The following is a 57,671-nucleotide window of genomic DNA, read 5'->3' on the forward strand; positions in this document are numbered from 1 at the left end:
TCAGTGAACGCACTCAGTCCGAGCCCGTCGGCACGAGATGTCCGGGTGCAACGCCGAGCGAAAGGCGGCCGGTCAGAGCACCCGCACCGCGCCCGTCGGCTGGTCGTAGCTCAGGTCGCGCTGGACCGTACCGGTGCTGGAGTTCTGCGCGCCGACGAACTGGCCGCCGCCCACGTAGATCGCCACGTGGTACGCGCTGCCCGCGCTGCCCCAGTAGAGGATGTCGCCGGGCTGGAGGCTGTTCAGCGAGACCTGCGTACCGGCCACCGACTGGTCCTGGGAGACGCGCGGCAGGCTGACGCCGACCGAGGCGTACGCGGCCTGGACCAGACCCGAGCAGTCCCACGAGTTCGGGCCGGTGCCGCCGGAGACGTACGCGTCGCCGACCTGTGCCTTGGCGAAGGCGACCACCGCGGCGGCGGAGCCGGAGACGCTCGACGAGGACGACGACGAAGAGGAGACGGCGGTAGTGGTCGCCGTGCTGGACGAGCCGGAGGAGGCGCTGAGCGTGGTGCGCGCGGCGCTGCGGGAGGCGCGCGCGGCGGCCTCCTCCTTGGCCTCGGCCTCCGCCTCGGCCTTCGCGGCGGCTTCGGCCTTCTTCTTGGCCTCCGCCTTGCGGACGGCTTCGGCCTTGGCCCTGGCCGCCGTCTTCGCGGCGCTCTCGGCCGCGGCGTCTTCGGACGCACGCGTCTGGAGGTCGAGGGCGACCTGCTGCGTTGCCTGTACGGAGGCGTCGAGGGCGGTGGAGAGCCCGACGGTGATGGTGGGCATCTCGATGGTCTGGGTCACCGGCTCGGCCTGCGCGGGGCCGGCAGCGCCTGCGACCGCGATGGTGCTGAGCACGCCACCGGCAACTCCGGCCCGCAGCGTCGTCCTGGACGATCGCTGACGGGGCTTCCGGTGGCTGGGTATGTGAGCGGTGTGGGACATGGGTACTAGCGCTATCAGGGCTGCAGGGCTCCCATCAAGAAACGTGTGTTGCGCCACAGTTACGTCCGGAATCTGGGAATCCGCTTGCGTGAAACCTTTATTGACCCCGTAACGGGCAAATTGGACACGCGTCTATAACGCCGTGATCACGGGGTTTTGGCAATACGCCCGAATTGCCCGTCGCTTACCATCCGTTCACCCCGGTGGCCAAGCCCGCTTGATTCGGGGCGGGTTCGACGTGATGCAGGTCACTGCGTGTGCCACCTGTGAAGGGCAACCGCGCGCATGGACCCCGCGTCCGCCACCCGCGCGGCGCGAACGCTCCGGAGAGTGTTCCGCGCACCCCTCCCGCCGCCCTTGGCGCGGCCTCTCCCGCAGCCGCTCCCGCAGCCCCTCCCGGATGCCTCCGTGAGGATGCGCGGGCACTCCACTCCCGGATGCTCCCCGTGTGTACGTCGGAGGGCGCCCCGGCGCTCGTGCCTCCGTTCACAGACTGGCGCGCCGGTGGATTCCCGGGTGCCCTCCCCTCGCTCCCACCGACAGCTGCCGACGCTCATCACCCCCGGGCCGCCCCGTTCACCCCCGGGCCGTCCCGTCCCGGCGCCTCTCCGCGCCCCGTACGCCCGGAAGTTCGCCCTTGTGGGGCGATGTCCACATCGTTCCGCGCAATCCCTCGTCCGGGTGGCATCGAATCCGGCGAATTGCTATATCACTCGCACCTGTCCACCGCCAATTTGCGCGCAGCGGCCTTCCGTTGATAGTGCGCCACTGCGTTGACCAGCGGTAACACCTTCGAATGTCACCACTCGTGATCACTTGGCCGCTTCTCGTGTGAACATCTCCGCTCATCCGACTTCATGATCGTTCGTCAGGTGGTGGAGATCACAAAGGCGTTGGTGTACCCCGTGTCGCAGATCACAGGACGGCGGGCATAGTATGCGGGGCAGTCGGGCTTGTGAACTGCCTCACATGTGCACGATCTTGGTGAGGCGGGGAGCCGGTCGCCCGATGCGGTCCAACGGTCAAGGACGACTGGAAGGAGCGAGGAGCGTGAATGCCTACGCGCCCATCCTCGTGCTCGGCGCCCTCGGGGCAGGGTTTGCGATCTTCTCCGTGGTCATGGCCACGCTTATCGGCCCCAAGCGCTACAACCGGGCAAAGCTCGAAGCGTACGAGTGCGGTATCGAACCCACTCCGACCCCCGCCGGAGGCGGTCGCTTCCCCATCAAGTACTACCTGACGGCGATGCTCTTCATCGTCTTCGACATCGAGATCGTCTTCCTCTATCCCTGGGCCGTCACCTTCGACGCCCTGGGGATGTTCGGGCTCGTGGAGATGCTGCTCTTCGTGCTCACCGTCTTCGTCGCCTACGCGTACGTGTGGCGGCGCGGCGGCCTGGAATGGGACTGAGGGGCTGAGGGGCATATGGGACTCGAAGAGAAACTGCCAAGTGGGTTCGTACTGACCACGGTCGAGCAAGCCGCCGGATGGGTACGGAAGTCCTCCGTCTTCCCCGCCACCTTCGGCCTCGCCTGCTGCGCCATCGAGATGATGACGACCGGAGCAGGGCGGTACGACCTCGCCCGCTTCGGGATGGAGGTCTTCCGCGGGTCGCCGCGCCAGGCGGACCTGATGATCGTCGCCGGGCGGGTCAGCCAGAAGATGGCGCCCGTGCTGCGGCAGGTCTACGACCAGATGCCGAATCCCAAGTGGGTCATTTCCATGGGGGTTTGTGCTTCATCGGGCGGTATGTTCAACAATTACGCCATTGTTCAAGGTGTTGACCACATTGTCCCCGTCGATATCTATTTGCCGGGGTGCCCGCCGCGTCCCGAGATGCTGATGGACGCCATCCTCAAACTCCACCAGAAGATCCAGGGCTCCAAGCTCGGGGTCAACGCGGAGGAAGCCGCCCGCGAGGCGGAGGAGGCGGCCCTCAAGGCGCTCCCCCTGATCGAGATGAAGGGGCTCCTCCGGTGAGCGACAACCCCAGCGGCGGCAACGGCGCCGCCGCCAGCGGCCAGAACGGCGCCAACGGTACGAACGGCCAGAACGCCGACGGCCAGAACGGTGCCAACGGCACCGCCCTCCCCACCCCCCGGGGCGACGGAGGCGAGGTCATCCGCGTACGGAAGGGGATGTTCGGCGCCAACAACGGTGGCGACACCTCCGGTTACGGCGGGCTCGTCCGGACGGTACGGCTGCCGCACGCGAGCCCCCGTCCGTACGGCGGCTGGTTCGACGAAGTGGCCGACGAGCTCGAAGGCGCCCTGGACGAGCAGGGGCTCGTACCCGGGAACGCCATCGAGCGGACCGTGGTCGACCGCGGCGAGCTGACCTTCCACATCGCGCGCGAGCACCTGGTGACCGTCGCCCGCACCCTGCGCGACGACCCGGCGCTCCGCTTCGAGCTCTGCACCGGCGTCAGCGGGGTCCACTTCCTCGGCGACAAGGGCCGCGAGCTGCACGCCGTGTACCACCTGCGGTCCCTCACCCACGGCCGGCTGATCCGGCTGGAGGTGTCCGCGCCCGACAGCGACCCGCACGTTCCCTCGCTGGTCGCGGTCTACCCGACCAACGACTGGCACGAGCGCGAGGCGTACGACTTCTTCGGGCTCGTCTTCGACGGGCACCCCGCGCTCACCCGGATCATGATGCCGGACGACTGGCAGGGCTTCCCGCAGCGCAAGGACTACCCGCTCGGCGGCATCGCCGTCGAGTACAAGGGCGCCCAGATCCCGGCTCCGGACCAGCGGAGGTCGTACTCCTGATGACCACTTCCCACGCAACGCCCCGCGACACGACCGAGGGGACTGTATATACAGTCACCGGCGGCGACTGGGACGAGGTCGTCGAGGCGGCCGGCAAGTCCGACGACGAACGCATCATCGTCAACATGGGCCCGCAGCACCCGTCCACGCACGGCGTGCTGCGGCTGATCCTGGAGATCGACGGCGAGACCGTCACCGAGGCCCGCTGCGGCATCGGCTACCTCCACACCGGCATCGAGAAGAACCTCGAGTTCCGGAACTGGACCCAGGGCACCACGTTCGTCACGCGCATGGACTACCTGACGCCGTTCTTCAACGAGACGGCGTACTGCCTCGCGGTCGAGAAGCTCCTCGGCATCGAGGACCAGATCCCCGACCGCGCCAGCGTGATCCGGGTCCTGCTCATGGAGCTGAACCGGATCTCCTCGCACCTCGTGTGCATCGCCACCGGCGGCATGGAGCTCGGCTCCACCACGATCATGATCTACGGGTTCCGCGACCGCGAGCTGATCCTCGACCTCTTCGAGCTGATCACCGGGCTCCGGATGAACCACGCGTTCGTCCGCCCCGGCGGCCTCGCCCAGGACCTGCCGCCCGGCGCGATCGACCAGATCCGCTCCTTCATCACCACCATGAAGCGGAACCTGCCGGAGTACGACAAGCTCGCCACCGGCAACCCGATCTTCAAGGCGCGCATGGAGGACGTCGGCTACCTCGACCTCACCGGCTGCGTCGCGCTCGGCGCCACCGGTCCTGTCCTGCGGTCCGCCGGCCTCCCGCACGACCTGCGCAAGACCGATCCGTACTGCGGCTACGAGACGTACGACTTCGACGTGCCGACCGCCGACACCTGCGACTCCTACGGGCGCTTCCTCATCCGCGTGGAGGAGATGCGCCAGTCGCTGCGGATCGTCGAGCAGTGCCTGGACCGGCTGGCACCCGGCCCGGTCATGGTCGCCGACAAGAAGATCGCCTGGCCCGCGCAGCTCGCGCTCGGACCGGACGGGCTCGGCAACTCGCTCGAACACATCAAGAAGATCATGGGCACCTCCATGGAGGCCCTGATCCACCACTTCAAGCTGGTGACCGAGGGATTCCGGGTCCCCGCCGGGCAGGCGTACGTCGCCGTCGAATCGCCCAAGGGCGAACTCGGCGTGCACGTCGTCTCCGACGGCGGCACCCGTCCCTACCGGGTCCACTTCCGCGACCCGTCCTTCACCAACCTCCAGGCCATGGCGGCGATGTGCGAGGGCGGCCAGGTCGCCGACGTCATCGTCGCCGTCGCGTCCATCGACCCCGTGATGGGAGGCGTCGACCGGTGACCGCAGCGAATCAAGAGGTCAGTCTGGGGATGCCGCAGCTCCCCGCCCCCGCCTACCCCGACGACGTACGGGCCCGGCTCGAAGCGGACGCGCGGGAGGTGATCGCCCGCTACCCCGACAGCCGCTCCGCGCTGCTGCCGCTGCTCCACCTCGTCCAGTCCGAGGAGGGGTACGTCACCCGTACGGGCATGGCCCTCTGCGCCGAACTCCTCGGGCTCACCACGGCGGAGGTCACGGCCGTCGCGACCTTCTACACGATGTACCGGCGCAAGCCGAGCGGCGACTACCAGGTCGGCGTCTGCACCAACACCCTCTGCGCGGTCATGGGCGGCGACGCCATCTTCGACCGGCTCAAGACGCACCTGGGTGTCGGCAACGACGAGACCACCGACGACGGCAAGGTCACCCTCGAACACATCGAGTGCAACGCGGCCTGCGACTACGCCCCCGTCGTGATGGTGAACTGGGAGTTCTTCGACAACCAGACCCCCGAGAGCGCGACGAAGCTCGTCGACGACCTCATCGCCGGGCGGACCGTCGAACCCACCCGGGGTGCCCCGATCTGCTCGTACAAGGAGACCGCCCGCATCCTCGCCGGGTTCCCCGACGAGCGCCCCGGCGCGGTCGCCGCGAGCGGCGGCGCCGGACCCGCCTCCCTGATCGGGCTCCGCCTCGCCAAGGGCGAAACCGCCCCGGGCCACCGGGTCGTCGCCCAGCGCCGGGACGTCCCCGCGGACCAGCCGCACGAGCCCTCGCCGTCCGAGCACCTCAGCTCGCACGACGCACCGCAGCAGACATCGGCCTCCGACCCGGACAACCCGGCCGGACCCGCAGCCGAGGAGGGGGAGTGATGACCTTGGCCGCCGAGATCGACAGGAACGGGACCAGCCCCGAGAAGCTCCTCGCCCCGGTCCTCTCCGCCCACTGGGACGAAGCGGAACCCTGGACGCTGGAGAGCTACCGCCGCCACGACGGGTACGAGGGCCTCCGCAAGGCCCTCGCCATGACGCCCGACGACCTCATCGCGTACGTCAAGGACTCCGGTCTGCGCGGACGCGGCGGCGCCGGCTTCCCCACCGGGATGAAGTGGCAGTTCATCCCGCAGGGCGACGGCAAGCCGCACTACCTCGTCGTCAACGCCGACGAGTCGGAGCCCGGCACCTGCAAGGACATCCCGCTCCTCTTCGCCAACCCGCACAGCCTCATCGAGGGCATCGTGATCGCCTGCTACGCGATCCGCTCCTCGCACGCCTTCATCTACCTGCGCGGCGAGGTCGTGCCCGTCCTGCGGCGGCTGCACGAGGCCGTCCGCGAGGCGTACGCGGCCGGCTACCTCGGCAAGGACGCCCTCGGCCCCGGTCTCGACCTCGAACTGACCGTGCACGCGGGCGCCGGTGCGTACATCTGCGGCGAGGAGACGGCGCTGCTCGACTCGCTCGAAGGACGGCGCGGCCAGCCCCGGCTGCGGCCCCCCTTCCCCGCGGTCGCCGGTCTGTACGCCTGCCCCACCGTGGTGAACAACGTCGAGTCCATCGCCTCGGTTCCCGCGATCCTCCAGCGCGGCAAGGACTGGTTCAAATCGATGGGCAGCGAGAAGTCCCCGGGCTTCACGCTCTACTCGCTCAGCGGCCACGTCACCAGCCCCGGCCAGTACGAGGCCCCGCTCGGTATCACGCTCCGCCAGCTGCTCGACATGAGCGGCGGCATCCGTGCCGGGCACCGCCTCAAGTTCTGGACCCCGGGCGGCTCGTCCACCCCGATGTTCACCGACGAGCACCTCGACGTCCCCCTCGACTACGAGGGCGTCGGCGCCGCCGGCTCCATGCTCGGCACCAAGGCGCTCCAGTGCTTCGACGAGACGACGTGCGTGGTGCGGGCCGTCACCCGGTGGACCGAGTTCTACGCCCACGAGTCCTGCGGCAAGTGCACACCCTGCCGCGAAGGCACCTACTGGCTCGTCCAGTTGCTCCGCGACATCGAAGCGGGCAAGGGCCGCCCCGGCGACCTCGACAAGCTCAACGACATCGCCGACAACATCAACGGCAAGTCCTTCTGCGCGCTGGGCGACGGCGCCGCCTCGCCGATCTTCTCCTCGCTGAAGTACTTCCGCGAGGAGTACGAGCAGCACATCACCGGCAAGGGCTGCCCCTTCGACCCCGCGAAGTCGACCCTCTGGGCCGACGACAAGGACACCGACGACCAAGACGCTCACCGGGGGGTGAACGCATGACAGTCACCACGAGTGCGCCCTCCGGGGGCGGACAGGCGGCCGTACCGCCCGAGGACCTCGTCACGCTGACCATCGACGGCATCGAGACGAGCGTCCCCAAGGGGACCCTCGTCATCCGCGCCGCCGAGGAACTCGGCATCGAGATCCCCCGGTTCTGCGACCACCCGCTCCTCGACCCGGCCGGTGCCTGCCGCCAGTGCATCGTCGAGGTGGAGGGCCAGCGCAAGCCGATGGCCTCCTGCACCATCACCTGCACCGACGGCATGGTCGTCAGGTCACAGCTCACCTCGCCCGTCGCCGAGAAGGCCCAGAAGGGTGTGATGGAGCTGCTGCTCATCAACCACCCGCTGGACTGTCCGGTCTGCGACAAGGGCGGCGAGTGCCCGCTGCAGAACCAGTCGCTCTCGCACGGCACCGCGGAATCCCGGTTCGACGGGCGCAAGCGGACGTTCGAGAAGCCCGTCCCGATCTCCACCCAGGTGCTGCTGGACCGCGAACGCTGCGTGCTCTGCGCACGCTGCACCCGGTTCTCCAACCAAGTGGCCGGCGACCCGATGATCGAGCTGCTGGAACGCGGCGCGCTCCAGCAGGTCGGCACCGGCGAGGGCGACCCCTTCGAGTCGTACTTCTCCGGCAACACCATCCAGATCTGCCCGGTCGGGGCGCTCACCTCGGCGGCGTACCGCTTCCGTTCGCGCCCCTTCGACCTGGTCTCCTCGCCCTCGGTCTGCGAGCACTGCGCGGGCGGCTGCGCCACCCGTACCGACCACCGGCGCGGCAAGGTCATGCGCCGCCTCGCGGCCAACGACCCCGAGGTCAACGAAGAGTGGCTGTGCGACAAGGGGCGCTTCGGCTTCCGCTACGCCCAGCAGCGCGACCGGCTCACCACCCCGCTGGTCCGCAACGCCGACGGCGACCTCGAACCCGCGTCCTGGCCGGAGGCGCTCGCCGCCGCCGCGGCGGGACTCGGCGCGGCACGCGGCCGGGCCGGAGTGCTGACCGGCGGCCGGCTCACCGTCGAGGACGCCTACGCGTACAGCAAGTTCGCGCGGGTCGCCCTGGACACCAACGACATCGACTTCCGGGCCCGGGTGCACAGCGGCGAGGAGGCCGACTTCCTGGCCGCCCGCGTCGCCGGCCGCGGCCGCGACCTGGACGGCGAGGGCGTCACCTATACCTCGCTGGAGAAGGCGTCGGCGGTCCTGCTCGCCGGGTTCGAGTCCGAGGAGGAGGCGCCCGGCGTCTTCCTCCGGCTCCGCAAGGCCCACCGCAAGCACGGCCTGCGGACCTGGGCGATCGCCTCGCACGCCACCCGCGGACTGGAGAAGGCGGGCGGCACCCTGCTGCCGGCCGCCCCCGGCACCGAGACCGAGTGGCTGGACGCGCTCGCCGGAGGCGTCGGGCTCGACGAGGCCGGAGCGGCCGCCGCCGAAGCGCTGCGTGGCGAGAACTCCGTCATCGTCGTCGGCGAACGGCTCGCCGCGGTCCCCGGCGCACTCACCGCCGTCCTGCGCACCGCCACCGCCACCGGCGCCGCCCTGGTGTGGATTCCACGCCGGGCCGGGGAGCGCGGGGCGCTGGAAGCCGGGGCCCTGCCGACCCTGCTGCCCGGCGGCCGACCGGCCACCGACCCGCGCGCCCGCCAGGAGGTCGCCACCCTCTGGGGCCTCGGCGACCTGCCCGCCCGCCACGGGCGCGACACCAGCCAGATCCTCGGCGCCGCCGCCACCGGCGAACTCGGCGCGCTGCTCGTCGCGGGCGTCGAACCCCGCGACCTGCCGGACCCGGCCGCCGCGCTCGCCGCGCTGGACCAGGTCGGCTTCCTCGTCTCGCTGGAGCTGCGTCCCAGCGAGGTCACCGAACGCGCCGACGTGGTGCTGCCGGTGGCGGCCGTCGTCGAGAAGTCCGGCACCTTCCTCAACTGGGAAGGCCGCGCCCGGATGTTCGAGGCGGCGCTGAAGCCCGAGCAGATGACCCGTACCCTCGCGCCGACCGACGGCCGGGTGCTGCACATGCTGGCCGACGCCCTCGGCGTCCGCCTCGGGCTGCCCGACCTCGCCGCCGCCCGCCGCGAACTCGACCGGCTCGGCGGCTGGACCGGCTCGTACCCGAGCGCCCCCAAGGAGATCGGACGCCCGCTGCCCCGGCCCGGCGACGGCGAGGCGATCCTCGCCGGCCACCGCATGCTGCTCGACCTCGGCCGGCTCCAGGAGGGCGACGAGGCGCTCGCCGGCACCCGGCACGCCGCCGTCGCCCGGCTCTCCGCGCACACCGCGGCCGAGACCGGGGTGAAGGACGGCGACCTCCTCGCCGTCACCGGACCCGCAGGCAGCGTCGAACTCCCGCTGCGGATCACCGAGATGCCGGACCGGGTGGTCTGGGTGCCGCTCAACTCCACCGGCCGCGGTGTCCCCGCGCAGACCGGCTCCCGCCCCGGCGGGCTGGTCCGCATCGGCGCCGCCACCACCGCAGCCCCCGCCCACTCACCGGAGGTGCGAGCGTGAACAGCCTCGCTCACCTGGCCACGGCGCCCGGCAACGCCCCACTGGCCGCCGAGGACCTCTCGATGTTCGGCACCGACCCCTGGTGGCTGGTCGTCGTCAAGGCGGTCTTCTGCTTCGCGTTCCTGATGGTGACCGTGCTCTTCGCGATCGTCTGGGAGCGCAAGGTCGTCGCCTGGATGCAGCTGCGCATCGGCCCCAACCGGAACGGCCCCTGGGGACTGCTCCAGTCGCTCGCCGACGGCGTCAAGCTGATGCTGAAGGAAGACCTGATCGTCAAGCGCGCCGACCGGGTCGTCTACATCCTCGCGCCGATCGTCGCGGCCATCCCGGCGTTCATGGCGATCGCCGTGATCCCGTTCGGCCCGTCCGGCAACGAGGTGTCGATCTTCGGTCACCGTACGACGATGCAGCTCACCGACCTGCCGATCGCGATGCTCTACATCCTCGCGGTCGCCTCGGTCGGCATCTACGGCATCGTCCTCGCCGGCTGGTCCTCCGGCTCGACCTACCCGCTCCTCGGCGGACTCCGGTCCTGCGCCCAGATGATCAGCTACGAGATCGCGATGGGTGCCGCGTTCGCCTCGGTCTTCCTCTACTCCGGGTCGATGTCGACCTCGAAGATCGTGGAGGCGCAGCACGACCGCTGGTTCATCGTCCTGCTGCCGGTCTCCTTCATCATCTACATCGTCACCATGGTCGGCGAGACCAACCGCGCCCCGTTCGACATGCCGGAGTCCGAGGGCGACCTCGTCGGCGGCTTCAACACCGAGTACTCCTCCATCAAGTTCGCGATGTTCATGCTCGCCGAGTACGTGAACATGGTGACGGTCTCCGCGGTCTCCGCGACCCTCTTCCTGGGAGGCTGGCGGGCCCCGTACCCGATCAGCACCTTCTGGGAGGGCGCGAACCACGGCTGGTGGCCGATGCTCTGGTTCGTCGTCAAGGTCCAGCTGCTCCTCTTCTTCTTCATCTGGCTCCGCGGCTCGCTGCCCCGCGTCCGCTACGACCAGCTGATGAAGCTCGGCTGGAAGGTCCTCATCCCGGTCTCCGTGGTCTGGCTGATGATGGTCGCCACCGTGCGCGCCCTGAACAACGAGGGGTACGACTTCTCGAAGATCGTGCTGTACGTCGCGGGGGCCGTGATCGCGGTGCTGCTGATCTCCTTCCTCGCCGACTCCTTCCGCGACCGCAAGGGCCGCGAGGAGGAGGCGAAGGCGGGCCCGCCGCCCGAGTTCGACCCGATGGCGGGCGGATTCCCCGTACCGCCGCTGCCCGGACAGACCCTGCCGCCCGTGCCCCGGCGCACCCCGCGCCGCGAACGGGAGCTCGTTGTCAGTGGCGGCCCCGATACTCAGAGTGACGAAAACGTGAGTGACGGAAAGGAGGCCGACCGTGTCTGAGTCACAACCCTCTGGGCCCTCGAACGACAAGTTCCAGAACCCCGTGGCCGGCTTCGGCGTGACCTTCAAGGCCATGTTCAAGAAGCGGCTCACCGAGCAGTACCCGGAGACGCCGAAGGTGACGGCGCCGCGCTTCCACGGCCGTCACCAGCTCAACCGGCACCCGGACGGCCTGGAGAAGTGCATCGGCTGCGAGCTGTGCGCCTGGGCCTGTCCCGCCGACGCCATCTACGTCGAGGGCGCGGACAACACCGACGAGGAGCGGTACTCCCCGGGCGAACGGTACGGCCGCGTCTACCAGATCAACTACGCGCGCTGCATTCTCTGCGGTCTCTGCATCGAGGCGTGCCCCACCCGGGCGCTCACGATGACCAACGAGTTCGAGCTCGCCAACACCACCCGCGCCAGCCTCATCTACACCAAGGACGAGCTGCTCGCGGGGCTGGAGGAGGGCATGGTCGACAGCCCGCACGCGATCTTCCCCGGCATGGACGAACAGGACTACTACCGGGGCCTGGTGACCGAGGCCGCTCCCGGCACCGAGCGCCAGACGGCGGTGACCAAGGGCGAGAAGCCCGAGTCCCCCGACGACGCCGCCGTGGTGCCCGGCTCCGAGGCCGAAGCGGCCGCGTCCCACGAGCACGACCACGCGCACGCGGGGCACGGTTCCCACGGACACGGTTCCCACGGTCAGAGGGGAGCGGGCGCATGAGCGCTCTGGCCGCAGCGGCCTCCACCACCTCGACCGGCGAGGCCGTCCAGTTCTGGATCCTCGGTACGGTCGCCCTGCTCGGCGCCCTCTTCACCGTCCTGATGAAGCGGGCCGTGCACAGCGCGCTCTCGCTCGCCGGGACCATGATCGTGCTGGCGGTGTTCTACCTCGCCAACGGCGCGTACTTCCTCGGCATCGTGCAGGTCGTCGTCTACACCGGCGCGATCATGATGCTCTTCCTCTTCGTCGTGATGCTCGTCGGCGTCACCGCCGCCGACTCGCTGAAGGAGACCCTCAAGGGCCAGCGCTGGCTGGCCGCCGGATGCGGTCTCGGCTTCGGGGTACTGCTCGTCGCCGGCATCGGCAACGCCTCCCTGAACAGCTTCAACGGCCTCGGCACCGCCAACGCCGTGCACGGGGGGAACGTCGAGGGACTCGCCAACCTCATCTTCACCAAGTACGTCTTCGCGTTCGAGATCACCGGCGCCCTCCTCATCACCGCGACGGTCGGGGCGATGGTGCTCACCCACAAGGAACGCACCGAACGCGCGCAGACCCAGCGGGAGATGTCCGAGGCCCGGGTCCGCTCGAACCACCTGCCGCCGCTGCCCGCCCCCGGCGTCTACGCCCGGCACAACGCCGTGGACATCGCCGGTCTGCTGCCCGACGGCACCCCGTCCGAGCTGACCGTGATGCGCACCCTGCGCGACCGCGGACAGATCCGCGACGTCTCCGAGGAGGCGCTCGCCGACCTCAAGGCACTGGAACAGAGGTCCGGTGAGCGGCTCGGACGCTCCACCGCCCTCTCCGCCCGGGGCGCGGGGACGGGCCCGTCCGCATCGGCGGGGCGGCCGGCCGAAAGCGCCAGGAACGGGGAGGACACCCAGTGAATCCGGTCAACTACCTCTACCTGGCAGCTCTGCTGTTCACCATCGGCGCCTGCGGGGTGCTGATCCGGCGGAACGCGATCGTGGTGTTCATGTGCGTGGAGCTGATGCTCAACGCCTGCAACCTCGCCTTCGTCACCTTCTCCCGCCTGCACGGCAACCTCGACGGCCAGATCATCGCGTTCTTCACGATGGTCGTCGCCGCCGCGGAAGTCGTCGTCGGGCTGGCGATCATCGTGTCGCTGTTCCGCTCCCGCCATTCGGCCTCGGTCGACGACGCCGGCCTGATGAAGCTGTGAGGGGCTGAATCGTGGAGAACCTGATCGCGCTGCTCATCGCGGCGCCCCTGCTCGGAGCGGCGGTCCTGCTGTGCGGGGGCCGCCGGCTCGACCGGGCCGGACACTGGCTCGGCACCCTGCTCGCCGCCGTGTCGTTCGTTCTGGCCGTGGTGCTCTTCGCCGACATGCTCGGCAAGGGCGCCGAAGAACGCCTGCTGCACCAGAAGCTGTTCAGCTGGATTCCCGTGGAGGGCTTCCAGGCCGACGTCGCCTTCCAGCTCGACCAGCTGTCGATGACGTTCGTCCTGCTGATCACCAGTGTGGGCACCCTGATCCACATCTACTCGATCGGCTACATGGAGCACGACGAACGCCGTCGCCGCTTCTTCGGCTATCTCAACCTCTTCGTCGCGGCGATGCTCATCCTGGTCCTCGCCGACAACTACCTTCTGCTGTACGTCGGATGGGAGGGCGTCGGCCTCGCCTCCTACCTCCTCATCGGCTTCTGGCAGCACAAGCCCAGCGCGGCCACCGCCGCGAAGAAGGCCTTCCTGGTCAACCGGGTCGGCGACATGGGCCTCTCCATCGCGATCATGCTGATGTTCACCACCTTCGGCACCTTCGCCTTCGGGCCGGTGCTCGGGGCGACCGGCGACACCAGCGAGGGCAAGCTCACCGCGATCGGCCTGATGCTGCTCCTCGCCGCCTGCGGCAAGTCCGCGCAGGTACCGCTCCAGTCCTGGCTCGGCGACGCGATGGAGGGCCCGACGCCGGTCTCCGCCCTCATCCACGCCGCGACCATGGTCACCGCGGGCGTGTACCTCATCGTCCGCTCCGGTGCGATCTTCAACGCCGCCCCGGACGCGCAGCTCGTCGTCGCGATCGTCGGAGCGGTCACGCTCCTGTTCGGTGCGATCGTCGGTTGCGCCAAGGACGACATCAAGAAGGCGCTGGCCGGCTCCACGATGTCGCAGATCGGCTACATGGTCCTCGCCGCGGGCCTCGGCCCCATCGGGTACGTCTTCGCGATCATGCACCTGGTGACGCACGGCTTCTTCAAGGCCGGACTCTTCCTCGGCGCCGGTTCGGTCATGCACGGCATGAACGACGAGGTCGACATGAGGAAGTTCGGCGGCCTGCGGAAGTACATGCCGGTCACCTTCATCACCTTCGGCCTCGGCTACCTGGCCATCATCGGCTTCCCCGGCCTCTCCGGCTTCTTCTCCAAGGACAAGATCATCGAGGCGGCCTTCGCCAAGGGCGGCACCGAGGGCTGGATCCTCGGCTCCGTCGCCCTGCTGGGCGCCGCGATCACCGCGTTCTACATGACGCGCGTGATGCTGATGACCTTCTTCGGCGAGAAGCGCTGGCAGCCCGACGCCGAAGGCCACGAACCGCACCCGCACGAGTCCCCGAAGTCGATGACGATCCCCATGATCGTGCTCGCCTTCGGCTCGGTCTTCGCGGGCGGCTTCTTCTCCATCGGCGACCGGTTCCTGCACTGGCTGGAACCCGTCACCGGCCACGACCACGGGGACTCCCCGGTCGGCGCGACCACCGTCACCGGCGCCACCATGGTGGTGCTCGTCATCGGCGTCGCGATCGCCTGGGCGATGTACGGCCGCCGGCCGGTGCCCGCCCTCGCCCCACGCGGCTCGCTGCTCACCCGGGCCGCTCGCCGCGACCTCCTCCAGGACGACTTCAACCACGTCGTCCTGGTCCGCGGCGGCGAGCACCTCACCCGCTCCCTGGTCTACGTCGACCACTCCCTGGTCGACGGCGTCGTCAACGGCACGGCCGCCACGGTCGGCGGGCTCTCCGGCCGGCTGCGCAAACTGCAGAACGGCTACGCCCGCTCCTACGCGGTCTCGATGTTCGGCGGTACGGCGGTCCTCATCGCCGCGACCCTGCTGATGAGGGCGGTCTGATCACATGTCCTTTCCCCTCCTGACAGCGACGGCGGCACTCCCCGCGATCGGCGCCATCGCCACCGCCGCCGTCCCGGCCCAGCGGCGCACCGCCGCGAAATGGCTGGCGCTGCTCGTCTCGCTGGCCACCCTGGTCCTCGCGGCGATCGTGCTGGTTCGCTTCGAGCCCGGCGGCGACCGCTACCAGCTCACCGAGTCGCACGCCTGGATTGCCGACTTCGGCGTCCGGTACGAACTCGGCGTGGACGGCATCGGGGTGGCGCTCCTCGCGCTCACCGCGCTGCTCATCCCGTTCGTGATCCTGGCCGGCTGGCACGATGCCGACCCCCTGGAGACGCACAACTCCCGGTGGCGCCCCACCCAGGGCTTCTTCGCCCTGATCCTGATGGTGGAGGCGATGGTGATCCTCTCCTTCGAGGCCACCGACGTCTTCCTCTTCTACATCCTCTTCGAAGCCATGCTCATCCCGATGTACTTCCTCATCGGCGGCTTCGGGGACCGGGCCCACGCGGGCACCGACGAGAACGCCGCGGCCCAGCGCTCGTACGCCGCCGTGAAGTTCCTCCTCTACAACCTCGTCGGCGGCCTCATCATGCTGGCCGCCGTCATCGGGCTGTACGCGGTCGCCGGGAGCTTCTCGCTCTCCGAGATCGCCGAGGCCCGCGCGAACGGCTCCCTGGAGATGGCGACCAGCACCGAGCGGTGGCTCTTCCTCGGGTTCTTCTTCGCCTTCGCGGTGAAGGCCCCGCTCTGGCCGCTGCACACCTGGCTGCCCAACGCCATGGGCGAGGCGACCGCACCCGTCGCCGTGCTGATCACCGCGATCGTCGACAAGGTCGGCACCTTCGCGATGCTCCGCTTCTGCCTCCAGCTCTTCCCGGAGGCCAGCAAGTGGGCCACCCCGGTGGTGCTCGCCCTCGCGCTGGTCTCCATCGTGTACGGCGCGCTCCTCGCGGTCGGCCAGCGCGACATCAAGCGGCTGATCGCCTACGCGTCGATCTCGCACTTCGGCTTCATCATCCTGGGCATCTTCGCGATGACCAGCCAGGGCCAGTCGGGCGCCACGCTCTACATGGTCAACCACGGCATCTCGACCGCCGCGCTGATGCTGGTCGCCGGATTCCTCATCACCCGGCGCGGCTCCCGCCTGATCGCGGACTACGGCGGAGTGCAGAAGGTCGCCCCGATCCTCGCGGGCACCTTCCTCGTCGGCGGCCTCGCCACCCTCTCGCTGCCGGGGCTCGCCCCGTTCGTCAGTGAGTTCCTGGTCCTGGTCGGGGTGTTCAGCGCCTACCCGGTCGCCGGGATCATCGCCACCACCGGCATCGTGCTCGCCGCGCTCTACGTCCTGGTCCTCTACCAGCGCACCATGACCGGCCCGGTGAAGGCCACCGTCCAGGGCATGGCGGACCTGCGGGTCCGTGAGCTGGTGGTGGTCGTACCGCTGATCGCGCTGCTGCTCTTCCTGGGCGTCTTCCCGAAGCCGCTCACCGAGATCGTCGACCCGGCGGTGCAGCACACCATGTCCGACGTACAGAAGCAGGACCCCCAGCCCGAGGTGGAGGCCGCCAAGTGAGCGCAACAGCTGTCCACAGCCTGTGGACCGTGGCGGGCGGGGTGACGACGGCCGCCCCGGACGTGAAGTTCACGGCCCCCACCATCGAGTACGCCCAGCTCGCACCCGTCCTGATCGTGGTCGGCGCGGCGGTGCTCGGCGTCCTGGCGGAGGCCTTCGTGCCCCGCCGGGCCCGGTACCTCACGCAGGTACTCCTCACCGTCGTCGCCCTGGCCGCCGCGTTCGCCGCGGTCGTCGGGCTCGCCGCGGGCGGATACGGCACGACCAAGGCCCACATCGCGGCGATGGGCGCCGTCGCGGTGGACGGACCGGCGCTGTTCCTGCAGGGCACCATCCTGCTGGCCTCGCTGGTCGCGGTCTTCACCTTCGCCGAGCGGCGGCTCGACCCCGCCTCGCACGGCAACCGGGTCGACTCCTTCGTCGCCCAGGCCGGGTCCGTCCCGGGCAGCGACAGCGAGAAGCAGGCGGTCAGGGCCGGGTTCACCACGACCGAGGTCTTCCCGCTCGTCCTCTTCGCCATCGCGGGCATGCTGGTCTTCCCGGCCGCCAACGACCTGCTGACCCTCTTCGTCGCGCTCGAAGTCTTCTCCCTGCCGCTCTACCTCCTCTGCGCCCTCGCCCGCCGCAAGCGGCTGATGTCGCAGGAGGCCGCGGTGAAGTACTTCCTGCTCGGCGCGTTCTCCTCGGCGTTCCTCCTCTTCGGGATCGCCCTCCTCTACGGCTACGCGGGCTCCGTCTCGTACGCCACCATCGCGAGCGTCGTCGACGGCTCGGTCACCGAGATCGACCCCGCCCTCGCCTCCACCATGGGCAACGACGCGCTGCTCCTCATCGGCGGCGCGATGATCCTGATGGGGCTCCTCTTCAAGGTCGGCGCCGTGCCGTTCCACATGTGGACCCCGGACGTCTACCAGGGCGCACCGACCCCGGTCACCGGCTTCATGGCCGCCGCGACCAAGGTCGCCGCCTTCGGCGCGCTGCTCCGCCTGCTGTACGTCGTGCTCCCCGGCCTCACCTGGGACTGGCGTCCGGTCATGTGGGGCGTGTCCATCGTCACCATGCTGGGCGGCGCGATCGTCGCGATCACCCAGACCGACATCAAGCGGCTGCTCGCCTACTCCTCGATCGCGCACGCCGGGTTCATCCTGGCGGGTGTCATCGCGACCACCCCGGAGGGCATCTCCTCGGTCCTCTTCTACCTCGTCGCCTACTCCTTCGTGACGGTCGGCGCCTTCGCCGTCGTCACCCTGGTGCGCGACGCGGGCGGCGAGGCGACCCACCTGTCGAAGTGGGCCGGGCTCGGCCGGCGCTCCCCGCTGACCGCCGCCGTCTTCGCGGTGTTCCTGCTGGCCTTCGCCGGTATCCCGCTCACCTCCGGCTTCTCCGGCAAGTTCGCCGTCTTCAAGGCGGCGGCGGACGGCGGCGCGGGCGGACTCGTGGTCGTCGGTGTGATCTCCTCGGCGATCGCCGCGTTCTTCTACATCCGGGTCATCGTCCTGATGTTCTTCAGCGAGCCGAAGGCGGACGGCCCCACGGTCGCCGTCCCGTCCCCGCTGACGATGACCACCATCGGCATCGGCGTCGCGGTCACCCTGGTGCTCGGCCTCGCCCCGCAGTACTTCCTGGACCTGGCGAGCCAGGCGGGGATCTTCGTGCGGTAGCGGTGCGACAGTGGGTGGCGGCGTGACGCACACGCTGTTCCTGGACGCCGGACGGGCTGGAGTCAAGCCCGTCCGGCGTTGTCGTACGGGCCGCCTATGGTGAATGGGGACGTGCGGTCGACACGACGTGCCGACCACAGGACGTGCTGACCGCACCAGGCGGAACCGACGACGGCGAACAGAGCGACGAGCAGGACGGGCGGGACCATGGATGTGACCGAGGCCGTGACCGGGGCCACCGGCAGCGAGGCCACAGGCGGCGGGAGCCACGGAAACGGGGGCGCCGACAGCGAGGCGCGGCAGACCCTGCACCGGGTCTTCGGGTACGAATCGTTCCGGGGCGAGCAGGGCGCGATCATCGAGCACGTGGTCGCGGGCGGCGACGCCGTCGTCCTGATGCCCACCGGCGGCGGCAAGTCCCTCTGCTACCAGATCCCCGCCCTGGTCCGCCCGGGTACGGGCGTCGTGGTCTCCCCGCTGATCGCCCTCATGCAGGACCAGGTCGACGCCCTGCGCGCACTCGGCGTCCGGGCCGGCTTCATCAACTCCACCCAGGACTTCGACGAGCGCCGCTCCATGGAGGCGCAGTACGTCGCCGGAGAGCTGGACATCCTCTACCTCGCGCCCGAACGGCTGCGCCTGGACTCCACGCTCTCGCTCCTCTCCCGCGGCACGGTCTCCGTCTTCGCGATCGACGAGGCGCACTGCGTCGCCCAGTGGGGCCACGACTTCCGCCCCGACTACCTCGCCCTCTCCGTCCTCGGCGAGCGCTGGCCGGACGTCCCGCGCATCGCCCTGACGGCGACCGCGACGGACGCCACGCACCAGGAGATCACCCGCCGCCTGGGCATGCCGGACGCCAAGCACTTCGTCGCCAGTTTCGACCGGCCGAACATCCAGTACCGCATCGTCCCCAAGTCCGACCCGAAGAAGCAGCTGCTCACCTTCCTCAAGGAGGAGCACACCGGGGACGCGGGCATCGTCTACTGCCTCTCCCGCAACTCCACCGAGAAGACCGCCGAGTACCTCTGCCGCAACGGCATCGAGGCCGTGCCGTACCACGCCGGACTGGACGCCGGGACCCGCGCCGCCCACCAGTCCCGCTTCCTGCGCGAGGAGGGGCTCGTCGTCGTCGCGACGATCGCCTTCGGTATGGGCATCGACAAGCCGGACGTCCGGTTCGTGGCCCACCTCGACCTCCCCAAGTCCGTCGAGGGGTATTACCAGGAGACCGGCCGCGCCGGACGTGACGGCGCCCCCTCCACCGCGTGGATGGCGTACGGCCTCCAGGACGTCGTCCAGCAGCGCAAGCTCATCCAGGGCGGCGACGGAGACGAGGCACACCGCCGCCGCGCCTCCGCGCACCTGGACTCGATGCTGGCGCTCTGCGAGACCGTCCAGTGCCGCCGCGCCCAGCTCCTCACCTACTTCGGCCAGGAACCCACCGCCGCCGCCTGCGGCAACTGCGACACCTGCCTGGTCGCGCCGGAGACCTGGGACGGCACGGTCGTCTCGCAGAAGCTGCTCTCCACCGTGGTCCGGCTGAAGCGCGAGCGGAACCAGAAGTTCGGCGCCGGGCAGATCATCGACATCCTGCTGGGCCGGAAGACCGCGAAGGTCATCCAGTTCGACCACGACCAGCTCTCCGTCTTCGGCATCGGCGAGGAGCTGGCCGAGGCCGAGTGGCGCGGAGTGGTCCGCCAGCTGCTGGCCCAGGGCCTGCTCGCCGTGGAGGGGGAGTACGGCACCCTCGTGCTGACCGACGCCAGCGCCACGGTCCTCGGCCGCGAGCGCGAGGTCCTGCTGCGCAAGGAGCCCAAGCGGGTCACCGAGCGGACGGCGGCCAAGGGCGAACGCCGCGCGAAGTCGGCCGCTGCCGCCGCCGATCTGCCCGCCTCCGCCGTACCCGTCTTCGAGGCGCTGCGGGCCTGGCGCGGGGCGACGGCGAAGGAGCAGGGCGTCCCGGCGTACGTCATCTTCCACGACGCGACCCTGCGCGAGATCGCCACCCTCCACCCCTCGTCCCTGGCCGAGCTGGGCGGGGTCAGCGGCCTGGGCGAGAAGAAGCTGGCGACGTACGGCGAGGGCGTGCTGGAGGTCCTGGCGGGGCTGGGAGCACCTGCGGAGGAGGCTGCGGACACCCAGGCGGCGCCTGCGGCCCGCGCGGACGCCCCTGCGGCCCGTACCGCCGCCGAGCCCGCGCCCGGCCCGGCATCCGCGCGTACGGCGGCGAACACGGGCGACCCGTTCGCCGACGCCGAATTCGGGTGGGACGACGAGGAGCCCCCGGAGTACGAGTGAGCCCGGACGGGCCAGGCGGGAGCCGGGTCCACTCCGGGGCCACAGCTCCACGCGGGGGCGCGATCGCCGTGAGGTCGAGGTCGACGGGGAACGGCACGGACACCTTCAGCCGGTCGTGGAAGATCCCCGTCGAGGTGTACGCACCGGTGGCCGGCTCCCGCTCGAAGACGTACACCACGGCCCGCCCGTCCTGGTTCTCCACCCGTCAGAAGTGCGGGATGCGGGCCCGGGCGCACCTCACCGGCTTCGTCTCCCGGCCCCGGGACCCCGCGAACAGGTGCACGGGTCCGTGCGCGCTGCCCAGGAAGGCCGGCGGGAAGGCCGGCCCCAGCCCCTCACCCCGCCGCCCGGATCGTCCCCGTCACCTCGCCGAGCCCCACCCGCGTGCCGTGCGGCCCCGGCGCCCACGCGGTCATGGTCACCGTGTCGCCGTCCTCCAGGAAGGTCCGGGTGCCGCCGGGCAGTTCGAGCGGGTCGCGGCCGTTCCAGGTCAGCTCCAGGAGGGAGCCGCGCTGGTGCGGTTCCGGCCCGCTCACCGTGCCGGAGCCGTAGAGGTCACCGGTGCGCAGCGAGGCGCCGTTCACCGTCATCTGCGCCAACTGCTGGGCCGCCGTCCAGTACATGGTGGAGAACGGCGGTTCGGCGACGAGCTTGCCGTTGACCGCGACGGAGATCCGCAGGTCGATGCCGCCCGGCTCCTCCTCGTCCGCGTCGTCCAGGTACGGCAGCAGCTCCGCGTCCCGGGCGGGCGGGGCGGTACGGGCCGCGTCCAGCGCCTCCAGCGGGGTCACCCACGCGGAGACGGAGGTGGCGAAGGACTTGCCGAGAAACGGGCCGAGCGGGACGTACTCCCACGCCTGGATGTCGCGCGCCGACCAGTCGTTGAGCAACTGGACGCCGAAGACGTGCTCGCGGAAGTCGGCCAGCGGCACCGCCGTGCCCTGCGCGGAGGGCACCCCCACCACGAAGCCGACCTCCGCCTCGATGTCCAGCTTCACCGAGGGCCCGAAGACGGGCGCCGCGTCGGTGGGCGCCCTGCGCTGCCCCGACGGGCGCACCACGTCCGTGCCGGAGACGACGACCGTGCCCGCCCGTCCGTGGTAACCGATCGGCAGGTGCTTCCAGTTGGGCGTCAGCGCGGCGCCGTCCGGGCGGAAGATCCGGCCCACGTTGGTGGCGTGGTGCTCGCTGGCGTAGAAGTCGACGTAGTCGGCGACCTCGTACGGCAGATGGAGTGTCACCGCGTCGACCGGGTGGAGCAGCGGCTCCAGTTGGGCGCGGTGCGAGGGGACGGTCAGCCATCCGGTGAGCGCGCGGCGCACGTCCCGCCAGGCGGTGCGCCCGGCCGCGAGCAGCGGCATCAGGCTGGGCCGCGCGAGCAGCCCGGCGTAGGGGGAACCGAGGGCGTGGGCCGCCGCCCCGGCGTCCAGCACGTGGGAGCCGATCCGGACACCGACCCGCCGCCCTGCGGAAGCCTCTCCGGGTACGGAGAAGACGCCGTACGGAAGGTTGTGCGGGCCGAAGGGGTCGCCTTCGTCGGTGTCGAGCGGGCTGCTCTGCTCGGGCATGGGGTGCTGCCTTCCAGTCGCTGTGCGGGACAGGTTACGTCGGTGCGTACGGACCGTGTCCGTACGCCGGCCTCGTACCCGATCGCGCCTGCCCGGAAAGCGCCCGGTGCCTGACGCCTCGTCAGCCCGCATGCGCCGGACCGCATGCGCCGGACCGCATGCGCCGGACCGCATGCGCCGGACCGCAGTCCGTCGCGGACCGTCAGCCGCGGGCCGTCAGCCCGCCGTGCGCGGGATGCGCTTCTCCCAGGTGCGGTGGAAGACGATCTCGTCGCCGTCCTTGCAGACCACCTCGTCGGAGGTGATGAAGTGCGTCGCGTCCGCGCCGGTCTCCGAGCGGGTCGTGATCTCCGTCCGCCAGGCCGTCTCCGGCCGGTGGAGCCGGACCGTGCGGTCCGACCTCGCCCGCGCCGACAGGGGGTCGTCCTGCTGGATGGTGAAGGTGTCGAGGGCGTCCTCGGTGATCTCCAGGCCGTCCGGGTGGAACCGCGTCCCGCCCGGGCGCGGGTCGGCCTCCAGCCGCCACTCGCCCAGGGCGAGGTCCCGGACGATCCGCCGCTCCGGGCGCTCCCGGTCCAGGGTGGCCGGTACGGCCTCGCCGAGCGGCTCGGCCTGTTCGGGCTCGCCGAAGACGGGGGCCGGGTCCTCGGTGGGCCGGCGGACCGGGAGCTCCACCAGGCTGCCGTCCGCGTCGAGCGTGAACCCCGCCGAGTCGGCCTGCGGCCAGACCCAGGGCCAGTACGAGGAGGAGACGGCCAGCCGGATGCGGTGGCCGGGCGCGAAGGCGTGCCCGATGCCGTTCAGTTCGAAGGTGACGTCCTCGGTCGTGCCGGGCGGCCAGTCCTCGGCCCGGTCGCGGCCGTGGCGGGTGGCCAGATTGAGGGCGCCCCGGGTGACGAGGGCGGAGGAGCCGTCCGGCGCCACGTCGCAGAGCCGGGCGACGACCTGGCCGCGCGGCACGGCCAGGGTCAGCCGCAGCCGTACCCGGGGGCGGCCCAGGATCTCGACCGGCGCCCCCTCCACCGGGAACTCGAAGGCGACCGACTTGGCGTCCTCGTCGCGCTGGTCGGGCGGCAGGTCGGCGTCGTTCCCGCACGGCGAGAACCGGCCCGCGTCCAGCCCGGTCTGCTGCGGCGAGCGGACGATCCTGGCGCCGCCCCGCAGGGCGTACGCCACCGGGGTGACGCTCGCAGGGGGCCAGACCGCGTCCCCGACCCAGCGGCCGGGCAGCGTCTCGTACCGGGTGGCGGGCGGGTGGGAGCCGCTGATCCAGGACCGCAGCAGGGGCTCGCTCATCACCCCGGTCTCCTTCTCCTTCAGATGCTGGTCCCACCAGCGCAGCGTCTCCTGGAGGAAGCCGATCGCCGGACCGGGCGGCCGGCCCCGGTCCGGGTACTGGTGCGACCAGGGCCCGATCAGTCCGCGCACCCGGGCCGGGTCCAGGTGCTCGACCAGCCGCAGCACGGTGTCACGGTACGGATCGTGCCAGCCGCCCACCGCCAGGACGGCGGCCCGGATCGCGCTGTACTCCTCGCGGACGCTGCCGCGCAGCCAGTACGCGTCCCGGGTCTGGTGGGCCAGCCAGGTGTGGACGAGCGGGTCGAGGGCCTCCAGCCGCTCCCTCCACATCGCTTTCCAGCCATCCCCGACGATCTCGGGATCGGGAGGTTCGGCAGCCGCCGCGAGCAGCCCCGCTGCCCGGGCGTGCAGGTCCGAGGCGAGGACCGAGCCGCCCCAGTACTGCCCGCCGTTGTCGTACCCGTCGTCCGTGGAGCACACCGCGACGACCGCCCGCAGCGCGTCCGGGGCCGCCGCGGCGAGCCGGAGCGAGGCGGCCCCGCCCCAGGAGATGCCGAACATGCCGACCCGGCCCGAGCACCACTCCCGCTGCGCCAGCCAGTGGATGACCGCCACTCCGTCGGCCACACCGGCGTCGCCGTACGCGTCGCCCGGCAGGCCCCCGCTGTTGCCGTGGCCCCGCGCGTCCACCCGCACCGAGGCGTAGCCGTGGCCCGCGTACCAGGGGTGGCGTTGCCGGTCGCGGGGCGCCGTCCCGTCGGCGAGCCGGTGCGGCAGGTACTCCAGCAGCGCGGGGACCGGCTCCTCGGTGACGGGCCGCCAGACCCGCGCGTACAGCGGGGTGCCGTCCGGCAGCGGGACGCGGAGATCCTCGCGGACGGTCTCGTACGGGAACTCGGTCCGGATGTGCATGGCGTACCTCGGTGGGCGGGTCCGCGGCCCGGGCGAACCGGCGGTCCCCGTGCGGTGCGACAAAGCGGCAACTCGTGATCGTATGAGCCGATCCCGAACATACCGGCGGTGGCGGGAAGCCGCCCACGGTGATCCAAAGGGGACCGGATACGCTGGCAGGAGTGAAGACAGCCGACAGATCGACATTCGTGTGATCGTCAGCAGACAGGAGACCCTCTCGTGACCGTCGTCGGGCCGTTCGGGCTGCGCGTGCGGGACCAGGCTCTTGAGGCCGATGTCCAGACCGGCCTGGCCGCTGTCGAGGCCGGGCTCCTCGATGCCACCAAGAGCGACGTCCCCTTCATCACGGAGGCCGCGCAGCACCTGGTGCGGGCCGGAGGCAAACGATTCCGGCCCCTGCTGGTGATGCTGGCGTCCCAGTTCGGCGACTCCGACGCCCCCGGCGTGGTGCCCTCGGCCGTCGTGGTCGAACTGACGCACCTGGCGACGCTGTACCACGACGACGTGATGGACGAGGCCGAAGTCCGCCGAGGGGTGGACAGCGCCAACGCCCGCTGGGGCAACTCCGTCGCCCTGCTCACCGGCGACTTCCTCTTCGCCCGCGCCTCGCACATCCTCTCCGACCTCGGTCCCGAGGCCGTCCGTATCCAGGCCGAGGCCTTCGAACGGCTGGTCACCGGACAGATCCTGGAGACGGTGGGCCCGCGCGAGGGCCGCGACCCGGTCGACCACTACATGGACGTCCTCAGCGGCAAGACCGGATCCCTGATGGCCGTCTCCGGCCGCTTCGGCGCGCTCATGTCCGGCGCCGACGAGCGGACCGTCGACGTCCTCACCCAGTACGGCGAACGGCTCGGCGTCGCCTTCCAGCTCGCCGACGACGTCCTCGACATCGCCTCCGACTCCCACGAGTCCGGCAAGACCCCCGGCACCGACCTGCGCGAGGGCATCGCCACCCTGCCCGTGCTGCTGCTCCGCGCGCAGGCCGCCGCCGACGGCAAGCCGGACGACCTGGAGCTGGTGGAGCTGCTCGACGGCGACCTCGCCGACGACGCCCGCCTGGCCGAGGCGCTGCGCCGGCTGCGTGTCCACCCGGCGCTGGAGCAGGCCCGCCGCGACACCATCCGGTACGCCGAGGACGCCCGGGCGGCTCTCAACCCGCTGCCCGACTGCTACGCCAAGTCGGCGCTCGCCGAGCTGTGCGACCTCGTGGTGCACCGGGCGGGCTGACGCCCCTTCCGGCGCCTGCCCCCGCCGTTCCCCGAGGGAAGCAGCGGGGGTTGGCGTACCTCCGGTGGAGTGACGTCATACCCGAGCCGTACGCGGAGTTGATGCCGCGGGCTGACGCGTGACATCCCCCGATGCGGTCAGATGGAGAACAACCACTCCTCCTGACCCCATCGGGTGAGAAGCGTCGGGTGAGAGACGCGGCGGGGAGTGGGCGAACGCGACCGCAGAGACGGAAGCCGCCGACCACGGAGGTAGGGCACACCATGGCACCCATCGACAGCGCGGAGAACCAGGGCGATCCCACCGGCGCGACCACGCGCGCCGACCGCATGCGCCGGAAGGCGTCCCGCACGCTCGTACCCGTCGCGGTGGCGGGAGTGGCCGCCGCGACCATCGGGCTCGTCCCCGCACTCGCCGACAGCGGCGACCCGGACCTGCCGAAAATCACCGCGCAGCAGCTCGTCGAGAAGATCGCCGCCTCCGACACCCAGCGGCTCTCCGGCACGGTGAAGATCACCACCGACCTCGGCATCCCCTCGCTCGGCGGCCTCGCCGGTTCCCTCGGCCAGGGCGCCGGGGCGTCGTCGGGGAGCGCCGCCCCCGAGGACCGGCTGACCGAACTGGCCTCGGGGACGCACACCCTGAAGGTGGCCGCCGACGGCCCCGACAAGCAGCGGCTGACCATCCTCGGCAACTCCTCCGAGTACAGCCTGATCCATGACACCGACGAGGTCTGGGCCCACGAGAGCGGGTCCGACGAGGTCTTCCACGCGAAGACCGGTGCCCGCGGGCACGAGGAGGGCAGCCACGGGGCCGCCGCCGGCACGCCCCAGCAGTTCGCCGAGGAGGCGCTGAAGGCGGTCGGTGACACCACGTCGGTCACCGTCGACGGCACCGTGCGGGTCGCCGGGCGCGACGCGTACCAGCTGCTCATCGAGCCGAAGCAGTCCGGCTCGACCATCGGCTCCGTCCGGATCGCGGTGGACGCGGAGAACGGCGTCCCGCTGCGGTTCACCCTGAACCCGAGCTCCGGCGGGAAGGCCGCCGTCAACGTGGGCTTCAGCAAGGTGGACTTCGGCAGGCCCGCCGCCTCGGTCTTCGAGTTCACGCCGCCGAAGGGCGCCAAGGTGACCGAGGCCGGGGACGCCGCCGGCCAGGAGTCCGCGGGCAAGGGGAGCGGAGCCCTCGCGGACCTGCTGCCCGGGGGCCTCACCGGGCTGGAGGGCGCGGACGGAGCTGACGGCGGCGCGGCCGCCGGGGGTGTGGAGACGGTCGGCGAGGGCTGGACCACGATCCTGCGGGCCGAGGCGCCCGGTGGTGCGGACCTGGCGTCGGCGAAGGGGAGTTCCTCGCTGCTGGACGCCTTCGGGGACAAGGCCACGGGGAAGTTCGGCTCCGGCACGGTCTTCAGCACGCGCCTGGTGAACGCCCTCGTCACTGATCAGGGCAAGGTCTACGTCGGTGCGGTGACCCGGGACGCCCTCCTGCGGGCGGCGAACGCGGACCACTGACGCGGGGCACCGGGGCCGGTCCGGAGAGGGTGGGCCGATCGGCTCCGGGCCGTCCGTACCGTCGGCCGGCCGAGCCGTCCCCCGATCGGCTCGTCGCGGCACGAACGGCACGAACGGTGCAAACGGCGGAGCCGACACGGTACGTTCCGTTTCCGCCTCGCTCATGTTCGACTTTTGGCGACGACCTGTCAACAAGGAGTGGTGAGAGGGGTCTTATGCTCACGGAATGAGCGGATTGCCGAGTTCTGTGCGACGCAGCGAACGGTCCCGACGCGCGATCCTGGAGGCGGCGCTGGAGCTCTGCACGGAGAGGGGCTACGGGCGGGTGACGGTGGAGGCCATCGCCGCCCGGGCCGGTGTCAGCAAGAAGACGATCTACCGGTGGTGGCCGGCCAAGAGCGGCATCCTGATGGAGATCTTCACCGATGTCCTCGCCGACGCCGCCCCGTTCGCCGACACCGGCGACATCGAGGCCGATCTCCGCCGCCACATCGGCCTGGCGGTACAGCTCCTCGGCACACCGCCGTACGGACCGGCGTACGCGGGCATACTCTCCGAGCTCCACCACGACGAGGACCTCGCCCGGGACCTCGCCGAGCGGGTCGTCGACCCGCGGGTCGACCTGGCCGTCACCCTGCTGGTCCAGGCCCAGGACCGGGGCCAGATCCCGTCCGGCGCCGACCCGCGGCTGATGGTCGAGCTGCTCTACGGGCCGGTGTACTACCGCCACGTCCTGCGCAAACCGCCCCAGGACGAGGCGGCGATCGCCGCACTGGTCGCCGTGGTGCTGCGGGGGCCGGAAGCGGAGGCGGGCGGCCCGTCGGGCGGCGAGCCGGACGCCGCGCCGGTCGCGGAGGCGGGTCTCGTCTGAGAGCGCGGCGGCGGGTGGCCGCCCGGCACCCCGGGGGCCGGGCAGCCGAAGAGGCGGCCGGTCAGCCGAGGTAGCCGGTCAGCCGAAGAGACAGCCGGTCAGCCGAGGCGGCCGGTCAGTCGAAGAGGCGTTCCAGCACCACCGCTATGCCGTCCTCGGTGTGCCCCAGCGTGACCTCGTCGGCGGCGGCCTTCAGCTCCGGATGGGCGTTGCCCATCGCCACCCCGTGCCCGACCAGCCCGAACATGGGGAGGTCGTTGGGCATGTCGCCGAAGGCGATGGCGTCCGCCGGGTCCAGGTCCAGGAGTTCCGCCGCCACCGCGAGCCCGGTGCCCTTGTGCACGCCGTAGGGGGCGAGCTCGACCGTGCCGGGCCCGGCCATCGTGACCGTCGCCAGATCGCCCACGGCGGCCCGGCCGAGAGCGGCGAGTTCGTCGTCGGTCAGGTCCGGGTGGCGCACCATCACCTTGATGACGGGCTCCGCCCACAGGTCGTCACGGCGCCCGACCCGCTGGGCGGGGAGTGTCGGGTGCGGCATCCGGTACCCGGGCTCGATCAGGGTCAGCCCCGCCGGGCCGTCCTGGTCGACGGCGGCGAAGACCGGGCCCGCCTCCGCCTCGATCTTCCCCAGCGCCATGTCGGCCAGCTCCCGGTCGAGGGGGACCGAACGGAGCATCCGGGCCGACTCGGGGTCGTACACCTGGGTGCCCTGCCCGCAGACGACCGGTCCCCGGTAGTCCAGCTCCGCGAGGAGGGCGCGTATCCCCGGGACCGCCCGGCCGGTGACGATCATGTGCCGGGCGCCGGCCGCGGCCGCGCGCCGGAGGGCCGCGTGCGTGCGGGGGCTCACGGAATCGTCGGGCAGCAGCAGGGTGCCGTCCAGGTCGGTGGCGACGAGGGTGTGCGCGACCCGGACGTGCGCGGGCGCGGGTGACGAATGCATGGTCCCAGCGTAGGGAGATCGGCTTTTCGCCGGACGGCCCTGACCTGGGGTGACGGTCAGCTTTCCGGCCGGAGGGGGCGCGGCCGGCCGCCGGGGCGGCGGAAAAGGGATGGTCTTGGGGGTTTGGCCCCGGTACGCGCCGTGGGGGAAGCGCGTACCGGAGCGAACCGGAACCCCTGCCTCCCGTGCGGCGCCGGTCGGACGCCTGTACGGGTCGCCCGCACGGCCCGGGGGAGCGTGCGGGCGGGACGGGTATGACTTCCGGGGCCGCTCCGTCGTCCCTTGCGGGTACGGGCCGGCCCTTCGCGCACCGCGACGGGAGGTGGTGCGTCGGTGGGGCCGGTGCCGGTGCCCCGGCACCGGTGCGAGCGCGATGGCGGCACCGGTGCCGACGGGCCGGGGGTCCGGCGGAGCTGCCGACGAGGGGGGTGCCCTTGGTCTGCCCGGGCGGGCTCACGGGGGAACCGTGAGCCCCTGCGGAAACGATCCTCCGACGCCCGTTCGGCCCAGCGGGACGGTGCCTGCCCCGGGAGCAGGACCGTCACCCCTGCGGAGCCGCGCCCTCCGCCCCGCCGCACAGCAGCGCCAGGTACTCCCGCACCCGGGACGCCTCCGCCGCCGGGGCGACGAGCCCGAGGTGGTGGTCGGGGCGGACGACCGCGACGGTGCCGCCCGCGCCGGGTTCGTACGCGGCGCGGGCCCGGCCCTCGTGGTCGATCACGCCGGCCCGGCCGTCGGGCGCCTCGTCGGGGCCGTACACCCGGTGGACGCGGACGGCATCGCCGTACGCCTCCGCCGCCGCGAGGAGGACCGGCTCGCTCTCCGGGCCGAAGCCGAGGAGGACCGGGTGCGGCTCGGCGAAGAGGTGGTGCAGCCGGGCCGGCGCACCGGTCGCCACCGAGCGGCACGGCGCGTCCGGCGCGCGGTCCCCGGCGCGGGGCCCGCTCTCGGGGGCCCCGGCGGCGAGCGAACTCCACCGGTAGCCGGTGGAGAGGCCGCTCGCCTCCCCGGCGGCGGTCGCCGCGTCCAGCCCGCCGCCGGGGAGGCGGATGGCGGCCATCGTCTCCGCGAGCCGCTCGGAGGTGAACTCCAGGGTCCAGGCGGCGACGGGCAGCCGCTCCTCCTCGTAGGTGTCGAGCAGGGCCGGCGCCGCGAGCCCGGTCAGCACATGGGCGAGCTTCCAGCCGAGGTTGAAGGCGTCCTGGATGCCGGTGTTCATGCCCATCCCGCCCGCGATCGAGTGGACGTGCGCCGCGTCCCCGGCGAGGAGCACCCGGCCGTCCCGGAAGCGGTCGGCCATGCGGACGTTGACGCGGTACGTGGAGAGCAGGGTGGCGCGCCGGAGCACCTCGCCGGGGAGCCCGGTGTGCCGGCCGAGGAGGCGGCGGAACCCCTCCTCGGTCGGCGGCTGCGGCACGCCGGCGGCGTCCCGCTCGGGCCCCGCCTGGAACCACCAGCCGTCCCGGGTGCCCGGGATCGGGCAGAGCATCACGGCCCCGGTGGCGTCGAACCACTGGTGCCAGATGCCCCGGTCGAGCGCGTCCGTGTCGATCTCGACGTCACCGCAGACCATCACCTGGTCGGTCTGCGTCTCACCGGTGAAGGGGATGCCGAGCAGCTTGCGCACCGGGCTGTGCGCGCCGTCGCAGCCCACCACGTACCGCGCCGCGACGGCTCTGCCGTCGGCGAGGGTGGCCGTCACCCCCGCCGCCCCGCCCGCGGAGTGCTGGTCGAGGCCGGTCAGCTCGGTGCCCAGCTCGACCTGGACACCGTCCTTCGCCAGCCGGTCGCGGAGGATCTCCTCCAGGCGCCACTGGGCGATCAGCCGGGGCCAGTCGAAGGCGGAGGCGGGGACCGGGGCGGGGTCGGCGTACGGGTCGAAGTCGGAGACCGGGACGTGGTCGCGGTACTTGCGCATGGTCAGCGGCAGCGACCCGGACGCCAGCACCTCCTCGGCCGCCCCGAGACTCGCCAGGACCTCCAGCGACCGAAGGTTCGGCCCCTTCGCCCGGGAGCTGCGCGGATGCACGGCGGACCGGTCGATGATCCGGACGCCGATCCCCCGGCGCGCGAGGTCGCACGCCAGGGTCAGGCCGGTGGGGCCGGCGCCCACGACGAGTACGTCGGTGACCGGTGCGCCGGTGACGGGTACGTCGGTGGTCATGGTGCTCCTCGGGCAGGGGTACGAGACCCCCAAGGGAAACGCAACCGAGGCAAAAAAGCAACCAAGTAACTATTTGTCGGCGGGGGTGCCGGAGGGCGAGCCCGTCGGGGTGCCGGAAGGGGAGCCCGACGGGTTGCCGGTGGTGGCCGGAGCGACGGTCCCACCGCCCTGCGAGGGCGGCACCGCCGTCACCGCGGCGGCCGCCGCCGAGGCCGCGAGCCGGAGCGCCTCCGCCCGGCCGCGTCGTGCCGTACGCAGCGCGTCCCAGGTCAGCAGCGTCAGTGCCAGCCACACCAGCGCGAACCCGGCCCAGCGCTCCGGAGGCATCTCCTCGTGGAAGTACGCCACCCCGAGGGCGAACTGGAAGACCGGCGCCAGGTACTGGAGCAGGCCCAGCGTCGACAGCGGCACGCGGATCGCCGCCGCCCCGAAGGCGATCAGCGGGATCGCCGTCACCAGCCCGGTGGAGGCGAGCAGCAGCCCGTGCCCGGCGCCCCCGCCGGAGGTGAAGGTGGTCTCCCCGCGCACACCGAGCCAGAGCAGGAAGCCGAGGGCCGGGAGGAAGAGGATCGCCGTCTCGGCGGCGAGCGACTCCAGGCCGCCCATGTTGACCTTCTTCTTCGCCAGGCCGTACGTCGCGAACGAGAAGGCCAGCGCCAGGGAGATCCACGGCGGGCGGCCGTATCCGATGGCGAGGACCAGCACGGCGGCGAGACCGGTCGTCACCGCGATCCACTGGGCGGGCCGCAGGCGTTCGCCGAGAAGCAGCACGCCCATGGCTATGGTGACGAGCGGGTTGATGAAGTAGCCGAGAGACGCCTCGACCACGTGACCGCTGTTGACGGACCAGATGTACAGGCCCCAGTTGACCGTGATCACGGCCGCGGCGGCGGTGATCAGGGCGAGCTTGCGCGGCTGGCGGACCAGTTCGCCGATCCAGGCCCAGCGCTTCAGTACGAGCAGGGCGACGCCGACCACGGCCAGCGACCAGACCATCCGGTGGGCCAGGATCTCCGCCGCCCCGGACGGCTTCAGCAGGGGCCAGAAGAGGGGGACGAGACCCCACATCCCGTACGCGCCGATTCCGTAGAGCAGCCCTGCCCGCTGCTCGTCCTTCCCCTCCACGGGGCCTCCCTCATGCGTGGGCCGGCGGTCGCCGACGCCCTGAAGGTAGCCCCGGAAGAGGCGTCGCGTCATTGCCGTATCGCGAAACGGTCATGACACGAGCGTCCTCCGGTCGTACGGGGCCCGCGCGCGCCGCGTGCACGGCCCGCACGCGCCCCGTACGCGTAGAGGTCAGGCGGCGGCTACGGCCTCCGCGACCGTCACGGCGAGCGGGGTGGTGGGCCGGCCGATGAGCCGGGCCAGGTCGCCGCTGGTGCCGGCGAGCAGACCGCGCCCGATCGCCTCGTCCACGTCGACCAGGATCTCGGCGAAGCCCGCGGGCAGCCCGGCGCCGACCAGGATCTCCTGGTGCACGGAGGCGGGCACCTCCTTGTACGCGATCTCCTTGCCGGTGGCCCGGGCGATCTCCGCGGCGTACTCCGCCAGCGACCAGGCGGTGTCGCCGCTCAGCTCGTACGCGGTGTTCAGGTGCCCCTCGCCGGTCAGCACGGCGGCGGCAGCGGCGGCGAAGTCGGCCCGGGTCGCCGAGGCGATGCGCCCCTCGCCCGCGTTGCCGACCACCGCGCCGTGCTCCAGCACCGGTGCGAGGTTCGCCGTGTAGTTCTCGGTGTACCAGCCGTTGCGCAGGAAGGTGTACGGCAGACCCGAGTCCAGGATCAGCCGCTCGGTGGCCTTGTGCTCCTCGGCCAGCAGGAAGTCGGCGGCCGGCCCGCCCAGGATGCCCGTGTACGCCAGCTGTGCCACGCCCGCCTCCTTCGCCGCCTCGATCACCGCGGTGTGCTGCTCCACGCGCTTGCCGACCTCGCTGCCGGAGACCAGCAGCACCCGGTCGCCGGCCCGGAAGGCCGCCTTGAGCGTCTCGGGCCGGCCGTAGTCGGCGACCCGCAGCTCGACACCGAGCGCGGCGAGTGGGGCGGCCTTCTCCTCGTCGCGGACGACCGCGACGATCCGGTCGGCCGGGACGGTGGCGAGCAGCTGCTCGACGACCAGGCGTCCGAGCTGTCCGGTGGCTCCGGTGACGACGATGCTCATGGGGTGGTTCTCCTTCGTGGTGCAGGGTTCGCACGGTCCCGCGTGGGTGATTCACCCTTTATCGGGTGTCTCGCGGCTGTTTACTCCACTCACCCTAAGAGGTGTACTTACTCAGAGGAAGTACCCACTTTGAAGTAAGGTGGCGTCATGACCGTACGTACGGAGACCCCCGGAGAGCTCGTCGCGGCGGCAGCCCGCGAAGCGGACGTGAACCGCGCGATGTGCCCGTCCCGGCTCGTGCTGGAACACGTCACCAGCCGCTGGGGCGTGCTGGTGCTCGCGGCCCTGCTGGAGCGCCCGTACCGCTTCAGCGAACTGCGCCGCACCATCGAGAACGTCAGCGAGAAGATGCTGGCCCAGACCCTGCGGACACTGGAGCGCGACGGGTTCGTGCACCGGGACGCCCAGCCGGTGATCCCGCCGCGGGTGGACTACTCCCTCACCCCGCTCGGCCGCGACGCCGCCGAGCGCGTGTGGCAGCTGGCCCGCTGGTCCGAGCACCAGGTGGAAGCGGTCGCCGCCGCGCGGTCGGCGTACGACGCGCGCGAGGCGTGAGCCACGGCCCGAGGTCCGGAAACGACGGAGCCCGGGTCCCCCTGCCGTGGTGAACGGTCAGGAGGACCCGGGCTCGCGCGCCGGGCGCGGTGTGGGTGCCGGTGCTCAGCCGACGACCGTCCAGGTGTCCTTGCCCGCGAGGAGCGCGGCCAGGTCGCCCTTGCCCTGCTGTTCGACGGCGGTGTCCAGCTGCTGGGACATCAGCGTGTCGTAGACCGGGCGTTCGACGCTGCGCAGGACTCCGATCGGGGTGTGGTGGAGGGTGTCGGGCTCGGCGAGGCGGGAGAGGGCGAACGCGGTGGTCGGGGAGTCGGCGTGGGCGTCGTGGACCAGGACGCGGGAGCGGTTCTCCTCGGTGACCGCGACGACCTGGAGATCGCCGGTCGACGGGTCGCGGACGACGCCCTTCGAGCCGTCCGTGCCGAAGAGGATCGGCTGCCCGTGTTCGAGGCGGATGACCGCTTCCTGGGCGCGTTCCTTGTCCTTGAGGGCCTCGAAGGCGCCGTCGTTGAAGATGTTGCAGTTCTGGTAGATCTCGACCAGTGCCGTGCCGGGGTGGTCGGCCGCCGCCCGCAGCACGCCGGTGAGGTGCTTGCGGTCGGAGTCCACCGTCCGCGCCACGAACGAGGCCTCCGCCCCGAGCGCCAGGGACACCGGGTTGAACGGGGCGTCCAGGGAACCCATCGGCGTCGACTTGGTGATCTTGCCCATCTCGGAGGTGGGGGAGTACTGCCCCTTGGTCAGTCCGTAGATCCGGTTGTTGAACAGCAGGATTTTCAGATTGACGTTCCGGCGCAGGGCGTGGATGAGGTGGTTGCCGCCGATGGAGAGGGCGTCGCCGTCACCGGTGACGACCCACACCGACAGATCCCGCCGCGAGGTGGCGAGGCCCGTGGCGATGGACGGGGCGCGGCCGTGGATGGAGTGCATCCCGTAGGTGTTCATGTAATACGGGAAGCGGGAGGAGCAGCCGATGCCGGAGACGAAGACGATGTTCTCCTTGGCGAGCCCGAGCTCGGGCATGAAGCCCTGCACCGCGGCGAGCACGGCGTAGTCGCCGCAGCCGGGACACCAGCGGACTTCCTGGTCGGACTTGAAGTCCTTCATCGTCTGCGGCGTCTCGGCCTTGGGGACGAGCTTGAGGAGGGGGTGGGCGGTGTCAGCCATCGATGGCCTCCTTCAGGGCGGTGGCGAGCTGTTCGGCCTTGAAGGGCATGCCGTTGACCTGGTTGTAGGAGTGGGCGTCGACGAGGTACCTGGCGCGGATCAGGGTGGCGAGCTGGCCGAGGTTCATCTCGGGCACGACGACCTTCTCGTACCGCTGGAGGATCTCGCCGAGGTTGCGCGGGAACGGGTTGAGGTGGCGCAGGTGGGCCTGGGCGATCGTGTCGCCGGCCGCGCGGAGCCTCCGTACGGCGGCGGTGATGGGCCCGTAGGTCGAACCCCAGCCCAGGACGAGGGTGGTGGCGCCGGCGGGGTCGTCCACCTCCAGGTCCGGGACCGCGATGTTGTCGATCTTCGCCTGACGGGTGCGGACCATGAAGTCGTGGTTGGCCGGGTCGTAGGAGATGTTCCCGGTACCGTCCTGCTTCTCGATCCCGCCGATCCGGTGCTCCAGACCCGGTGTCCCCGGCACCGCCCACGGACGGGCCAGCGTCTCGGGGTCGCGCTTGTACGGCCAGAACGCCTCGGTGCCGTCGGCGAGCGTGTGGTTCGGGGTGGTGGCGAAGGTGACCTGGAGGTCGGGGAGCTGTTCCGGGTCCGGGATACGCCAGGGCTCCGAGCCGTTGGCGAGGTACCCGTCGGAGAGCAGGAAGACCGGGGTGCGGTAGGTCAGGGCGATCCGGGCGGCTTCCAGGGCGGCATCGAAGCAGTCCGCCGGGGTCTTCGGTGCGACCACCGGGACGGGGGCCTCGCCGTTGCGGCCGTACATCGCCTGGAGCAGGTCGGCCTGCTCGGTCTTGGTGGGCAGCCCGGTGGACGGGCCGCCGCGCTGGATGTCCACGATCAGCAGCGGCAGTTCGAGCGAGACGGCCAGCCCGATGGTCTCCGACTTCAGCGCCACCCCGGGCCCGGAGGTCGTCGTCACCCCCAGGGACCCGCCGAACGCGGCGCCCAGCGCCGCCCCGATCCCGGCGATCTCGTCCTCGGCCTGGAAGGTCCGCACACCGAAGTTCTTGTGCCTGGACAGCTCGTGCAGGATGTCGGAGGCCGGAGTGATCGGGTACGAGCCGAGGTAGAGCGGCAGCCCGGCCTGCCGGGACGCCGCGATCAGCCCGTAACTGAGGGCCAGGTTGCCCGAGATGTTGCGGTACGTACCCGTCGGGAACGCCTTCGAGGCCGGCGCGACCTCGTAGGAGACCGCGAAGTCCTCGGTCGTCTCACCGAAGTTCCACCCGGCCCGGAACGCGGCCACGTTCGCCTCCGCGATCTGCGGCTTCTTCGCGAACTTCTGCCGCAGGAACGTCTCCGTCCCCTCCGTCGGCCGGTGGTACATCCACGACAGCAGGCCCAGCGCGAACATGTTCTTGCTCCGCTCGGCCTCCTTCCGGGAGAGCCCGAAGTCCTTCAGGGCCTCGATCGTCAGCGTGGTCAGCGGCACCGGGTGGACGTTGAACGCCTCCAGCGAACCGTCCTCCAGCGGGGAGGTGGCGTAACCGACCTTCGCCATCGGGCGCTTGGTGAACTCGTCCGTGTTGACGATGACCTCGGCCCCGCGCGGGACGTCCCCGATGTTGGCCCGCAGGGCCGCCGGGTTCATCGCGACCAGGACGTTCGGCGCGTCGCCGGGCGTGAGGATGTCGTGGTCCGCGAAGTGCAGCTGGAAGGACGAGACCCCGGGCAGCGTCCCCGCGGGCGCCCTGATCTCGGCCGGGAAGTTCGGCAGGGTCGACAGGTCATTGCCGAACGACGCCGTCTCCGAGGTGAAACGGTCGCCCGTCAACTGCATACCGTCGCCGGAATCCCCGGCGAATCGAATGATGACTCGATCCAGTCGACGGATTTCTTTCACGCCGACCTCCGCATTCGTCGCGCGGGGAGCACGTTGCTCCCCCACGACAGCCTCGTCGGTCGTATCGGCCTGGCTACTGACCTGGCTGGTCACTGAACTGGACCTCCCTTGGGCGGCGGCTGCGGAACAGCCGGCCCGCCGGCGGTCCCGTGGCCCACACTACGTCGGTAAGGGGCGCCTTCCTCCGTCGATCATATGGGGGACATCGGGAAGGGAGGCCGGTTCGCTCCGATTTTCCTGCCGAATCCAGCCTTCCGTGGCAGGTCGGAGGACTCATGCGTTCTCGTCCTTTCGACGTAGGCCGCACATTTCCGCTCCGGGGAGGATTGATCGCGCCGACAACCGTTCAAGAATGCGCGGTGTCCGGAATTCGGAGGGGTCGGATCGCGGCCCGGGCAGGCGGTGTCCCTGCTCGGACCCGCCGGACTACGAGTTCAGGTACGTCAGCACCGCGAGTACCCGACGGTGGTCGCCGTCGCTCGGCGCGAGGCCGAGCTTGAGGAAGATGTTGCTGACGTGCTTCTCCACCGCTCCGTCGCTCACCACGAGCTGCTTGGCCACCGCGGAGTTCGTCCGCCCCTCCGCCATCAGGCCGAGGACCTCCCGCTCGCGCGGCGTCAGCCCCGCCAGCACGTCCTGCTTGCGGCTCCGGCCCAGCAGCTGCGCCACCACCTCCGGGTCCAGCGCGGTCCCGCCCCCGGCCACCCGCACCACGGCGTCCACGAAGTCCCGTACGTCGGCGACCCGGTCCTTCAGCAGATAGCCCACCCCGCGCGTGCTGCCGGCCAGCAGCTCGGTCGCGTACCGCTCCTCCACGTACTGCGACAGCACCAGCACCCCGACGCCCGGGTGGTCCTTGCGCAGCCGCACCGCGGCCCGGACGCCCTCGTCGGTGTGGGTCGGCGGCATCCGTACGTCCGCGACCACCACGTCCGGCAGCTCCTGCCGTGCGTGGAGCTCCGTCAGGAGCGCGAGCAGCGCCTCCGCGTCCCCCACCCCGGCGACGACCTCGTGCCCGAGATCGGTGAGCAGCCGGGTCAGGCCCTCCCGCAACAGCACCGAATCCTCGGCGATGACTACTCGCACCTTGTTCTCCACGCCGCCGCTTCCCCCACCGCTGTCGTCGTCCCGCGCCGGTCGCCCGGCGCTTTCTCTTCCGTCTCCAGCATCCCAGCCCTGGGGTGGTGCGGGGGGAACGGGGTCGGGTCCTTTCCCGCAGGGGAACGGGTGTACGTCAACAGCGCGTGCGGTGCGTTCGTCCGTGGGTGAGAAGGGGCTGATGGGAAAGGGTGCGGGGGGCGGGTCGGTGGATTGCTGTCGCGCGGGGTTCCGGTGCCGTCATCCATGTATTTGTATGGGCCATTTTTTGGGTGTCCGTGATTTCGATGCCTGCCGGTCCCGGCGTTTTCGGTGCTTTGGGGGTGTTCGCCGGACTCGGGCCGGCGGAGGGAAATGCGGAAATTCTGATCATGTGAATGCGAGAGGCCGGTCGTCGGGAAAGGGGCGGGGTACGGAGGTGCGCGTACGGGGCGCCGGGCACGCGGTTCACCGCCAGTGCCCCGTACGGGAGCCGCCAGTGCCCCGTACCGGAGCCTCCGTACCCGCGTGGACCCTCGCGGGCGCCTCCGGTCAGTCCCGCCACGGGAGCCGGGCGGTCACCGTCGTCGGGCCGCCCGCCGGGGACTGCACGGTGAGGCTGCCGTCCACGGCCCGCAGCCGTTCGGCGAGGCCGGCCAGTCCGCCGCCGGCCGTCACGTCCGCTCCGCCCCGCCCGTCGTCGTCGACCCGGATCACCAGGTGGTCCGGGTGGTCCAGGCGGCTCGGGCGGTCGGACCGGTCGTGGCCCTTCTGCCGGTCGGCCGTCTGACGCACCGTGACCGAGGCCCGGGTGGCACCCGCGTGCCGGGTGACGTTGCGGAGCAGCTCGGAGACCGTGACGTACGCGAGGTTCTCGACCGCACGGGCCGGGCGGAGCGGCAGCTCCACGTCGACGGAGACCGGGACCGCGCAGCGGGAGGCGACAGAGGAGAGGGCGGCGTCCAGGCCCCGGTCGGTGAGGACCGCCGGATGGATGTCCCGGGCGAGGTCGCGGAGTTCCTGGAGGGCGACCTTCACCTCGCCGTGCGCCCCGTCGATCAGCCGCGCCGCCGTGTCCGGGTCCTCGGCGAGCCGCTCCTTCGCCAGCCCGAGCTCCATCGCGAGGGCGGAGAGCCTGGCCTGGGCGCCGTCGTGGAGTTCGCGTTCGATCCGCCGCAGGTCGGCCGCCGCCGTGTCCACGACCACGCCCCGGTCCGACTCCAGCTCCACCACGCGGGAGACCAGCCGGGAGGGCCCGAGGAGCCCGCCGACCATCACCCGGTCCACCGAGGCCAGCCCCCGGACGATCCACGGCGACACCAGCACGAGGACCAGCCCGGCACCGCAGGTCGCGGTCAGCTCGAAGGGCGAGTCCAGGTAGACCCGGTGCGAGGCGTCCCCGTACAGCTGGAGGCCGTCGACCCCCACGTACGCCGGGAAGACCCAGGCCCAGAGCGGGTACGTGAACATGCTCCACGCGGTCGTCACCACCGTCACCGAGACGGTGAACGCGAAGACCGCCCACGGGAAGTGCAGGAACCCGTAGAGCAGGTGGCGCCAGGAGGTGCCGCTGCGGAGCGCCGCGCCGGCCCACGAGAACACCCCGCCGGTACGGCCCCGAACCGGCTCGGGGCCGGTCACGTCGAGCCGCAGCAGGGCGCGGGCGCGCAGGCGTTCCAGGACGCCGAAGCCCCGGCACACCGCCAGGCCGGCCGCCAGCACCGGAATGCCGAGGAAGGTGACCATCAGGCCCGCGCCCAGCGAGACCGTGGTGACCACGACGGTGAAGAGCACGATGCTGATCGGCAGGCTCAGCAGGAGGTACAGCAGCTCCCGCCAGGTCCGCGACTCGACCGGCGCGCGGAGCACGGCCGGGAAGAAGTGCTTCTCGTCGGGGCGGTCCCAGGAGGCGGCGGAGCCACCGCCCCGCCCGTCCCGTGCGCCCGATCCGTATGCCGTGGTCATCGCTGCCGTCCGTTTCCGTTCTCCGGTGAGTCCGCGGGGGAGCCCGATGGGGGCCGTGCCTCACGTGCCGTTCTCGCGGGACCCGTGGTCACGGCCCGCGCACGGCTTTCCAGCCGAGGACTCCAGCCTCTTCCGTACGGGCGCTCCGCACCATGAGGGCGGTCTCCGTATCCGGTGGGGGGTTACCCCCACCCCGGCGTGCGCGCCGTGCGTACGGAGGAGGGCCGGAGCGCACGCGCCCCGGCCCTCCTCGCCGTTTCCGGCCTTCCGTCTCCGGTGGTGTCAGCCCGGTCCGGCCGCGCCGTCGCGCCACGGCAGCTCGGCGGTCACCGAGGTCGGGCCGCCCTCCGGCGACTCCACGACCAGCAGACCGTCCACCGCCCCCAGCCGCTCCGCCAGACCCGCCAGCCCCGTGCCGCCCCCGGTCCGCGCGCCACCCTGCCCGTCGTCCCGCACCTGGAGCATCAGCCGGTCGCCCGCGCGCCACACGTCCACGGCGGCCGAGCGCGCCCGGCTGTGCTTGCTGACGTTCTGGAGGAGCTCGGAGACGGTGAAGTAGGCGATGCCCTCGATCGCCTGGGCCGGACGGCCCGGCAGCTCGACGCCGACCGTGACGGGCACCGTGCACCGCGAGGCGATCGAGGAGAGCGCCGCGTCCAGGCCCCGGTCGGTGAGGACGGCGGGATGGATGCCCCGGGCGAGGTCACGGAGCTCCTGGAGGGCGACCTTCACCTCGCCGTGCGCCTCGTCGACCATCCGGGCGGCGGCCTCCGGGTCGTGGCTGAGCTTCTCCTTCGCCAGCCCGAGATCCATGGCGAGCGCCACCAGCCGGGCCTGGGCGCCGTCGTGCAGATCGCGTTCGATCCGCCGCAGGTCCGCCGCCGCCGTGTCCACCACCACGCCCCGGTCCGACTCCAGCTCGGCGATCCGCCGCTCCAGCTCGTCGGAGGGCGCCAGCAGCGTCCGCACCATCGCGCGGTCCAGGTTGGCGAGCGCCCGTGTCACATAGGGGAGTACGGGCCAGAGGACGAAGAGCCCCACCAGCGTCACGGTGAACGTCACCACGCCCCACGGCAGTCGGATGAACGAATACAGCAGCGTCCGCCAGCCGACCCGGTCGCCGAGACCCGCCCAGAGCCAGGCGAAGAAGCCCTTCTCGCGGCGGGCCCGGGCGATCGCGCCCGGCTCCCCGACATGGACCCCGAGCAGGGCGCGGGCCCGGGCCCGCTCGAACCGGCCCAGCCCGCGCGAACCCTGGATGCCGAGCGCGAGCAGCGGCAGCCCGATCACCGTGACGGAGAGCCCGGCACCGACACTGACCAGCACGATCGCGTAGACGAAGCCGATGATCGTGGTCGGCAGGTTCGCCAGCAGATGGGCGATCTCCTTCCACGTCCATACGTCGAGGGCGAGGCGCGGCCGGGGCGGCCGGGGGCCGTCCGGCTCGGAGACGCTCTCGGCAGGGCTCTCGGCGGGGGGCTCGGAGGGGCTCGTCGTCATGCGTCCCAGCCTGCCGGTCCGACCCCCGCGCACGCCATGGGGCTCGTGGGTGCGAAGAAGTGGGGATAACCCCACCCCGCCCCGTCCCCGCCGCGCACCCCTGCCCCGCGTCCTGCCGCGCCCCCGGTCCGTCCCCGCCCGGGACGCGGCTGCTTACCGTCTCTTTAACAGGGCCTAGACTCCCGTGCGTACAGATCGTCGAACGGTTCGAGGGAGCGAGGAACGGACGTGGCGGACGTACCGGAACTGCCGGAGCCGGCCGTTCTCGCGTCGGATTACTTCCACAGCTACTCGGTGGTCGGACTGCTCGCCCTCGTCGGCGTGCTCTTCGTCGCCGCCGCCTTCGGGGCGGGACGCCTGCTCAGGCCCGTGGTGCCGACGCCCGAGAAACTCCTCACCTACGAGTGCGGCGTGGACCCCGTGGGCGAGGGCTGGGCGCACACCCAGGTCCGCTACTACGTCTACGCCTTCCTCTACGTGATCTTCGCCGTCGACTCGGTCTTCCTCTTCCCCTGGGCGACCGTGTTCGCCGCGCCCGGATTCGGCGCGACCACCCTGGTGGAAATGTTCGTCTTCCTCGGCTTCCTCGCCGTGGGACTGCTCTACGCATGGAAGAAGGGCGTCCTCACATGGGCGTGACGAGCCGGCCGACCCCCGAGCCGCAGCCCGCGACCGGAACGCAGGAGGCGGTGAGCGGCCCCGGGCCGGTCCCGCTGCCGGAGCCCAAACGGCTCGGCGTACTGTCCCGCCTCGCGCCGGAACCGATGAAGGTGGTCCTGAACTGGGGCCGCCGCTACAGCCTCTGGGTCTTCAACTTCGGCCTGGCCTGCTGCGCCATCGAGTTCATCGCCGCCTCGATGTCCCGGCACGACTTCATGCGGCTCGGCGTGATCCCCTTCGCCCCCGGCCCGCGCCAGGCCGACCTGATGGTCGTCTCCGGCACGGTGACGGACAAGATGGCCCCGGCCGTGAAGCGGCTGTACGAGCAGATGCCCGAGCCGAAGTACGTGATCTCCTTCGGCGCCTGCTCCAACTGCGGCGGCCCGTACTGGGACTCGTACTCCGTCACGAAGGGCGTCGACCAGATCATCCCCGTCGACGTGTACGTACCCGGCTGCCCGCCCCGGCCCGAGGCGCTGCTCCAAGGCATCCTCAAGCTCCAGGACCGCATCGCCCGCGAGTCCCTGGCGGAGCGTTACGCGACGAACCCCGCCGCCCGGCCCTCGACCGCCGCGCTGACCAGCGGGCTCGTCGCCGCCCCGGCCGCCGCTCCGGCCGAGCGGGAGACGCAGTGACCGCCCCCGAGAGCCCCGCGCGCCTCCACGACCGGCTGCTCGACGCCGACGCGACCGCCGCCGCCGAGGCCGTCACCGGGCTCTTCGGCGAGGGCGCGACCGCCGCGTACGCGTACGACCTGCTCACCGTGGACGTACCCGCCGACACCTGGACCGCCGCGCTGGAGACCGCGCGCGACCGGCTCGGCTGCACCTACTTCGACTGGCTGAGCGCCGTCGACGAACCGGGCACCGGCTTCCAGGTCGGCGCCCACGTGGCCGCGCTCTCCACGGGTACGGTCCGGCGGCTGCTGGTCCGTACGACCGTCCCGCACGAGACGGCCGTGCTGCCCAGCGCGATCGCCGTCTACGCGGGCGCCGCCTGGCACGAGCGCGAGACCCACGAGATGTTCGGCATCCGCTTCGACGGCCACCCGCACCTGGTGCCCCTGCTGCTGCCCGAGGGTTTCGAGGGCCACCCGCTGCGCAAGGACTTCGTCCTCGCGGCCCGGGTCGCCAAGGCCTGGCCCGGCGCCAAGGAGCCCGGCGAGTCCGAGCACGGCGGGCCCAAGCGCCGCACCATGCTCCCGCCGGGCGTACCCGACCCGAACGAGTGGGGCCCGCTCAGGGGCCAGCTGCCCCCCGCCCCGGCCCGCCCCGCGCGGGGCGCCCGCGCCGGCGCAGCCGCTGCCGGGGAGCGACCGGTACGCCGCGCCCGCAGCGTCACCGAGGGCTCGGCGGGACAGCGCACCACGCCCGCACCGCCGACCGGACCCCCGGCCGGACCCGACACCCCGGCCCCGGCCCCGGAGGCCCCGGCGCCGGACACGGCTCCCGGCACGGCCCCGGACGCGGCGACGCCGGCCGAGGGCGCGCCGGCCGCACGCCCCGCGCGCAGGTCCCGCAGCGTCTCGGCCGGTTCCGCCGGCCAGCGAGCGGAGAGCACCCCGGACGGTACGGAGACCCCCGCGACGGACACGGCGGCCTCCGGCCCGACCGGTCCGGCGACGGACTCCGGCACCTCGGAGAGCCCGGCTCCCCGCCGGACGGCCGGAAGCGCCGACGCCCCCTGGCACCACGCCCGCCCGGCGTTCGACGACGGGACGGGCGCGGGGAAGCGCGAGCCGGAGGCTGAGGCCAGGCCCGAGCCGGAACCCGAGCCCGAGGCGAAGCCCGAGGCGGAACCCCCGTCCGCAGAGCCCGCAGAGCCCGCAGAGCGTGCCGAGCCCGCAGAGCCCGCAGAGCGTGCCGAGCCCGAAAGTCCCGACGTGACCCCCGACGTGCCCGAAGACCCCGATCACCGTTCCTCCGGAGGCGATACCGCGTGAACGACGTACTCGACGTCGCCCTCCGGCTCCTCATCGTCTTCGTCGTCTTCCTGGTCTTCCCGCTCGTCGTCGGCCAGACCGAGCACAAGGTGATGGCGCACATGCAGGGCCGCCTCGGCCCCATGTACGCGGGCGGGTTCCACGGCTGGGCGCAGCTCGTCGCGGACGGGGTCAAGTTCGCGCAGAAGGAGGACGTGGTCCCGGCCGACGCCGACCGCCGCGTCTTCCAGCTCGCGCCCGCCGTGGCGCTGCTGCCGTACCTCCTGGTGGTGCTCGCCATCCCGGTCGGGCCCCAGGAGGGCGCGGTCGGCCAGGCCGTCGACGCGGGGATCTTCTTCGTCCTCGCGGTCATGGGGATCGGCGTCCTGGGCTCGTTGATGGCCGGGTGGGCCTCCGCCAACAAGTTCTCGCTGCTCGGTGGGCTCCGTACCGCCGCCCAGCTCCTCGCGTACGAGCTGCCGATGCTGCTCGCCGCCGCCTCCGTGGCGATGGCGGCAGGGACGGTGTCGCTGCCCGGGATCGTGGACGCGTTCGAATGGTGGTGGCTGCCCTGGCAGATCACCGGCGGCCTGATCTTCTTCGTCGCCGGGCTCGCCGAACTCCAGCGGCCCCCCTTCGACATGCCCGTGGCCGACTCGGAGATCATCTTCGGCGCGTACACCGAATACACCGGACTGCGCTTCGCGCTCTTCCTGCTCGCCGAGTACGCCGGGATCGTCGTCCTGTGCGGCCTGACCACCGTGCTCTTCCTCGGCGGCTGGCACAGTCCGTTCGGCGGGGAGAGCCTCGGCTGGCTCTGGACCCTGGTGAAGACGGCGATCCTCGCGTTCGTCGTCATCTGGCTGCGGGTCACCTTCCCGCGCCTGCGCGAGGACCAGCTCCAGAAGCTCGCCTGGACCACACTCATCCCGCTCGCCCTCGCGCAGATCGCGCTCACCGGCATCGTGAAGGTGGCGATCAACTAGTGCCTCCGATCCCCGGCTCCGGCCTGGCCAAGGGTCTTGCCGTCACCCTGCGGACCATGACCAGGCGGACGGTCACCGCGCAGTACCCGGACGCGCAGCCCGAACTCCCGCCGCGCTCCCGGGGCGTCATCGGGCTGTTCGAGGAGAACTGCACGGTCTGCATGCTCTGCGCCCGCGAGTGCCCCGACTGGTGCATCTACATCGACTCGCACAAGGAGACGAGCCCGCCCGCCGCCCCCGGCGGACGCGAGCGCTCCCGCAACGTCCTCGACCGCTTCGCCATCGACTTCTCCCTCTGCATGTACTGCGGTATCTGCATCGAGGTCTGCCCCTTCGACGCCCTCTTCTGGTCGCCGGAGTTCGAGTACGCCGAGACGGACATCCGCGACCTCACCCACGAGCGCGACAAGCTCCGCGACTGGATGTGGACCGTGCCGGAGCCGCCCGCGCTCGACCCCGGCGCGGAGGAGCCGAAGGAGATCGCCGCCGCCCGCAAGACTGCGGAGAAGCTCGAAGCCCAGCGCGCCCAGGAGGCCCAGCGCCTCCAGCAGGAACAGGCGGATCAGGCAGGACAGCAGCACGACCAGGAGGGCCAGGCGTGATGCCCGCACTCGCCGCGAGCGCGGCGGCCCACCCCGGTTTCCTCTCCCCGTCCGGCGTCGAGATCGCGTTCGTCCTGGTCGGCCTGGTCACCCTCGGAGCGGCTCTCGTCTCCGTCACCACCCGTCAGCTGGTGCACGCGGCGCTCTGGCTCGTCGTCACGCTCGGCGGCCTGGCGGTCGAGTACCTCCTGCTCACGGCGGAGTTCATCGCCTGGGTCCAGGTGCTCATCTACGTCGGCTCCGTCGTGGTCCTCCTCCTCTTCGGCCTGATGCTCACCCGAGCCCCGATCGGGCGGTCGCCGGACGCCGACTCGGAGAACCGGTGGGTCGCGCTCGGCGTGGCCGCCGCCGCTGCGGCGGCCCTCGTCTGGGTCGTCGTGGACGCCTTCCGCACCACCTGGATCGGGCTCGACGGACCCGCCCAGGGCTCCACCGCCGCCACCGGAACCTTCCTCTTCCGCCACTGGGTGCTGCCGTTCGAGGCGCTCTCCGTGCTGCTGCTCGCCGCCCTGGTGGGAGCGATCGTGCTGTCCCGCCGGGACCCCGAGACGCGCGGCGCCCTCCCCGGCGCCCGCGGCGAGCCCGGACGCGGCGAGCCCGGCAGCCGTACGCCCGGCAGCCGTAGGCCCGGAAGCCGTAAGCCGGGAAGCGGCGAGCCCGACCGCCGCGCGCCCGCCGCCACCGGACGGGCCCGTGCCGGGGGCGAGGCCGGATCCACCGGCCCGTCCGCCCCCGACGCCCGGGAAGAAGGGACGAGCTGATGCACCTCGCCTATCCCGCCGTGCTCGCCGTCCTCCTCTTCTGCGTGGGCGTCTACGGCGTACTCGCCCGCCGCAACGCGATCCTGGTCCTGATGTCCGTCGAGCTGATGCTCAACGCCGTCAACCTCAACCTGGTCGCCTTCGACGTCTGGCTGCGCGACGCGTTCCACGCCGGCCAGGCCCTCACCCTCTTCACCATCGCCATCGCCGCGGCCGAGATCGGCATCGGCCTGGCGATCGTGCTCGCCGTGTACCGCAACCGCGGCTCCTCCGACATCGACCGGCTCCGCGACACCGCCGAGACCGACGCCGCCGAGGCCCTCCCCGACGAGTGGACCGGCGACGGCGAACCCCCCGGCGCCACCGAAGACCCGGCCGCCCCGGCGGGGAAGGCAAGGAAGACAGAGGCCACCGCGTGACCACCACGACCCTCGCCGTCCTCGTCCCCCTGCTGCCCTTCCTGGGGGCCGCCGGCGGGCTGCTGCTCGGCCGCACCGCCCCCGGGTTCGTCCGGCCGCTCGCCGTCCTCCCGGTGCTCGCCGCGGCCGTGCTCGCCGTGGTCGTCGCCGTCGGCCAGGGCGGCGGCCGGGCCATCGACGCCGCGACCCGGCTGACGCCCACCGGCTCGGTGCCGATCGACCTCGCCCTCCACCTGGACGGCTTCGCGGTGCTCGTCGCCGTGCTCGTCGGGCTCGTCGCGACCTGCGTACAGGTCTACTCGCTCGCGTACCTCCGCGACGACCCCCGCTACCCCTCCTACGCGGCGCTCGTCTCCCTCTTCACCTCCGCGATGCTGCTCGTCGTCTACTCCGGCGACCTGATGGTGCTGCTGGTCGGCTGGGAGGTCATGGGCATCTGCTCGTACTTCCTCGTCGGCCACTACTGGGAGACGCCCGAGGCACGCGCCGCCTCCCTCAAGGCGTTCCTGGTCACCAAGCTCGGCGACGTCCCGTTCCTGATCGGCCTCTTCGCGCTCGCCGCCGACACCGGCACCTTCCGCATCACCGGCATCCTCGGCGCGGTCGCGGGCGGCGGCCTCGACCACCCCACCCTCATCGCGCTGCTGCTGCTCGCGGGGGTGGCGGGCAAGTCCGCGCAGTTCCCGCTGCACACCTGGCTGCCCGACGCGATGGCAGGCCCGACCCCCGTCTCCGCGCTGATCCACGCCGCGACGATGGTGGCCGCGGGGATCTACTTCGTGGCGCGGCTGCTGCCCGTGTTCGCCGCCTCCGGCGCCGCCCTCGTCGTCCTCTCCGTGATGGCCGCCCTCACGATGGTCGGTTCCGGGCTGGCCGCGCTGGCGCAGGACGACATCAAACGCGTCCTCGCCTACTCGACCCTCGGCCAGCTCGGCTACATGGCCGGGGCGCTGGCCGTCGGCGACCGGGGGGCCGCCGTCTTCCACCTCCTGTCGCACGGTGCCTTCAAGGCCGTCCTCTTCCTCGCCGCCGGGGTCGTCATCCACGCCACCGGCACCAACTCGCTCGCCGCCATGTCCCGCATGGGCGGCCTGGCCAAGCGCATCCCCGACGCCTACTGGACGATGACCGTCGCCCTGCTGGCGCTGGCCGCCATCCCGCCGTTCGCCGGCTTCTTCTCCAAGGAAGCCGTCCTCGTCGCCGCCGAGCACACCGCCCTCGGCGACCGCCACGTCGCCCCGGCCGCCGCCGGCTGGACGATCCTGATCGCCGGACTGCTGGCCGCCGTACTCACCGCCGGGTACGCCATGCGGCTCTGGCTGCTCACCTTCCGGGGCCGCGGCCCCGCCGTGCCGGACCACGGCAGGCAGCCCGCCGCGATGACCACGGTGCTCTGGGTACTGGCCGTGCCCACCCTCGGCTTCGGCCTGACCGTCGGGGTGATCGGCGACTGGTTCGACGGACACCGCCTCACCCCGACGCTGACCACCGCCGTCCTCTCCACGGGCGTCGGACTCATCGGCGGACTCGTCACCTACGCGGCGTGGCGGCACACCACCGCGCACGCCGCGCTCCACCCCCTCGGCGCCGTCACGGCGCACCCGCGGGTCGAACCCGCCCTGGTGGAGGCCGAGGCCATCAGCGCCCACGCCGCGGTCTACGGCGACATCGCGGACGCCGCCGACCCGGCCGACCCCGGACGCCTGCTGCTCGGACCCCTGCACGCCTCCGCGGCCGCCGGCTTCCACCTGGACGCCCTGTACTCACGGCTGTTCGTACGCCCCGTGCTCTCCGCCGCCCGCCTCGTCCGCTTCCTGGACCGCGAGGTCGTCGACACGTACGTACGCGGCTCGGGCACCACCGCACGGCTGCTCGGCACCGCCGTCCGCCGCGCCCAGACCGGCAACGCGCAGACCTACGTCTCCGCCCTGCTCGCCGGGTCGCTCGTCCTGACGATCGCCGTCGTCGTCTATGCCAACGTCAACGCCGGGGCGTGAACCGTGATCGATATCAGCCCGTCCGTGATGCAGGCCCTTCTGGCGCTGGCCGTCGTCGGCCCGCTGGTGGGCGCCGTCGCCGCCCTGCTCCCCGCCCCGCCCGGACTGAAGGGCCGCGACCCCGACCAGGCCGTGCTCCGCCACGGCGTGACCGTGACCGGCGCGATCCTCCTCGTCACCCTGGTGCTGGCGGCCGGCTTCGACCGCGGCCACGCGTCGACGATGCAGGCCACCACCGACATCGGCTGGATCCCGGCGCTGGACGTCCGCATCCACCTCGGCATCGACGGCATCTCCCTCCCCCTGGTCGTGCTCACCGCGCTCCTGACCTTCCTGTGCGCGCTGTACAGCTACTTCAAGATGCCCGCGGGCCCGTCCCCGAAGGCCTTCGTCGCCCTGATCCTGCTGCTGGAGTCCGGCACGCTGGCGACCTTCGCCGTGCTGGACCTGCTGCTCTTCTTCCTCGCCTTCGAGATGGTCCTCATCCCGATGTACTTCCTCATCGCCCGCTGGGGCGGCGAGGGCAAGCAGGCCGCGGCCTCGAAATTCGTCCTCTACACGGTGCTGGGCTCCGTGGTCATGCTGCTCGGACTGCTGCTCGTGGGACTGAGCGGCGGCACCTTCGACATGGTGGCACTCGCCACCGACCACGGCCGCGGCCTCTCCACGTCCGTGCAGGTCGTCGCCGTTCTGGCGATCGGCATCGGGCTCGCGGTGAAGACCCCGATGTGGCCGCTGCACAGCTGGCTCCCCGACGCGCACACCGCCGCCCCCACGGTCGGCTCGGTGCTGCTGGCGGGCGTGATGCTGAAGATGGGCACGTACGGATTCGTCCGCGTGCTCCTGCCGGTCGCCCCCGAGGGCATGCACACCTTCGCGCCGTACCTCGGCGCCCTCGCGGTCGCCGGGATCGTCTACGGATCGCTCGCCTGCCTCGCCCTCGCCCGCCCGGGCGCCAAGGGCGACCTCAAGCGCCTGATCGCGTACTCCTCCGTCGGCCACATGGGCTTCGTCCTCCTCGGCATCGCCTCCATGACCCCCACCGGCGTCAACGGCGCGCTCTTCGCCAACATCGCCCACGGCCTCATCACCGGCCTGCTGTTCTTCCTCGTCGGCGCGGTGAAGGACCGTCACGGCACCGCCGACCTGGACACCCTCGCCGGAGCCACCGGCGCCGCCCTCTACGGCCGTGCGCCCCGCCTCGGCGCCCTGCTCGCCTTCGCCGCCGTGGCCTCCCTCGGGCTCCCCGGCCTCGCCGGATTCTGGGGCGAGATGCTCACCCTGTTCGGCGCGTTCGACCCGGCCGGGGGCCTCAGCCGCCCCGCGTTCTGGACGTTCACGGCGATCGGCGCGTTCGGCACCCTGCTCACCGCCGCATACATGCTCGTCGTGGTCCGCCGCGTCTGCATGGGCGAACCGCCCGCCCGCCCGAGCGGCGGCACCGGCCTCGGCACCACGCCGCGGGAGCCCGCGGCCTCCACGGGCACCACGGCGACCGCGGTGGCCACGGTCACCGCCGACGAGGCGGCCGCCACCGCGGAGATCGCCGACGTCCGCCCGTACGAGTTCGCCGCCTGGACCCCGCTCGTCGCCCTCACCGTCCTCGCCGGACTCTGGCCCGCCGTCCTCCTGGGACTCACCGACCCGGCCGTGCAGAAGCTCCTCGCAGGAGGCAAGTCGTGATCACGGACCTCGTGACCGCCGCCGTCGGAGCGGCCCCGGGCCCCACCACGACGGGCCCGGCCGGAGCACAGGGGGTGGAGTCGGCCGCCGGCCTCGTCCAGTCCATCGACTGGCTCGCCGTCGCACCCCCGCTCGTCGTCGCGGTGCTGGCCCTCGCCGTCCTCGTCGCCGACCTCTTCCTCGCCGAGCGCCACAAGCCGCTCCTCGGGTACGCCACCGTCGCCGGGCTCGTCGTCGCCCTTGCCTTTCTGGTCCCCCTGCTGGGCGGCCACCTCTCCACCTTCTGCGTCGACGTCACCACCCCCGGCACGGGACGGGCGTGCAGTTACACGGCCGACGGCTTCGCCCTCGTGATCCAGGCCCTGGTCCTCGTCGGGGCGCTGCTCACCGCGCTGCTCTCGCTCGACGACACCCGGAAACTACCCGCGGGCGAGTTCTGGTTCCTGCTGCTCTCCTCGACCGCCGGCGCGGCGCTGCTGCCCGCCTCCCGCGACCTGATCACCCTCGTCGTCGCCCTGGAAGTCGCCTCGCTCCCCGCCTTCGCCCTCGTCGGCATCAAGCGCGGCGACCGCCGCTCCTCGGAGGCGGCCCTCAAGTTCTTCCTGTCGTCGGTCACCGCGACCGCCGTGATGCTCCTCGGCGTCAGCTTCGTGTACGCGGCCGCCGGCACCACCCATCTCACCGAGCTGTCCGACGTGCTCGACGACGTACCCGCCCGGTTCACCACCCTCGCGGCGACGGGCGTGGCGCTCACCCTCGTCGGCTTCGCCTTCAAGACCGCCGCGGCGCCCTTCCACTTCTGGGTCCCCGACACCTACGTCGGCGCCCCGCTGCCGATCGCCGCGTACCTCTCCGTCGTCGGCAAGGCGGTCGGCTTCTCGGGACTGATCCTGGTCACCGTGCTCGCCTTCCCGGCCTACTCCGACGTCTGGGGACCGGCCCTCGCCGTCCTCGCCGCGCTCACCATGACCGTCGGAAACGTCGCGGCCCTCCGCCAGGACCCCGCCCGCTCCCGCAGCGCCGTACGCCTGCTCGCCTGGTCCTCCGTCGGCCAGGCCGGCTACCTCCTGGTGCCGGTCGCCGCAGGCGCGTACACCAGTGATCTCCAGGCGGGCTCCACCGTCGCGTACGCCCTGATGTACGCCGTCGTGAACCTCGGCGCCTTCGCGGTCGCCGCGCTCGTCGCCCGTACGAGCCCCGGCAACCGCCTCACCGACTACCGGAACCTCTACGCCCGCAGCCCGCTGACCGCCCTGGCGCTGGCCTTCTTCCTGCTCTGCCTGGCCGGGCTGCCGCCGGGCATCATCGGTCTCTTCGCCAAGGTCACCGTCTTCCGGTCCGCCGTCGACGCGGGCCTGGGCTGGCTCGCCGTCGTGATGGCCGTCAACGTGGTGATCGCCCTCGCCTACTACCTCCGGTGGACGGCGCTGCTCTTCCGGGGGACGGAAGCGGTCCCGAGCCCGGCGGAGGCCGCCCCGGCCGCGGCCCCGCTGGTCACGGAGGGCCGTACGGCCACCGCCCCGGCCCCCCTCGTCGCCGCGCTCGTCCTCACCACCGTCGCCGCGCTCGCCCTCTCCGGGGCGCCGCAGCTCGTTCTGAGGTTCGCCGACGGAACGCTTTTCTGACGGTTCCCGGACCGCCGTCCCTGCCCTCACCTCAGCGGTTTGCCCCGGCGGGCCGGGACAGGGCAGGGTCTCCGTGCAGGCATCACGCACCGGGCGCCGGGCGAAGACCGCGGCGCGAAGAGCGCGACGAGCGCGACGAGCGCGACGAGCGGAACGAGGGAGACAGCGCAGTGCTGAACGGATTCAAGGACTTCATCCTGCGGGGCAACGTCATCTCCATGGCGATCGGCCTCGCCGTGGGAGCGGCCTTCACCGCCGTCGTCACCGGATTCAGCAACGCCTTCATCGTGCCGCTCATCGGCGTCATCACCCGGGGCACCGGCGACTTCAACAAGGCGTCGTTCGACGTCGAGGGCGTCACCTTCCCCTACGGCCTGTTCATCGCCGCCGCCATCGCCTTCGTCATCACCGCCGCCGTGCTCTACTTCTGCGTCGTCGTCCCCATGCAGAAGGTCCAGGACCGCTTCACCGCGAAGAAGGCCGACGAGCCCGCCGACATCAAGGCGGCCCTGCGCGACTGCCCGCGCTGCTACACCGCCATCCCGGCCATCGCCTCGCGCTGCGGCCACTGCACCAGTGAGGTCGAGCCCGACCCGGCCGCCGTGGCGCTCGCCGAGCAGCTCACCGGGAAGCCCGCGGGGTCCCAGAAGCTCCCCGCCCAGCGCTGACGGCCCTCCGGAGCCCGCGGACGGCCCCGCGGCCACCCGTACGGCTCACCCGGGGCCTTCCCGCCCCTCCGCCCCCGTACAGCCGCACCGGACCCGCCCTCCGGGCCCCGTGCACAAGGGAACTAGCTCACCTCGCCTGGCGTTGACCAGAGCGGGAAGCTCCACTGAGAAGTGGACCCCTAACGAGCAAGGGTTCCCCTGCTGCACCACTTGGAGGGCGTACCGTGCACCGCCGGCACAACGGGCTCAAGACCGCCGTACTCCTCGGCGGTCTGTCCGCACTGATCATCGTCATCGGCAGCTTCTTCGGGCGTACGGGCCTGATCGTCGCGCTCCTCGTGGCGGTCGCCACCAACGCCTACGCCTACTGGAACAGCGACAAGCTGGCCCTGCGGGCGATGCGGGCGCGGCCCGTCAGCGAGTTCGAGGCCCCCACGATCTACCGCATCGTGCGCGAGCTCTCGACCGCCGCCCGCCAGCCGATGCCCCGGCTCTACATCTCGCCCACCCAGGCGCCCAACGCCTTCGCCACCGGCCGCAACCCGCGCAACGCCGCCGTCTGCTGCACCGACGGCATCCTCCAGATCCTGGACGAGCGCGAGCTGCGCGGGGTCCTCGGCCACGAGCTGAGCCATGTCTACAACCGCGACATCCTGATCTCCTCCGTCGCCGGAGCACTCGCCTCCGTCGTGATGTTCCTGGTCAACTTCGCCTGGCTGATCCCGGCCGGCCGCTCCAGCGACGACGAGGGGCCCGGCATCTTCGGCCTGCTCCTCGTGATGATCCTGGGCCCGCTCGCCGCCTCCGTCATCCAGCTCGCCGTGAGCCGCTCCCGCGAGTACGAGGCCGACGCCTCCGGAGCCCAGCTCACCGGGGACCCGCTCGCCCTGGCGAGCGCCCTGGCCAAACTCGACGCGGGCACCAAGCGGCTCCCGCTGCCGCCGGAGCCGCGCATCGAGACCGCGAGTCACATGATGATCGCGAACCCGTTCCGGCCCGGCCAGGGCGTGTCCAAGATGTTCTCCACGCATCCGCCGATGGCGGAGCGCATCGCCCGACTAGAGAAGATGGCAGGTCATCGACCGTGAAGACGATCCTGAACGTCATTTGGCTGGTCCTGTGCGGCTTCTGGATGTGCCTCGGCTACCTCGCCGCCGGTCTCGTCCTCTGCATCACGATCATCGGCATCCCCTTCGGCGTGGCCGCGTTCCGCATCGGCCTCTACGCCCTCTGGCCCTTCGGCTACATGGTGGTCGACCGCCGCGACGCGGGCGGCGCCTCCTGCGTCGGCAACGTCCTCTGGCTGGTCCTCGCCGGCTGGTGGCTGGCGCTCGGCCACATCGTCACCGGCGTCGCGCTCTTCGTCACCATCATCGGCATCCCGCTGGCCATCGCGAACTTCAAGCTGATCCCGGTGTCGCTGATGCCGTTCGGCAAGGAGGTCGTCCCCACCGACCAGCCCTTCGCGGCCCGGTAGCGGAACCTGCCGGTGCGACGATCCTGCCTTCCGGGGCAACCGATCCGCCCCCGCGCGCGTCCCTGATTCCGTCACCACGAAAGGGGTAGGCGGGTCACATGGGCATCATCGCGTGGATCATCCTCGGGCTTGTCGCCGGAGTCATAGCCAAGGTTCTGCTGCCGGGACGCGATCCCGGCGGCATCATCATCACGACCCTCATCGGGATCGCCGGGGCGTTCGTCGGGGGCTGGCTCTCCGCGAAGTTCCTCGACCGTCCCATCAACGACGACTTCTTCGACCTCGCGACCTGGGTGGCCGCCATCGCGGGCTCCCTGGTGCTGCTCATCGTCTACCGGCTGCTCTTCGGCAACTCACGCGAACGCCGCTGACCCGCACGCCGCTGACCCGCCCGCCGGTCACCGGTCGTCGAGACCGGTCTCCCGCAGCGTCAGGTTGAGACGGCCGGCCCGCATCCCCGTGTCCGGGCAGGCCGTCCCCGGGTACACCTTCGGTACCCCGTGGAACGCGAACCGCGACGGGCCGCCGAACACGAAGAGATCACCGGACTCCAGCTCCACGTCCGTCCAGGGCCGCCCCCGGTCCTCCGTGTTGCCGAACCGGAAGACGCACGTGTCGCCGATGCTGAGCGACACCACCGGGGCCACGGAGAGCTCCTCCCGGTCCTGGTGCATGCCCATCCGGGCCGTGGCGTCGTAGAAGTTCACCAGCCCCGCGTCCGGCGCGTACGCCCGGCCCGCGGCCTCGTCCTCGTACGCCTCGGCCACCGCCTCCCGGCCCAGCTCCGCCAGCCACCCGGGGAAGTCCGCCACCCGGGCGCCGTTCACGTCGTCGGCGGTCCGGACGTACCGGTACGGCCGCCAGTGCCACCCCAGGCACACCGTCCGCACCGACATCACCCCGCCGCCCGGCAGCTCCGTGTGCCGCAGCGGCACCGGCCCCCGCGCCCACTCCCGGCAGGCCACCACCAGCTCCCGCTGCCGCTCCGCCGACAGCCACCCCGGCACGTGCACCGCCCCGGGAGCGATGGTCCGCCGCTCCCTCGGGAACAGCCCCGCCGGCACGGTCAGTCCCGCCCGGCCACGCGTACCGCCGGGCTTTCCGCCGTACCCCGCCCCGTCGCCCGGCCGTCGGCCCAGGCGCCCTCGAACGTCAGCAGCCGCTCCTTGCGCTCCGGTCCGCCCGCGTACCCCCGCAGCGAACCGTCCGCGCCGATCACCCGGTGGCACGGCCGCACCACCAGCAGCGGATTGCGCCCGATCGCGGTGCCCACGGCCCGAACCCCGGCCCCCGCGACGCCGACCCGCTCCGCCACCCAGCCGTACGACACCGTCCCGCCGTACGGGATCTCCTCCAGAGCCCCCCAGACCCGCCGCTGGAACTCCGTCCCCGCCCCCGGCGCGAGAGGCAGCTCGAAACGCGTCAGCCGCCCCGCGAAGTACGCCGAGAGCTGTGCCCGGACCTCCGCGAAGGCCTCCGGCGTCTCCCGCCACCCCGCCAGGACGACCGCCCCGCCCTTCTGCTCCGGTACGGACACGGAGAGCAGGCCCCCGGACCCCTCGTCGCCGACCAGCAGCAACTCGCCCAGCGGGCTGTCGAACCTCGTGTACACCGTGCCCATCGACCGTCATCCCTCTCGCGCGCGACCCGGTCCCGGGGTGGTCCCGGCAGTGGCCCCGTACCTACGAGTCTGCGGCACCGGCGCACGGTCCGGCTGGCGGAAATCCGACATCAGGCATCCGGCGCACGCGCCCCGCGTCCGGACACGCGTCACGGCGGTGCCGGGAACGACACCGCCGTGGGGAATCCCGGAGCGTGCGCGGGGGTACGGGCTACAGCCCGTCCGTCACCGGTAGTTGACGTACTGCAGGGCGAAGTCGAAGTCCTTGCCCTTGAGCAGCGCCTGGACGGCCTGGAGGTCGTCGCGGCTCTTCGAGCTGACCCGCAGCTCGTCGCCCTGGACCTGCGCCTTGACGCCCTTGGGGCCCTCGTCGCGGATGACCTTGGCGACCTTCTTGGCGTTCTCCTGGGAGATGCCTTCCTCGATGGTGGCGAAGATCTTGTACTCCTTGCCGGAGAGCTGCGGCTCGCCCGCGTCCAGCGACTTCAGCGAGATCCCGCGCTTGATCAGCTTGGTCTCGAAGATGTCGAGGATCGCCTTGACGCGCTCCTCGCCGTTCGCCTCCATCAGGATCTTCTCGCCGGACCAGGCGATCGACGCGCCGGTGCCCTTGAAGTCGTAGCGCTGGGAGATCTCCTTGGCGGCCTGGTTGAGGGCGTTGTCGACCTCCTGCCGCTCGACCTTCGAGACGATGTCGAAACTGGAGTCGGCCATGACGTGTGGCTCCTTGCGTCGTGATCGGTCGTAAGCGTGGGATGCAATGCGATGCAGGAGAAAGCCTAAAGGCTGGTCCCGCGTCCGGACGCTGATCAATCGAGTGGCGGAGCACCCCTGAGCATCGGGTATCGTTTACGTCGTCGCCAAGGAGTTCCCCAGCGGGGCTCCGAAGTGATGTTCGAGGCGGTGTGCCCGAGTGGCCAAAGGGAGCAGACTGTAAATCTGCCGGCTCAGCCTACCCAGGTTCGAACCCTGGCGCCGCCACCGAACGGGAAGCCCCCGTCCACAGCAATGTGGACGGGGGCTTTCTTCATGTCCGGGGGCTTTCGTGCGGATGGCCGCGCGTGGACCTGCGGCGGGGTTCCGTACCGCCGCCGCAGGCCCCGCCCGCTCAGTTCCCCGAGACGTTCCTGACCGCGACCGCCACCGGCACGTTGCCGGAGATCAGCTCCAGGGTCAGACCCGCCGTGCTCGGAGTGTCCAGCAGCTCCACGAGGGCCGCCGCCACGTCGTCGCGGGGGACCGGGCCCCGGCCGGTGGAGGGGGAGAGCAGGACCAGGCCGGTGCCGGCGTCGTCGGTGAGCAGGCCGGGGCGGAGGATCGTCCAGTCGAGCCCGGAGCGCGCCCGCACGGCGTCGTCCGCCGCGCCCTTCGCCCGCAGGTACACGTCGAAGACCTCGTCGCCCGGGTGCGAGGCGTCGGCGCCCATGGCCGAGACCATGACGTAGCGCCGTACGCCCGCGCGTTCGGCCGCGTCGGCGAAGAGCACCGCCGCGTCCCGGTCCACCGTGTCCTTGCGCGCGGCGCCGCTACGGGGGCCCGCGCCCGCCGCGAAGACCACGGCGTCGGCGCCCCCGAGCACCTCGGCCACCTCGTCCACGGAGGCCGCTTCGAGGTCGAGCACGGCGGCTCGGGCACCCACCGCCTCCAAGTCCCCGCGTTGACCCGGATCGCGGACGACACCGACCGCCTCGTCCCCGCGCGCGGCGAGCAGGCGCTCCAGCCGCAGTGCGATCTGACCATGTCCACCTGCGATGACAATGCGCATGGTCACGACCGTACGCCGGACCGGGCCCGGCCGCCCGGAGCGCGCCCGGCTCCTGGTCAACCCGGACCCGGACCGGGGGCCGGCCGACCCTGGCGCGGCAGCCCGTACGGTTCCGGCAGCTCCGAATCGCAGTACTCGCGCACCGCGCTCGTCCGGGCCACGATCCGCCCCCGGTGCACCACGATCCGGCTGTACGCGAGCGAGAGCACGCCCGCCAGGCC

Annotated in this window: 50 protein-coding genes, 1 tRNA gene and 1 pseudogene (1 of these 52 only partly in view); 34 read left to right on the forward strand and 18 right to left on the reverse strand. The window is 71.8% G+C overall.

The features are described 5' to 3' along the window. Positions 1-72 precede the first annotated feature (72 nt). Positions 73-930, reverse strand: coding sequence for a C40 family peptidase (locus ACWCSV_RS01480; RefSeq protein ID WP_451137837.1), 858 nt, complete (start codon positions 928-930; stop codon positions 73-75). A 1,050-nt stretch (positions 931-1,980) separates the two neighbouring features. Between ACWCSV_RS01480 and ACWCSV_RS01485 the strand changes: the two genes are divergently transcribed. The 15 genes from ACWCSV_RS01485 to recQ all read left to right on the forward strand — a co-directional run bounded on the left by ACWCSV_RS01485 (position 1,981) and on the right by recQ (position 20,500). Further along, on the forward strand, positions 1,981-2,340 hold the full coding sequence (locus ACWCSV_RS01485) for an NADH-quinone oxidoreductase subunit A (protein WP_266705409.1): 360 nt from the start codon (positions 1,981-1,983) through the stop codon (positions 2,338-2,340). A gap of 15 nt (positions 2,341-2,355) precedes the next feature. Next, positions 2,356-2,910 (forward strand): NuoB/complex I 20 kDa subunit family protein, encoded by a 555-nt coding sequence (locus ACWCSV_RS01490; RefSeq protein WP_111337185.1) that lies wholly within the window; start codon positions 2,356-2,358, stop codon positions 2,908-2,910. Further along, on the forward strand, positions 2,907-3,701 hold the full coding sequence (locus tag ACWCSV_RS01495) for an NADH-quinone oxidoreductase subunit C (RefSeq protein ID WP_451137838.1): 795 nt from the start codon (positions 2,907-2,909) through the stop codon (positions 3,699-3,701). Before ACWCSV_RS01490 ends, ACWCSV_RS01495 begins: the two co-directional genes overlap by 4 nt. Then, positions 3,701-5,023 carry an NADH-quinone oxidoreductase subunit D gene (locus ACWCSV_RS01500; RefSeq protein WP_451137839.1) on the forward strand — a complete coding sequence of 441 codons (1,323 nt, stop codon included), beginning with the start codon at positions 3,701-3,703 and terminating at the stop codon, positions 5,021-5,023. Before ACWCSV_RS01495 ends, ACWCSV_RS01500 begins: the two co-directional genes overlap by 1 nt. A gap of 29 nt (positions 5,024-5,052) precedes the next feature. Beyond that, entirely contained in the window at positions 5,053-5,874 is an 822-nt protein-coding gene (nuoE, locus tag ACWCSV_RS01505) for an NADH-quinone oxidoreductase subunit NuoE (RefSeq protein ID WP_451137974.1), read from the forward strand. Beyond that, a complete protein-coding gene (gene nuoF, locus ACWCSV_RS01510; protein WP_327176263.1) occupies positions 5,874-7,253 on the forward strand; it encodes an NADH-quinone oxidoreductase subunit NuoF in 1,380 nt (459 codons plus the stop codon). Before nuoE ends, nuoF begins: the two co-directional genes overlap by 1 nt. Further along, entirely contained in the window at positions 7,250-9,757 is a 2,508-nt protein-coding gene (locus tag ACWCSV_RS01515; RefSeq protein WP_451137840.1) for an NADH-quinone oxidoreductase subunit G, read from the forward strand. The genes nuoF and ACWCSV_RS01515 overlap by 4 nt, the downstream gene beginning before the upstream one ends. After that, positions 9,754-11,157: an NADH-quinone oxidoreductase subunit NuoH gene (gene nuoH, locus ACWCSV_RS01520; RefSeq protein WP_451137841.1), complete on the forward strand. Its 1,404-nt coding sequence runs from the start codon at positions 9,754-9,756 to the stop codon at positions 11,155-11,157. The genes ACWCSV_RS01515 and nuoH overlap by 4 nt, the downstream gene beginning before the upstream one ends. A gap of 73 nt (positions 11,158-11,230) precedes the next feature. Then, complete coding sequence (gene nuoI, locus ACWCSV_RS01525) at positions 11,231-11,869, forward strand: NADH-quinone oxidoreductase subunit NuoI (protein WP_451137975.1); 639 nt, start codon at positions 11,231-11,233, stop codon at positions 11,867-11,869. Continuing rightward, positions 11,866-12,759 carry an NADH-quinone oxidoreductase subunit J gene (locus ACWCSV_RS01530; protein WP_451137842.1) on the forward strand — a complete coding sequence of 298 codons (894 nt, stop codon included), beginning with the start codon at positions 11,866-11,868 and terminating at the stop codon, positions 12,757-12,759. Before nuoI ends, ACWCSV_RS01530 begins: the two co-directional genes overlap by 4 nt. Next, entirely contained in the window at positions 12,756-13,055 is a 300-nt protein-coding gene (nuoK, locus tag ACWCSV_RS01535; protein WP_451137843.1) for an NADH-quinone oxidoreductase subunit NuoK, read from the forward strand. Before ACWCSV_RS01530 ends, nuoK (ACWCSV_RS01535) begins: the two co-directional genes overlap by 4 nt. An 11-nt stretch (positions 13,056-13,066) precedes the next feature. Then, positions 13,067-14,962, forward strand: a complete 1,896-nt coding sequence (gene nuoL / locus ACWCSV_RS01540) for an NADH-quinone oxidoreductase subunit L (RefSeq protein ID WP_451137844.1) — start codon at positions 13,067-13,069, stop codon at positions 14,960-14,962. 4 nt (positions 14,963-14,966) lie between these two features. After that, complete coding sequence (locus ACWCSV_RS01545; RefSeq protein ID WP_451137845.1) at positions 14,967-16,538, forward strand: NADH-quinone oxidoreductase subunit M; 1,572 nt, start codon at positions 14,967-14,969, stop codon at positions 16,536-16,538. Continuing rightward, the gene (gene nuoN, locus ACWCSV_RS01550) at positions 16,535-18,199 is read left to right on the forward strand and encodes an NADH-quinone oxidoreductase subunit NuoN (RefSeq protein WP_451137846.1); all 1,665 of its coding nucleotides are present in this window, start codon (positions 16,535-16,537) and stop codon (positions 18,197-18,199) included. Before ACWCSV_RS01545 ends, nuoN begins: the two co-directional genes overlap by 4 nt. Before the next feature lie 207 nt (positions 18,200-18,406). Continuing rightward, entirely contained in the window at positions 18,407-20,500 is a 2,094-nt protein-coding gene (gene recQ, locus ACWCSV_RS01555; RefSeq protein WP_451137847.1) for a DNA helicase RecQ, read from the forward strand. A gap of 37 nt (positions 20,501-20,537) precedes the next feature. Here recQ and ACWCSV_RS01560 read toward each other — a convergent pair. The 3 genes and pseudogenes from ACWCSV_RS01560 to ACWCSV_RS01570 all read right to left on the reverse strand — a co-directional run. Then, a pseudogene (locus tag ACWCSV_RS01560) lies at positions 20,538-20,765 on the reverse strand (Uma2 family endonuclease); the annotation flags it as partial. A gap of 70 nt (positions 20,766-20,835) precedes the next feature. Next, positions 20,836-22,068 (reverse strand): fumarylacetoacetase, encoded by a 1,233-nt coding sequence (gene fahA, locus ACWCSV_RS01565; RefSeq protein WP_451137848.1) that lies wholly within the window; start codon positions 22,066-22,068, stop codon positions 20,836-20,838. A 216-nt stretch (positions 22,069-22,284) separates the two neighbouring features. Beyond that, positions 22,285-24,279 carry a CocE/NonD family hydrolase gene (locus ACWCSV_RS01570; RefSeq protein WP_451137849.1) on the reverse strand — a complete coding sequence of 665 codons (1,995 nt, stop codon included), beginning with the start codon at positions 24,277-24,279 and terminating at the stop codon, positions 22,285-22,287. Between the two features lie 219 nt (positions 24,280-24,498). Between ACWCSV_RS01570 and ACWCSV_RS01575 the strand changes: the two genes are divergently transcribed. The 3 genes from ACWCSV_RS01575 to ACWCSV_RS01585 all read left to right on the forward strand — a co-directional run bounded on the left by ACWCSV_RS01575 (position 24,499) and on the right by ACWCSV_RS01585 (position 27,891). Further along, positions 24,499-25,509, forward strand: coding sequence for a polyprenyl synthetase family protein (locus ACWCSV_RS01575; RefSeq protein ID WP_451137850.1), 1,011 nt, complete (start codon positions 24,499-24,501; stop codon positions 25,507-25,509). Positions 25,510-25,772: 263 nt separating this feature from the next. Further along, positions 25,773-27,020 (forward strand): LolA family protein, encoded by a 1,248-nt coding sequence (locus ACWCSV_RS01580; protein WP_451137851.1) that lies wholly within the window; start codon positions 25,773-25,775, stop codon positions 27,018-27,020. Between the two features lie 226 nt (positions 27,021-27,246). Continuing rightward, positions 27,247-27,891, forward strand: coding sequence for a TetR/AcrR family transcriptional regulator (locus ACWCSV_RS01585; RefSeq protein WP_451137852.1), 645 nt, complete (start codon positions 27,247-27,249; stop codon positions 27,889-27,891). Positions 27,892-28,006: 115 nt separating this feature from the next. On the opposite strand, the gene ACWCSV_RS01590 is transcribed toward ACWCSV_RS01585, so the two are convergent. The 4 genes from ACWCSV_RS01590 to ACWCSV_RS01605 form a co-directional block, all read right to left on the reverse strand. Further along, on the reverse strand, positions 28,007-28,834 hold the full coding sequence (locus ACWCSV_RS01590; RefSeq protein ID WP_451137853.1) for an HAD family hydrolase: 828 nt from the start codon (positions 28,832-28,834) through the stop codon (positions 28,007-28,009). A 541-nt stretch (positions 28,835-29,375) separates the two neighbouring features. Continuing rightward, the gene (locus ACWCSV_RS01595) at positions 29,376-30,998 is read right to left on the reverse strand and encodes an FAD-dependent monooxygenase (protein WP_451137854.1); all 1,623 of its coding nucleotides are present in this window, start codon (positions 30,996-30,998) and stop codon (positions 29,376-29,378) included. A 69-nt stretch (positions 30,999-31,067) separates the two neighbouring features. Further along, positions 31,068-32,123, reverse strand: a complete 1,056-nt coding sequence (gene rarD / locus ACWCSV_RS01600) for an EamA family transporter RarD (RefSeq protein WP_451137855.1) — start codon at positions 32,121-32,123, stop codon at positions 31,068-31,070. Positions 32,124-32,294: 171 nt separating this feature from the next. After that, positions 32,295-33,155 (reverse strand): SDR family oxidoreductase, encoded by an 861-nt coding sequence (locus ACWCSV_RS01605; protein WP_451137856.1) that lies wholly within the window; start codon positions 33,153-33,155, stop codon positions 32,295-32,297. Positions 33,156-33,302: 147 nt separating this feature from the next. On the opposite strand from ACWCSV_RS01605, the gene ACWCSV_RS01610 reads away from it, so the two are divergent. After that, the gene (locus ACWCSV_RS01610; RefSeq protein ID WP_451137857.1) at positions 33,303-33,710 is read left to right on the forward strand and encodes a winged helix-turn-helix transcriptional regulator; all 408 of its coding nucleotides are present in this window, start codon (positions 33,303-33,305) and stop codon (positions 33,708-33,710) included. Positions 33,711-33,815: 105 nt separating this feature from the next. Here the strand turns inward: ACWCSV_RS01610 and ACWCSV_RS01615 are convergent, their stop codons facing one another. From ACWCSV_RS01615 to ACWCSV_RS01635, 5 genes are all read right to left on the reverse strand, one after another. Then, entirely contained in the window at positions 33,816-34,877 is a 1,062-nt protein-coding gene (locus ACWCSV_RS01615; protein ID WP_451137858.1) for a 2-oxoacid:ferredoxin oxidoreductase subunit beta, read from the reverse strand. Beyond that, positions 34,870-36,816 (reverse strand): 2-oxoacid:acceptor oxidoreductase subunit alpha, encoded by a 1,947-nt coding sequence (locus ACWCSV_RS01620; protein WP_451137859.1) that lies wholly within the window; start codon positions 36,814-36,816, stop codon positions 34,870-34,872. Before ACWCSV_RS01620 ends, ACWCSV_RS01615 begins: the two co-directional genes overlap by 8 nt. A 333-nt stretch (positions 36,817-37,149) precedes the next feature. Beyond that, positions 37,150-37,809 carry a response regulator gene (locus ACWCSV_RS01625; RefSeq protein WP_451137976.1) on the reverse strand — a complete coding sequence of 220 codons (660 nt, stop codon included), beginning with the start codon at positions 37,807-37,809 and terminating at the stop codon, positions 37,150-37,152. A 543-nt stretch (positions 37,810-38,352) separates the two neighbouring features. Then, on the reverse strand, positions 38,353-39,765 hold the full coding sequence (locus ACWCSV_RS01630; RefSeq protein ID WP_451137860.1) for a sensor histidine kinase: 1,413 nt from the start codon (positions 39,763-39,765) through the stop codon (positions 38,353-38,355). Between the two features lie 282 nt (positions 39,766-40,047). Beyond that, on the reverse strand, positions 40,048-41,265 hold the full coding sequence (locus tag ACWCSV_RS01635) for a sensor histidine kinase (protein WP_451137861.1): 1,218 nt from the start codon (positions 41,263-41,265) through the stop codon (positions 40,048-40,050). A 228-nt stretch (positions 41,266-41,493) separates the two neighbouring features. Here ACWCSV_RS01635 and ACWCSV_RS01640 point away from each other — a divergent pair, with 228 nt between their 5' ends. The 14 genes from ACWCSV_RS01640 (at position 41,494) to ACWCSV_RS01705 (ending at position 54,435) form a co-directional block, all read left to right on the forward strand. Continuing rightward, positions 41,494-41,904, forward strand: a complete 411-nt coding sequence (locus ACWCSV_RS01640; RefSeq protein WP_451137862.1) for an NADH-quinone oxidoreductase subunit A — start codon at positions 41,494-41,496, stop codon at positions 41,902-41,904. After that, complete coding sequence (locus ACWCSV_RS01645) at positions 41,895-42,560, forward strand: NADH-quinone oxidoreductase subunit B (protein ID WP_451137863.1); 666 nt, start codon at positions 41,895-41,897, stop codon at positions 42,558-42,560. Before ACWCSV_RS01640 ends, ACWCSV_RS01645 begins: the two co-directional genes overlap by 10 nt. Next, positions 42,557-43,867, forward strand: coding sequence for an NADH-quinone oxidoreductase subunit C (locus ACWCSV_RS01650; protein ID WP_451137864.1), 1,311 nt, complete (start codon positions 42,557-42,559; stop codon positions 43,865-43,867). Before ACWCSV_RS01645 ends, ACWCSV_RS01650 begins: the two co-directional genes overlap by 4 nt. Continuing rightward, positions 43,864-44,832, forward strand: a complete 969-nt coding sequence (locus tag ACWCSV_RS01655; RefSeq protein WP_451137865.1) for a complex I subunit 1/NuoH family protein — start codon at positions 43,864-43,866, stop codon at positions 44,830-44,832. Before ACWCSV_RS01650 ends, ACWCSV_RS01655 begins: the two co-directional genes overlap by 4 nt. Then, positions 44,832-45,434 carry a NuoI/complex I 23 kDa subunit family protein gene (locus tag ACWCSV_RS01660; protein ID WP_451137866.1) on the forward strand — a complete coding sequence of 201 codons (603 nt, stop codon included), beginning with the start codon at positions 44,832-44,834 and terminating at the stop codon, positions 45,432-45,434. The genes ACWCSV_RS01655 and ACWCSV_RS01660 overlap by 1 nt, the downstream gene beginning before the upstream one ends. Then, on the forward strand, positions 45,434-46,195 hold the full coding sequence (locus ACWCSV_RS01665) for an NADH-quinone oxidoreductase subunit J family protein (protein ID WP_451137867.1): 762 nt from the start codon (positions 45,434-45,436) through the stop codon (positions 46,193-46,195). The genes ACWCSV_RS01660 and ACWCSV_RS01665 overlap by 1 nt, the downstream gene beginning before the upstream one ends. Then, the gene (gene nuoK, locus ACWCSV_RS01670; protein ID WP_451137868.1) at positions 46,195-46,614 is read left to right on the forward strand and encodes an NADH-quinone oxidoreductase subunit NuoK; all 420 of its coding nucleotides are present in this window, start codon (positions 46,195-46,197) and stop codon (positions 46,612-46,614) included. The genes ACWCSV_RS01665 and nuoK (ACWCSV_RS01670) overlap by 1 nt, the downstream gene beginning before the upstream one ends. After that, on the forward strand, positions 46,611-48,611 hold the full coding sequence (locus tag ACWCSV_RS01675) for an NADH-quinone oxidoreductase subunit 5 family protein (RefSeq protein WP_451137869.1): 2,001 nt from the start codon (positions 46,611-46,613) through the stop codon (positions 48,609-48,611). Before nuoK (ACWCSV_RS01670) ends, ACWCSV_RS01675 begins: the two co-directional genes overlap by 4 nt. A gap of 27 nt (positions 48,612-48,638) precedes the next feature. Continuing rightward, positions 48,639-50,294, forward strand: a complete 1,656-nt coding sequence (locus ACWCSV_RS01680; protein ID WP_451137977.1) for a complex I subunit 4 family protein — start codon at positions 48,639-48,641, stop codon at positions 50,292-50,294. Between the two features lie 74 nt (positions 50,295-50,368). Then, positions 50,369-51,919 (forward strand): NADH-quinone oxidoreductase subunit N, encoded by a 1,551-nt coding sequence (locus ACWCSV_RS01685; protein ID WP_451137978.1) that lies wholly within the window; start codon positions 50,369-50,371, stop codon positions 51,917-51,919. Between the two features lie 170 nt (positions 51,920-52,089). Then, positions 52,090-52,587: a large conductance mechanosensitive channel protein MscL gene (locus ACWCSV_RS01690; protein ID WP_451137870.1), complete on the forward strand. Its 498-nt coding sequence runs from the start codon at positions 52,090-52,092 to the stop codon at positions 52,585-52,587. Between the two features lie 224 nt (positions 52,588-52,811). Then, the gene (gene htpX / locus ACWCSV_RS01695; RefSeq protein WP_451137871.1) at positions 52,812-53,675 is read left to right on the forward strand and encodes a zinc metalloprotease HtpX; all 864 of its coding nucleotides are present in this window, start codon (positions 52,812-52,814) and stop codon (positions 53,673-53,675) included. Beyond that, positions 53,672-54,064 (forward strand): YccF domain-containing protein, encoded by a 393-nt coding sequence (locus ACWCSV_RS01700; protein ID WP_451137872.1) that lies wholly within the window; start codon positions 53,672-53,674, stop codon positions 54,062-54,064. Before htpX ends, ACWCSV_RS01700 begins: the two co-directional genes overlap by 4 nt. 98 nt (positions 54,065-54,162) lie before the next feature. Further along, a complete protein-coding gene (locus ACWCSV_RS01705; protein ID WP_327176228.1) occupies positions 54,163-54,435 on the forward strand; it encodes a GlsB/YeaQ/YmgE family stress response membrane protein in 273 nt (90 codons plus the stop codon). A gap of 27 nt (positions 54,436-54,462) precedes the next feature. On the opposite strand, the gene ACWCSV_RS01710 is transcribed toward ACWCSV_RS01705, so the two are convergent. The 3 genes from ACWCSV_RS01710 to ACWCSV_RS01720 all read right to left on the reverse strand — a co-directional run bounded on the left by ACWCSV_RS01710 (position 54,463) and on the right by ACWCSV_RS01720 (position 56,399). Next, positions 54,463-55,128 carry an alpha-ketoglutarate-dependent dioxygenase AlkB family protein gene (locus ACWCSV_RS01710; protein WP_451137873.1) on the reverse strand — a complete coding sequence of 222 codons (666 nt, stop codon included), beginning with the start codon at positions 55,126-55,128 and terminating at the stop codon, positions 54,463-54,465. Positions 55,129-55,130: 2 nt separating this feature from the next. Then, positions 55,131-55,685: a methylated-DNA--[protein]-cysteine S-methyltransferase gene (locus tag ACWCSV_RS01715; RefSeq protein ID WP_451137874.1), complete on the reverse strand. Its 555-nt coding sequence runs from the start codon at positions 55,683-55,685 to the stop codon at positions 55,131-55,133. A gap of 225 nt (positions 55,686-55,910) precedes the next feature. Then, positions 55,911-56,399, reverse strand: coding sequence for a YajQ family cyclic di-GMP-binding protein (locus ACWCSV_RS01720; RefSeq protein ID WP_275493775.1), 489 nt, complete (start codon positions 56,397-56,399; stop codon positions 55,911-55,913). 185 nt (positions 56,400-56,584) lie between these two features. On the opposite strand from ACWCSV_RS01720, the gene ACWCSV_RS01725 reads away from it, so the two are divergent. After that, positions 56,585-56,666 (forward strand) — tRNA-Tyr (locus ACWCSV_RS01725). Positions 56,667-56,793: 127 nt separating this feature from the next. Here the strand turns inward: ACWCSV_RS01725 and ACWCSV_RS01730 are convergent. Then, a complete protein-coding gene (locus tag ACWCSV_RS01730; RefSeq protein ID WP_451137875.1) occupies positions 56,794-57,450 on the reverse strand; it encodes an SDR family oxidoreductase in 657 nt (218 codons plus the stop codon). Positions 57,451-57,506: 56 nt separating this feature from the next. Then, positions 57,507-57,671, reverse strand: partial view of an amidohydrolase family protein gene (locus ACWCSV_RS01735; protein ID WP_451137876.1) — the final stretch only. 1,137 nt of this gene lie beyond the right edge of the window; only the last 165 of its 1,302 coding nucleotides appear in the window; the start codon falls outside the window, past its right edge — the gene reads right to left on this strand; it ends in the stop codon at positions 57,507-57,509.

The organism is Streptomyces sp. NPDC001770, from assembly GCF_053596135.1.

Coding starts and splice junctions, on each gene's coding strand:
- ACWCSV_RS01590 (WP_451137853.1), bottom strand. CDS start 28,834: ATGCATTCGTCACCCGCGCCCGCGCACGTCCGGGTCGCGCACACCCTC.
- ACWCSV_RS01570 (WP_451137849.1), bottom strand. CDS start 24,279: ATGCACATCCGGACCGAGTTCCCGTACGAGACCGTCCGCGAGGATCTC.
- ACWCSV_RS01645 (WP_451137863.1), top strand. CDS start 41,895: ATGGGCGTGACGAGCCGGCCGACCCCCGAGCCGCAGCCCGCGACCGGA.
- ACWCSV_RS01490 (WP_111337185.1), top strand. CDS start 2,356: ATGGGACTCGAAGAGAAACTGCCAAGTGGGTTCGTACTGACCACGGTC.
- ACWCSV_RS01545 (WP_451137845.1), top strand. CDS start 14,967: ATGTCCTTTCCCCTCCTGACAGCGACGGCGGCACTCCCCGCGATCGGC.
- ACWCSV_RS01730 (WP_451137875.1), bottom strand. CDS start 57,450: ATGCGCATTGTCATCGCAGGTGGACATGGTCAGATCGCACTGCGGCTG.
- fahA (WP_451137848.1), bottom strand. CDS start 22,068: ATGCCCGAGCAGAGCAGCCCGCTCGACACCGACGAAGGCGACCCCTTC.
- ACWCSV_RS01585 (WP_451137852.1), top strand. CDS start 27,247: ATGAGCGGATTGCCGAGTTCTGTGCGACGCAGCGAACGGTCCCGACGC.
- ACWCSV_RS01480 (WP_451137837.1), bottom strand. CDS start 930: ATGTCCCACACCGCTCACATACCCAGCCACCGGAAGCCCCGTCAGCGA.
- nuoK (WP_451137868.1), top strand. CDS start 46,195: ATGCACCTCGCCTATCCCGCCGTGCTCGCCGTCCTCCTCTTCTGCGTG.
- ACWCSV_RS01530 (WP_451137842.1), top strand. CDS start 11,866: ATGAGCGCTCTGGCCGCAGCGGCCTCCACCACCTCGACCGGCGAGGCC.
- ACWCSV_RS01635 (WP_451137861.1), bottom strand. CDS start 41,265: ATGACGACGAGCCCCTCCGAGCCCCCCGCCGAGAGCCCTGCCGAGAGC.
- nuoE (WP_451137974.1), top strand. CDS start 5,053: ATGCCGCAGCTCCCCGCCCCCGCCTACCCCGACGACGTACGGGCCCGG.
- nuoI (WP_451137975.1), top strand. CDS start 11,231: ATGTTCAAGAAGCGGCTCACCGAGCAGTACCCGGAGACGCCGAAGGTG.
- ACWCSV_RS01720 (WP_275493775.1), bottom strand. CDS start 56,399: ATGGCCGACTCCAGTTTCGACATCGTCTCGAAGGTCGAGCGGCAGGAG.
- ACWCSV_RS01595 (WP_451137854.1), bottom strand. CDS start 30,998: ATGACCACCGACGTACCCGTCACCGGCGCACCGGTCACCGACGTACTC.
- ACWCSV_RS01705 (WP_327176228.1), top strand. CDS start 54,163: ATGGGCATCATCGCGTGGATCATCCTCGGGCTTGTCGCCGGAGTCATA.
- recQ (WP_451137847.1), top strand. CDS start 18,407: ATGGATGTGACCGAGGCCGTGACCGGGGCCACCGGCAGCGAGGCCACA.
- ACWCSV_RS01500 (WP_451137839.1), top strand. CDS start 3,701: ATGACCACTTCCCACGCAACGCCCCGCGACACGACCGAGGGGACTGTA.
- ACWCSV_RS01680 (WP_451137977.1), top strand. CDS start 48,639: ATGCAGGCCCTTCTGGCGCTGGCCGTCGTCGGCCCGCTGGTGGGCGCC.
- ACWCSV_RS01630 (WP_451137860.1), bottom strand. CDS start 39,765: ATGACCACGGCATACGGATCGGGCGCACGGGACGGGCGGGGCGGTGGC.
- ACWCSV_RS01615 (WP_451137858.1), bottom strand. CDS start 34,877: ATGGCTGACACCGCCCACCCCCTCCTCAAGCTCGTCCCCAAGGCCGAG.
- ACWCSV_RS01605 (WP_451137856.1), bottom strand. CDS start 33,155: ATGAGCATCGTCGTCACCGGAGCCACCGGACAGCTCGGACGCCTGGTC.
- ACWCSV_RS01515 (WP_451137840.1), top strand. CDS start 7,250: ATGACAGTCACCACGAGTGCGCCCTCCGGGGGCGGACAGGCGGCCGTA.
- nuoF (WP_327176263.1), top strand. CDS start 5,874: ATGACCTTGGCCGCCGAGATCGACAGGAACGGGACCAGCCCCGAGAAG.
- ACWCSV_RS01665 (WP_451137867.1), top strand. CDS start 45,434: ATGCCCGCACTCGCCGCGAGCGCGGCGGCCCACCCCGGTTTCCTCTCC.
- ACWCSV_RS01610 (WP_451137857.1), top strand. CDS start 33,303: ATGACCGTACGTACGGAGACCCCCGGAGAGCTCGTCGCGGCGGCAGCC.
- ACWCSV_RS01715 (WP_451137874.1), bottom strand. CDS start 55,685: ATGGGCACGGTGTACACGAGGTTCGACAGCCCGCTGGGCGAGTTGCTG.
- ACWCSV_RS01580 (WP_451137851.1), top strand. CDS start 25,773: ATGGCACCCATCGACAGCGCGGAGAACCAGGGCGATCCCACCGGCGCG.